Consider the following 55,900-nt stretch of genomic DNA (forward strand, 5'->3'; position numbering starts at 1 on the left):
CCAGGTCGGCCGGGCGCGGCGCGGGCAGCACCCGCAGCACGCCGATCTCCGCGTCCAGCATCATGGCGGCCGCGGCCATGCCGGTGAGCAGGGACAGCTGGGCGTTCCACGCCTCGGCCGGCAGCGGCAGCCGGTATTCGAGCCGGTAGCCGCCGTCGGCGGGCACCATCTCCTGGTCCGGCGTCGGCAGCGTGACCCCGCCCCGGTCGCGCTCCAGCGCCAGCCTGAGCCGGCCGATCTCGGCCAGCAGGGCGAGCGTGCCGTCGGCGGTGCCGGTGTCGACGGCCGCCTGCACGTAGGCGTAATCGAGCCGCTCGCGGCTGCGTACCAGCGCCCGCTGCACATCCGCGCCGACCGTGCGGCCGTCGGCGTCGAGGTCCATCCGCCACACGGCGGCCGGCCGGGTCGCGCCCGGCAGCAGGCTGGCCCCGCCCTCCGACAGCACCCGGGGGTGCAGCGGCACGTTGCCGGTCGGCAGGTAGACCGTCGCGCCCCGGGTGCGGGCCTCGGTGTCGATCACGCCGCCCGGCCGCACGAACGCGCCGACGTCGGCGATGGCGTACCAGACGCGGTAGCCGCCGGGCAGCCGCTCCAGGTGCAGAGCCTGGTCGAGATCCATCGAACCGGGCGGGTCGACGGTGATGAACGGCAGGTCCGTCAGATCCATGCCGCTGAGCCGGGGCACCTCGGCGACCCATTCGGCCTCGGCGAGCACGGCCTGGGGGAAGTCGGCGGGGAGGTTGAGCTCCCGCCGGACGCGGTCGAAACCGTCTTCGAGGCGGACGGGAACCTCGCCTGGCACGTGGATGCTCGTACTCGACACGCGCTCAACCTACAACCGAGGACGTACGCCTACCGCCGCAGGACCTCCAGCAGGCGGTTGAGCGGCCCGTCCAGGCCGTAGCGGTCGGCCAGGCGGACCAGCGCCTCCGGATCGCGCGGCTTGACCGGCAGCGTCAGGTCGGCGTCCGGCAGGGGCGCGTCGGGAGCCACCCGCACCACGGCGGGCGCGGCCGTCAGGTAGTCGCGGGAGGCCGCCAGCTTGGTGCGGCTGCCCGCCGGGAAGCCCTCCGTGACGCCCTCGTCGAGCGCCGCCAGCAGCGCGTCCAGCGAGCCGAACCGGGTGATGAGCGCGGCCGCGGTCTTGTCGCCCACCCCCGCGACACCGGGCAGGCCGTCGCTGGGGTCGCCGCGCAGCGTGGCGAAGTCGGCGTAGGCGCGGCCGGGGACGCCGTACTTGGCCGCCACGAAGGCCTCGTCGACCAGCTGCAGGTTGCGCAGGCCGCGGACGGTGTAGAGGACGCGGACCGGGCGGGCGTCGTCGACGAGCTGGAACAGGTCGCGGTCGCCGGTCACGATGTCGACCGCGCCGGACGCCCGGTGGGTCAGGGTGCCGATGACGTCGTCGGCCTCGTAGCCGGGCGACTCCAGCCGGGCGACGCCGACCGCGTCGAGCACCTGCTCGATCACCGGAATCTGCGGCACCAGCAGGTCGGGCACCTCCTCGGCGTCGCCGTGGGCGACCCGGTGCGCTTTGTACGTGGGGATCGCGGCCACCCGGAAGGCGGGCCGCCAGTCGGCGTCCATGGTGGCCGCCAGCTCGCTGGGGGAGTGCCCGCGCACCAGCGTGGCGATCATGTCGATGAGGCCGCGCACGGCGTTGACGGGCATGCCGTCCGGGGCGGTGATCGACTCCGGGATGCCGTAGAAGGCCCGGAAGTACAGCGACGGGGTGTCCAGAAGCATCAGCACCAGCCCAGTATGCCCACCGCCAGCAAACACGCGTCATCTTCCGGATTCGGGCCGCCGATGTCGGTCAGCAGCCGGTCCAGCCCTTCGTCGAGATCGCAGCCCGGCAGCTTGCAGGCCGCCGTCATGACCAGATCAAGGCCCTCGTCAATGTCGCGGTCGCGCCGCTCCACCAGCCCGTCGGTGAACATCAGCAGCAGGTCGCCGTCGCGCAGCTCGGTCGTGGCCAGCCGGTACGGCCGGTCGCCGGCGGCGCCGAGCAGCACCCCCCTGGGCGGATCGAGCTGGGAGGCCACGCCGTCACGCACCAGGATCGGCGCCAGATTGCCCGCCTGCCCCCAGGTGAACACCCCGGTGGCGGTGTCGAGATGCCCGACGATCGCGGTGGCCGTGGTGTCGGCCAGCCGGTGCAGCACCAGGTCGTTCAGCCACGCCAGCAGCCGGTTGGGCGGCGCGCCCGTCATGGTGAGGCCGATCAGGGCGTGGCGGAGCTGTGCCATGTGCGCGATGGCGGGCAGGCCGTGCCCGGACACGTCGCCGATGGCCAGCAGCACCCGGTCGTCGGGCAGTGCCGCGGCCTCGAACCAGTCGCCGCCGAGGCTGGCCGTCTTCTCGGCGGGCACGTACCGTACGGCGATCCGGGTGCGCGGCAGGTCGAGGCAGCCGACCGGTTCGGGCAGGATGGCCTCGCGCAGCGCCAGCATCACGTGCCGTTCCTCGGCCGCCTGCACCCGGGCCTCGAGGAGCTGGCGGCGCGACTCGGACATGATCCGCTCGGCGCGGCGGCGGCCGGTGATGTCCTGGATCACGCCGTGCACGCCGGTCGGCCCGCCGGGGGCCATCAGCGGTTCCAGCACCATGCGCAGGTTGCGCACGTCGCCGGCGCCGCGCCGGATGCGGAACTCCGCCTGCACCGGCTCCACGCCCTGCCCGACCGTCCACAGCAGCTCGTCCAGGGCGGCCAGGTCGGCGGGCTCGACGTGGTCGGCCACCTCCGCCAGCCGCAGCGGCCCGTCGTCCGGATCGCGGCCGAAGATGGCGTAGGTCTGGTCGGACCAGATGATGCAGCCGGTGCGCAGGTTCCACTCGGCCCAGCCCATGTTGCCCAGCCGCTGGGCGTGCGCGAGCCGCACCGCGAGGAGCTCGCAGTCGAGATGGCCGCCGACCTCCGTCGCCGCGCTCATCGGACGATGCCGGTGACCGCGCTGGTGACCTCCGATGGCATCGACCATGATCTCACTCTCAAACGGCGCGGGAACAGGACAATTAGCCTCACAATACGTGATCGATCCTCAACGGAGTGTAGCGAGAGCTTGCCGTGTTGTGAGAGCTTTTCGCGGATTTTAGGATGCGTGATCCGAGTAGATTGGGGCCTGTGACCGATTCAGACCTGTACCCCGTGTCCCGCCTCGCCGCCGTTCAGGAGGCCACCGCCAAAGCGGGCTTGGACGCGCTGCTGCTGACCCCCGGCCCGGATCTGCGTTACGTCAGTGGCTACGACGCCAAGCCGCTGGAGCGGTTGACGTGCCTGGTGGTGCCCGCCGCCGCGGAGCCGTACATGATGGTGCCGCGCCTGGAGCTGCCGGCCGCGCAGGCCTCGCCCGCCGCCAGGCTCGGCCTGGACTTCGTCGCCTGGGACGAGACCGAGGACCCCTACCGGATCGCCGCCCGCCGCCTCGGCGAGGTGGCCCGGGTCGGGCTGGCCGACCGGATGTGGGCGATGTCGTCGCTGCGCTTCCGCGACGCGCTGCCCGGCGCCGAGCAGGTGCTGGCAGGCAACGTGCTGCGGGAGCTGCGGATGCGCAAGTCGCCCGGCGAGGTGGCGGCGCTGCGCGAGGCCGGCGAGGCGATCGACTCGGTGCACCGGCAGGTGCCGCAGTTCCTGCGCGCCGGACGCACCGAGCGCGCGGTCGCCCGCGACATCGCCGAGGCCATCCTGGCCGCCGGCCACGACACGATCGACTTCGTCATCGTCGCCTCCGGCCCCAACGGCGCCAGCCCGCACCACGAGGTGTCCGACCGGGTCATCCAGCAGGGCGAGCCGGTCGTCGTCGACATCGGCGGCCAACTGCACAACGGCTACTGCTCCGACTCCACCCGCACCTACAGCCTCGGCGAGCCGCCCGCCGACTTCGCCGCCTACTACGAGGTGCTGCGCCGCGCCCAGGCCGCCGCCTGCGACGCCGTACGGCCCGGCGTGACCTGCGAGTCGATCGACGCCACCGCCCGCGAGATCATCGCCGAGGCCGGTTACGGGGAGCACTTCATCCATCGCACCGGTCACGGCATCGGCATCGAGACGCACGAGGAGCCGTACATCGTCGCGGGCAACGGCGAGCCGATGGAGGCCGGCTTCGCCTTCTCCGTCGAGCCGGGCATCTACCTGGCCGGCCGGCACGGCGCGCGCATCGAGGACATCGTCGTGTGCACCGAGACCGGCGGCGAGCGCCTCAACACCACCACCCGCGAGCTGGTGATCATCTAGCGGTCCCGTACGAGAGGGCTTTTCCAGAAGAACCTTCGCCGGCGTGCCGGTGTATCAAATCTGGGGCCGCGCGCTCTGAGAGTGCGAGGACAAGGGAGGCGGCGAGCGAGAGGGTTTCAGGGAGCCGGGGTTCGACCCGGCAGGTGCGCCGGAGTTGCCGTCGGAGGGGTCGGCAGTCTCCGGGTGGCCGCTGCCCGGAAGGGCCACCGAGCGGTCGTGCGAGCACACCCGAAGATCCGCGCTGACCGTACGCGATGCTCGCCGCCTTCCCGCGCGGCCGTGCGGGTCGCCGGCGTGCGGGCCGGCCCGGCGGCGAGGGTCCGGGCCGGCCGCACGTGAGAGCGTCGGGCGGGCCTGGAAGATCTGGCCACGCTGCTGTCACCTTGATCGGATGCTTGTGATCATGTGACAATCAATCACACAGGGGTGACCGTGGGTGTTGGGGGTCTCGCATGATCCGTGTGCCGATCGAGCGGACCTAGGATGCCGGGGGGCCTGCCGGACGAGGCGTTCGAGCTTGGCAGGACGTGCGCGCTGGCCGCCGAGTGCGGCAGGGACCTGCGGCGCTGTGCCCAGATGTACGACGAGCTGTTCCCCGCGACGACCTTCGACGGCGACTTCTACACCGCGCATTCGCTGGCCGCCGCGTTCTGCGCGCCCTGGGCCAGCGCCGACCGCCTGAAGATGGCCGGCCGTACCGCGCTGTGGGTGCTGGCCCTGGACCGGCTCGTGGACCACACCGCCGCCAGCCTTGAGCAGGTGACCTCGCTGATCCGCGACTGTCTGGCGGTCGCCGACGGCGCGCCGCCGCAGGCGGCCGTCACCCGGTTCCTGGCCGACCTGCGCGACGAGCTGGCGACGGTCGAGGAGTTCGGCGTCCTGCACCGGCTCTGGCGCGACCAGCTCGCCAGGATGCTCGCCGGAATGGCCAGGGCCTGGGTGTGGCGTGACACCCGGGCCGAGATCACGCTCCCGCGTTTCGTCGACAACGCCGACAGCCGCGGCACCTGCTTCGTGGATCTGTCGCACTGGATCTACGCGGGCGATACGTGGGCGAAAGGGCATCTGTCGGAATTGCGCGCGGCCAGCGAGCAGGTGCAGCGCTATCTGCACCTGCTGGGCGACCTGGCCTCCTACCGGCGGGACGTGAGCTGGGGTGATCTCAACGTGCTCACGCTGGGCATCGGCAGGGGCGAGGTGACGGACGCGATGGCCGGCCTCGCGGGCGAGGCGGGCGAGCTGATCGGCCAGGTACGGGAGAGCAGCCCACGTGCGGCCGACTACTTGTGGCGACAAATGGGTTTTAACGCTGGCTATCACAACATTTCGGGCTATGGCCGTCCATGAGTAACCAAGATGTCAGATAGCATGACGATCTGTTTTACCCGACGCCAATCTCTGACCCACTAAAGAGGTTATAGCCGACAAACGGTGACATATTGATCTCTGGGGGTCTTCGGCGCTTGAGTGGAATATGCGGCGTTGCTAGGGTGTCTCGATGCCAGGTAAGTGGATCAATCTTCTCGACGCCTTGAGCAGGAGCCACTGACCACGGCACCGCAGGCTGACGGTCTCGCGGGCGTGGAGGGAAGTGCAGGCGGTGCTGGATGGACTTCGGTCGCTCTGAGCGGTGGCGGCTGCCCACCCCGATCAAGATTCTGATCGCGGGCGGCTTCGGCGCGGGCAAGACCACCATGGTGGGCGCGGTCTCGGAGACCCGGCCGCTGCGCACCGAGGAGGCGCTCACCCACATCGGCCGGCACATCGACGACCTGTCCGGCGTCGAGGCCAAGCCGACCACCACCGTGGCCATGGACTTCGGCCGCATCACCATTCGCGGCGACTACATGCTCTACCTGTTCGGCACCCCCGGCCAGGAGCGCTTCCTGTTCGTCTGGGACGACCTGGCGTTGGGCGCGCTCGGCGCCGTGGTGCTGGCCGACACCCGCCGCCTGGCCGACTGCTTCCCGGCCATCGACTACTTCGAGAAGCGTCGCCAGCCGTTCGTGGTGGCGCTCAACTGCTTCGACGGCGCCCGCCCGTTCACCATCGGCGAGGTGCGGCAGGCGCTGGGCCTGGATCCGGGCGTCCCGATCGTGCGCTGCGACGCGCGCCGGCGCGACTCCAGCAGGGACGTTCTCGTCACGCTCGTGGAGCACGCGCTGCGCATGGGGGCCTCTCCGGTCGGGACGATGTCGTGACCTTCACCGGCTACCTTTGACCGATGGAGGAGATCGACCGCAGGATCGTCATGCTGCTGGCCGAGGACGGCCGGATGAGCTTCACCGAGCTGGCCAGGGAGACCGGGCTGTCGGTCTCGGCCGTGCACCAGCGGGTGCGCCGCCTGGAGAAGCGCGGCGTGCTGCGGGGCTATGCCGCGATCATCGACTACGACGCGATCGGGCTGCCGCTGACCGCGTTCGTGTCCATCAAGCCGATCGATCCGGCCGCGCCCGACGACGCCCCCGACCGGCTGTCGCACCTGACGGCCATCGAGGCGTGCCACAGCGTGGCGGGCGACGAGAGCTACATCCTCAAGGTCCGGGTCGCCTCGCCGGTCGGGCTGGAGGAGCTGCTGCAGCAGATCCGCGCCCTCGCCAACGTCTCCACCCGCACCACGGTCGTGCTCAGCACCCCTTACGAGCACCGCGCCCCCGACGTGAAGGGCACGGCCGAGCCGCCCGACGCCGAGTGAGAGCTCAGCCGCCGGCTCGGTCCACGTCGCGCGGCCGGCCGTCCCGGAGGGTGTCGAGGCGGTCCATGATGGGAGTGGCGGTGATCCCGTGCAGCACGACGGAGGTCAGCACGGCGAAGGCCACCACCGCCCACAGCTCCGCCGCGGGGACGCCGAAGTTCGCCTGGCCCAGCGCGTAGGCCAGATAGAACAGCGAGCCGATGCCGCGTACCCCGAAGAACGAGATCGCGATCCGCTCCCGGGGCCCGGCCGCGCCGCCCAGCTGGGTCAGCCACCCCGCCACCGGCCGGATCACCAGCACCAGCAGGAGGCCGACGGCCGCGCCCTGCCAGGTGAGCGCGGCCAGCCCGCCGGTCGCGACGAAGCCGCCGAGCAGGAGCAGCAGCCAGGCGGTCAGCAGCCGCTCGATCTGCTCGACGAAGCCGTGCAGGACGTTGTTGTAGCCGTGGCCGTGCTCGGCGTTCCTGATGGTGCACGCGGTGACGAAGACCGCGATGAAGCCGTAGCCGTGCACGAGCTCGGTCAGGCCGTAGGTGAGCAGGGTGGCGGCCAGGGCGACGAAGCCGTCGCGGTGCTCGGCCAGCCGCAGCTTCTTCTCCCCGGCGTGGAAGAACAGCCGGCCCAGCAGCCGGCCCAGCAGCAGCCCGCAGATGACCCCGGCGGCGGTCCGGTAGAGCACGTCCACCAGGGCCCACTCACTCACCCAGCCCACGCCGCCGACCGCCGCGACGGCGATGGCGGCGTACACGATGGGGAAGGCCAGCCCGTCGTTCAGCCCGGCCTCGGAGGTCAGCGAGAAGCGGACCTCGTCGTCGGCGTCGGCCGCGTCGACCGGTTCGCCGACGCTGACGTCGGAGGCGAGCACCGGGTCGGTCGGCGCCAGCACCGCGCCGAGCAGGAGCGCCGCCCCGATCGGCCAGCCCAGCAGGAGCAGGGCCACGGCGGCGACGGCGGCGACGGTGAGCGGCATCCCCCAGCCGAGCAGCCGCCACGTCGTGGCCCAGCCGCGCAGTCCGGCCCGCCGGTTGATCGCCAGCCCGGCGCCCATCAGGGAGATGACGACGCAGAGCTCGGTGATGTGCTCCAGCGCGACCCGGTGCGCGACCGGATCGGGCTCGGGCAGCCCGATCGGCAGCAGGAACAGCAGCACGCCGCCGATCAGATAGACCAGCGGCAGCGAGATCGCCCGCCGGGCGAGGATGCCGGGTAACAGGGCGGCGAGCAGGGCGGCGCCGCCGCCGATGGCGAGGAGGAGGTCTGGGGTCGACATCGATGGGTTAATGCCCCATAGATCACCTCACATCCCTTATGGGAGAAAATTGCCCGTCAGGCGGCCCAGCGCCTCGTCGTACGGCGGGTCGAACCAGTAGTCGGCGTGCCAGCGCGCCGGGGCGAGCGGCTCGCCCGCCTCCCGCAGCGGCGGGTCCCAGCAGAACACGTCCACTCGCGCGCCCCGCGCCCGTCCGTCCGCCCGCGCATCCCGTCCCCGTCCGTCCGCCCGTCTGTTCGCCGGTGCGAACGGGTCGGCGCGATCGAAGACGGGACCGCCGATCGGGTCGCTCAGCCGGTAGAGGTTCACCCATGGCGCCGCCGCACGCACCGCCGACAGGCCCGGCGTGCCGAAGTAGGCGGGGAAGAACGCGGCGTACAACCGGCGCAGCGGCGAGCCGTGAGTGAGCAGCCGCACCCGCTCCCGTACGGCGGGATCGAGCTGCAGCACCAGGGCGGCGGCGATGACACTGCCCTGGCTGTGCCCGGAGATCAGCACCTGGTCGTCCTCCTCCCGGGTGAGCACCTCCACCCGGGAGACCAGCTCGGGTATGACCCGCTCGGTGTAGCAGGGCGGCGACAGCGGGTGGATGGCGCGCGGCCAGAAGGTGGAGACGTCCCACAGGATGCCGACGGTCCTGCGCAGCCGGGAGTCGCTGTACGAGCGCCGCCCCAGCAGCACCAGACCGACGGCGAGCGTCGCCATCGCCCAGCTGCCCAGGGTGGCGAACAGCCCCGCGGTGCCCTCCACCGGCGTGACCAGCCGCAACCGGTAGAGCACGGTCACCACGGCGAACCCGGTCAACCCGGCGCCCACCAGCAGCCCCAGCACCAGCCCGGCTCGGTCGGAGAGCGCCGCCAGCGACCACTTCCCGGCCACCTCGCCGGCGTGCCCGCCGTAGAAGTCCGTCAGCTTCGGCGCCAGCGTCGCGGTGGTCGCCTCGCGGATCCGCCACAGGACGACCGCGACCAGGACCACGCCCGCCACCATCACCGGGACCAGGGCCGCCGTCCACCACACCGGGTCGTCGAGGAAGAGGTCGCCGCCGAGGTCCGCGGCCCGGGACGGGGACTCCGGGGTGCCGAAGAAGGACGCCGTCCAGAACAGCAGGCCGAGCGCCAGCGCGTTGGCGCTGCCCGCGGCCGCCATCAGCGTGAACCAGCTCGCCATCCCGCCCATCGCGGGCCGCCCGCTCGCATCCACCGCCCGGTCCACCCTGCCCATCGCGGGCCGTGCCCCCGGATCCACCGGCCGGTCCACCCCGCAAAGCGCGGGCCGTGTGCCCGGATCCACCGGCCGGTCCATCCTGGCCAGCGCCCAGGTGCCCGCGCCGATGACGACCGCCAGCACCATCGTCAGCACCACCTGCGCGGTTCCGGCCCCGACCCCCGGCAACTGCGCGCTGAGCACCTCAGGCGACGGCAGCCCGGCCAGCGCCCACCCGAACGTCACCAGGAAGAGCACCGGAGCCGCGACCCCCAGCGCCCGGCAGGCGCGGCTCAGCCACCCGGCCGCGTCGCCGTCCTCGGGATCCACCCGGCGGGCGATTCCCGGCAGGATCACCAGCACCACCGCGGCCACCTGGACGGCCGCGTTCGCCACGGTCAGCGCCAGACCCGCCGCCGAACGGGCGAACGGCGCGGACACCGCCAGCCCGATCGCGCCGAGCGCGAAGGCGATGTGCACGTTCCGCAGCCGCCACACCGGGACGCCGCCGTGCCACAGCCGCCGCCGGGCCAGCAGCACCTCGGGCCGGCCGGGCCCGCTCGGCGGCAGCACCGTACGCTCGTCCCGCCGCCACGTACGCCGCGCGATCGCCCACAGCGCCCCGACGACCGCCAGCGGCACCAGCGCGGTGACAGCGAGCCGCCGTGACTCCTGCGTCCCCCACAACTGGCTCAGCCAGCGCACCCACACCGGCGCGCTCTCCTGCGCGCAGGCCCGCCCGGCCGCGGTGCACTGCCAGCCGACGAGATCGACGCTCGCCCCGACCAGGGCGCCGACGAGCGTCCCGGTGAGCAGCAGCGCGAACAGCCGCTGCGCCGCCTCGACGGTGTGGCGCAGCCGCCGCCCGCCCGCCGGTCGCGGCAGCATGAAGTAGGCCAGGTTCGCCATCGAGAACGGCAACAGCAGCAGCCACAGCGCGTTGGTCCGCCCACCGGAGGTGAGCCCGCCCCACGCGTACGCCTCGCGATGGCGTACGCCCGGCACGTCCGCGCCCTGCCCGCTGGGCCTGCCGGCCGGCCACCAGCGGCGGTAGAACCCGGTGGTCCCGTCGCCGGCCACCAGGCGCGGATACGGGTGATCGAGCATCGGGCCCGGCGGCGTGCCGGAGACGCCGTGCACGCGCAACTCGGTCACGCCCGTGGTGCTGGTGTCCAGAAACCCGTCCATGACCGCAGGATGACGGCGACGAGAGCGCTCGCGCTACGTAATCGCCCATTCACCGGGAGTTCCCGATGTCGTGGAGGCGTGCGTTATCGGCGGTTCCGGTGATTCACCGGGAGGTCCCGAGGTCGTAGTGGGCGTGGAGCCGGGCCTTGGCGGCCGGGGTGGCCCCCAGGTGGTCCAGGCCGCTGAGCGCGGCGCCGGCGATGGGCGCGAGGCTCGCCACGACCAGCTCCGCCTTCGGGGCCCTGATCGCGAACGCGGCCTCCAGGCGCCCCGTCAGCCGCCGATGCCCGGCGGTGAGTATCCCGCCGCCCAGCACCACCTGCGCGGGCGTGTCGAGCAATCCCAGGCGGCGCAGGCACACCTCCGCGAGCACCACCACCTCCTCCGCGAGGCGGTCCACCAGCGAGCCCGCCACCTCGTCGCCCGCCTCGGCGGCGGCGAAGACCCCGGGGGCGAGCTCGTGCAGCCGGTCCATGTCCAGCTCACCGAAGTGCAGCGCCAGGACGACCTGCTCGACCGTGGCCGCGCCGAAATGGGCCGTCACCAGCTCCGCCAGGGCGGTGGCCGGGCCGCGCCCGTCCTCGGCGCGGATCGCGTGCCACAGCGCCTCCTCGCCGAGCCCCTCACCGCCGCCCCAGTCGCCGCTCAGCCGCCCGAGCGCGGGGAAACGGGCGACCTGCCCGGTGGGGGAGGCGCCGACCGCGTTGATGCCCGCCCCGCACACCACCGCGACGCCGGCCGGGCCCGACGCGCCCGCACGCAGCAACGCGAAAACGTCGTTGCGTACGACGATGTCGGCGCCGAACCCCCTCGCCGCGAACTCCCGCGCGAGCGCCTCCTCCTCCACCGGCAGATCCGCCCCCGCCAGAAAGGCGGCCACATGATCGAACCCCACCCCGCCCGGCCGCACGCCGGGCAGAACCCCCTCGACCCCGACCTCGAGGTGCGCGGCGGTCAAGGCCCGCTCGACCACGGCCTCCGGCCGCGCGGCGGCCAGGGCCTGCTCCACTGCGGTGCCGCGGGTGCTCGTGGCCACCGGGCGCGCGGCGGCCAGGGCCTGCTCGACCACGGTGACCGCTGCCGCCACGCCCGTGCTCTGCGGTCGGAACGGGCCCGCGCGGCCCGTCGCCAGCACCTCGCCGTCCTCGGCCACCACGGCCACGTCCGTCTTGCTGTTGCCGCCGTCCACCGCCAGAAGCAGCCTGCGAGCCGCCACTAGCTCACCGCCCACGGCAGGTGCCCGCGATCGGCCTTCAGCAGCAGACCGGTCAGCTCCTGCGCGACCGCGTCCTGGCCGACCAGCGGGTGCGCCAGCAGGGCGTCCCGCACACGGTCCGCCCCGCCGTGCAGGGCCGCGCCCAGCGCGAGGGTCTCGTACGCCGACACATGCGCGATCAGACCCGCGTACAGCGGCTCCACCGGCGTCACCGGCAGCGGTGCGGCTCCCGACGCGGTCACCGTCGCCGGCACCTCGATCACCGCCTCCGGATCCAGGAACGGCAGGGTGCCGCCGTTGCGCACGTTCACCACCTGGATGTCACCCCGATCGCCCAGCAGGGAGGCGATCAGCGCGACCGCGGCCTCGGAGTAGAAGGCGCCGCCCCGCTCGGACAGCAGCTCCGGCTTGGTCACCACCGCCGGGTCGGCGTACATCGCCAGCAGCCGCCGCTCCATCGCCGCCACCTCGGCCGCGCGCGACGGCTTGGCGCGCTGCTCGGCCACCACCGCGTCGTGGGCGTAGAAGTAGCGCAGGTAGTAGGACGGCACCGAGCCGAGCCGGCGCAGCAGCCCGGGGCGCAGGCCCAGGTCGGCCGCGATCTCCTCGGCGTGGCCCGCCAGCAGCGACGGCAGCACGTCACGCCCGTCCAGGAACACCGCCCGCTCCCAGGACAGGTGGTTGAGCCCGACGTGGCCGAGCGACACCCGCGACGGCTCGACCCCGAGCGTGGCGGCGAAGCGCCGCTGGAAGCCGATGGCCACGTTGCACAGCCCGATCGCCCGGTGCCCCGCGTCCAGCAGCGCCCTGGTCACGATGCCGACCGGGTTGGTGAAGTCGACGATCCAGGCGTCAGGGGCCTCCCGCCGCACCACGTCGGCGATCTCCAGCACCACCGGCACCGTCCGCAGCGCCTTGGCCAGGCCGCCCGCGCCCGTCGTCTCCTGCCCCACGCAGCCGCAGCGCAGCGGCAGCGTCTCGTCCACCTCGCGCGCGGCCTGGCCGCCGACTCTGAGCTGGAACAGCACGGCCCGCGCCCCCGCGACCCCTTCCTCGACCGAGGAGGTGGCCACGATCCGGGCGGGATGCCCGGCGTGCGCGAGCATCCGCCGCGCCACCCCCGCCACCACCTCAAGTCTCGATTTATCGGGATCTATGAGGGCGATCTCCGTGACGGGCAGCTCGTCACGGAGCCGCGCGAAACCGTCGATCAACTCGGGCGTGTACGTCGAACCGCCCCCGACCACAGCCAGTCTCAACCGTTCACTCCTGTCATGGTCGTGTTCCCGGGGAGCTCACCGCCGGCTCCCCGTGGAGTCGAAGATCTCGTCCCGGACGGTCGCCAGAGCGAGGTCGAGCGCGCCGGCCAGCACCGGGTTGCCCCGCACCGCCGACAGCCGCACCCGCGGCCGGGCGATCGTCAACGCGTGCAACTCCTGCTCGATCAGCGCACGCAGCGTCTCCCCGCCTGCCAGCACGGCCCCGCCGGTCAGCACGATCAGCCCCGGATCCACCACGGACGTGATCGCGGCCAGTCCCACCGCCAGCCGCGCGGCGACCTCCCGCAACGCCACCCCGGCGACCTCGGCCCCCACCCCCGCCGCCCCGCCCACGGCGTCCGCCGCCGCGTCCGCCACCGCGTCCGCCGCCGCGTCCGCCACCGCGTCCGCCACCGTGCCCGCTCCGGTCACCGTGCCCGCTGCTGTGCCAGCAGCCGTGGCCGCCGCGTGGGCGACGGCCTGGCGGAGGTCGGCGCCCGGCACGCCGTGGGAGCGCAGGACCCGTAGTACGGCGGCGCCGCCGGTGAGCGCCTGGTAGCCGTGGTCGGCGTACTGGCCGGTCTCGCGGGCCGTGGGCGCGCCCGGCGTGGGCATGTAGCCGACCTCGCCCGCGCCGCCGGTGGCGCCGCGATGCAACCGGCCGCCGAGCACGATGGCCGCGCCGATGCCCTCGTCCGCCCACAGCAGCACGAAGTCGGGGGTGCCGCGTGCCGAGCCGTGCGCCTGCTCGGCCATCGCCACCAGGTTGACGTTGTTCTCCACCGAGACGGGCACGCCCAGGCCCTCGGTGAGCGCCGGTTCCAGGTCGTCGATGTGCCAGCCCGGCATGTCGCGCGCGGTGGCGTACCCGAGTCTGCCGGTGACGGGGTCGAGCGCCGCCTGGACGCCGATCACCACCCGGCGCGGCGGCGCCGGCGCCGCCGCGCCGGCCAGCGCCGCGCGCAGCCGGTCGATCAGGGTGCCGCGCGGGCGCGGCCCGGTGGGCAGGGTGTGCTCGCCGACGACGGCGCCGGACAGGTCGGCCACCCTGGCCTCGATGCGGGTGGTGGTGACGTCCAGCGCGGCCGCGTACGCCGCCGCGGGGTTGATGCGGTAGAGCTCGGCGGTGCGGCCCGGCAGGCCCTGCCGGATGCCGTCGAGGACCACCAGGCCCGCCTCCTGCAGCCGGAGCAGGAGCTGGGAGGCCGTCGGCTTGGACAGACCGGTCAGGGCGCCGATCTCGGGGCGGGTCAGCGGGCCGCGTTCCAAAAGCACGCGCAGAGCGGCGCGATCATTGATGGCGCGTAGCAGACTGGGAGTGCCCGGTACGGGACCGCTCACTGTCACCCCTTCACCGCAGCGTTAGGAAACTTTCCTAACGAAATGAACGTAAGGAGTGCCGGCGGGTCGGGTCAAGAGTCGAAACCGAGCCGTGATCACCAGCGGAAGGGGGGATCGGGTGTAAGAGTGGGAGTCCCTCGACAGGCATGCTAATGTCGTCGTTTGTCGTAACAACAAGCAGAATAGCCCGGAGTGTCCCATTACCCACATTAATGGTCTGGCGGCAACGCGTCAAACAGAGCTCGCCAAGGAGCAGGCGTACGTCACCCGCCTTTACGACCGTCTCGACCTGTTGCGTGAGCGCACCCAGGGGCAACTCAAGGACGTGCTGGCGGCGGGCGCCGTCGGGACGATGCAGAACAGGTCGGAGCGTGACACCTTCGCCGAGATGTACGCCACCCGGCTGGCCAGGCTGTGGGCGGTGGAGCGCGGGCTGGCCTTCGGCCGGCTCGACCACGTCGACGAGGGCCGGCTCTACATCGGCAAACTCGGTCTGAGCGACGACGAGCAGGAGCGGCTGCTCATCGATTGGCGGGCGCCGATCGCGCAGCCGTTCTACCGGGCCACCCCGGCCGCGCCGATGGGCGTGACCAGGCGCCGCCACCTGCAGACGAAGGAACGTGTGGTCAAGGCCGTCGAGGACGATCTGCTCGACTTCGACGCGCTCACCGACGACGACCGCGCCACGCTCAACGGCGAGGCCGCGCTGCTGGCCGCGCTGGACGAGCGGCGCACCGGCCGGATGCGCGACATCGTCGCCACCATCCAGTCCGAGCAGGACCGCGTCATCAGGTCCGACCTGGGCGGCGTGCTCGTCGTCCAGGGCGGTCCGGGCACCGGTAAGACCGTCGTCGCCCTGCACCGCGCCGCCTACCTGCTCTACACCCACCGCGAGCGCCTGGAGCGCCGGGGCGTGCTCATCCTCGGCCCCAACCTCACCTTCCTGCGCTACATCGAGCAGGTGCTGCCCTCGCTCGGCGAGACGGACGTGCTGCTGTCCACCGTCGGCGAGCTCTACCCCGGCCTGGTCGCCAGCGCCAGGGAGCGGTCGGAGGTGGCCGCGCTCAAGGGCGACCCGCGCATGGCCGAGGTGCTCGCCAAAGCCGTGCGCGACCGGCAGCGGGTGCCGCGCAAGCCCGTCGAGCTGAACCTGGGCCGCTACACCCTCACCATCGACCGCAACATGCTGGAGTCGGCGCGCAACAAGGCCACCCGGTCCCGCCGCCCGCACAACCAGGCGCGCGCCACCTTCGTCAGGTCCCTGCTCAACGCCCTGGCCAGGCAGGTGGCCCGGACCCTCGGCAAGGGCCTGATCGACGACGACGAGCTGGCCGACCTGCGCGAGGAGCTGCGGACCGAGCCGGTCGTCAGGGCCGCGCTCAACCGGCTGTGGCCCTATCTGACCCCGCAGCGCCTGCTGGTGAGCCTGTACGGCTCGGCCGAGCGGCTCGACTACGCCGCCTCGGCGCTGTCCCCGCGGGAGCGGGAGCTGCTGCGGCGCGACGGGGTCGCCGAGTGGACCGAGTCCGACGTGCCGCTGCTCGACGAGGCGGCCGAGCTGCTCGGCGAGATCGACGAGCAGGTGCTGCGCGCCACCGCGATGCAGGCCGAGGAGGAGCTCGCCGCCGCCCGGGAGGCGGAGGAGCACGAGCGTGAGGCCGAGCTCGCCTACGCCCGCGAGGTCCTGGAGCTGACCGGTCTGTCGGACGTCATGGAGGCCGAACGCCTCGCCGAGCGGCACCGCGGCGACGGCCCCTACCTGACCACCGCCGAGCGCGCGGCCGCCGACCGCAACTGGGCCTACGGGCACGTGATCGTGGACGAGGCGCAGGAGCTGTCGCCGATGGCCTGGCGCTCGATCATGCGCCGCATCCCCACCCGCTCGATGACCATCGTCGGCGACATCGCGCAGACCGGTTCGACCGCCGGGGCCCGCTCCTGGGCCGACGTGCTCGACCCGTACGTGGCGGGGCGCTGGCGGCAGGAGCGGCTGAGCGTCAACTACCGCACGCCGGTGGAGTTGATGGCGCTGGCCTCGCGGGTGCTCGCCACCATCGATCCGGAGCTGGAGCCGCCGACCTCGGTCCGCGAAGGCGGCGCCGAGCCCTGGTCGGCGCCGCTGGCGGCGCTGCCGGAGCTGGTCAAGGCGGAGGTGGGCGAGGGCGGCAAGGTGGCCGTGGTGGCGCCCGACGCGATGCTCGCCGAGCTGGGCGAGGCGGTTCTCGGCGCGGTCGACGGCGCGGTGGTGATCGCGCCGGGCGCGGGCCGGGCGCACGGCGCGGCGGCGCTGGACGCCCCTGTGGCGGTGCTCGGGGTGGCCGACGCCAAGGGGCTGGAGTTCGATTCGGTGATCGTCGCCGAGCCCGACCTCATCGCCGGGCAGTCGCCGCGCGGGCCGAGCGACCTCTACGTCGCTCTCACCCGTGCCACGCAACGGCTCGGAGTCGTCCACGAACGGCCCCTGTCGCAGGCGCTGAGCGGCTTGCCAAGCCGCTCGAACGGTCCGGCAAATGGTGATTAAGGCGCTTTAGTGGTGCTGGCCCAGACGCTCCCACCTGCGAAAACTTGATGTTCCTGCTGATCGGGACACGGTTGACATCTGAGGTGGAGTCGGTAGTTTGCTGCCCAGTCCAGCACGGGACTTGGCCGGTTGGCCGTCTCTGACATCGTCGGATCCTGCGCCCGTGACGGAGCGAGCTCCGTCCACACAGCCAGGTGCAGGGCCGTCGGTCCGTCGAGTCGGGGCACCCCAGCCGGGCGGGGGGTTGGACCCGGGACGGGCCCGGGAGCCCAGTAGACAACGGAATTTCGCGCTCGCCGCCGACGAGACGGATCCGGTCCGAAGGGTTCCCGGGCCCTCTTCCCGCTCTCGTGCCCAGGATCGTCAGCGCGCCGGGTGGTCTCGTCCACGACGAGACCGCCCTGCCGCTCCCCTCGCCACCGCTCCTCCCGCTTCCGCGCCGCCGGTCGCCCGCCGCCGCCGCTCTGGAGTCCGGCCAGGTACGCCGCAGCCCAGGATGGCGTCATCCCATGGTCGTGCCGTGACCTGAGCGCGGCCCCGGGGCGGTAGCGTTTTCGCAAGGCAGGCGTGCCAATCGCGAGGAGAACCTGAGTGGTGCAGGAAAAGACGGGCCCGTCGCCCACCCTCGCGCCCGGTCCGGTCGCGGCCGAGCCGCGCCGCCGCACGCCCGCTCCCGAGTCGAAATGGGTCCTGTCCGGCCGCGTGGCCGCCGCCGTCGCCGGTGGCGTGCTGCTCTTCCTGTCCTTCCCGCCGCTGGACTGGTGGCTGTGCGCCCCGCTGGGGCTGGGGCTGGTCGTGGCCTCGCTCTACGGCGCGCGCCCGCGACGGGCGGCCTGGGTGGCCTTCCTGGGCGCCGTGGTGTTCCTGCTGCCGGCGCTGGTCTGGGTGCGGACGATCGGCGACGACGTCTGGCTGATGCTGGTGGGCGTCGAGAGCCTGTTCTACGCCGCCATGGCGGTGCCGGTCTCGCTGGTGTTCAGGCTGCGGCTGTGGCCGCTCTACTTCGCCGCGCTCTGGGTGGCCATGGAGTGGCTCCGCGGGCTGGTGCCGATCGGCGGTTTCCCCTGGGCGCGGGTGGCCTTCAGCCAGGGCGAGTCGGTCTTCACGCCCTACGCCGCGCTGGGCGGCGCGCCGCTGGTGTCGTTCGCCGTGGCCCTGTGCGGCGCCCTGCTCGCCTACGCGCTGCTGCGGCCCGCCGCGGGCGTCAGGCAGGCGATCCCGCTGGCGCTCGCCCTGCTCGTCCCCCTGCTCGGCCTGGCGGTGCCGCGGCCGGCCGACGAGGGGCGCACCGTCAACGTGGGCATCGTCCAGGGCAACGTGCCCGGCCGGGGGATGGACTTCCTCGGCGACGAGCCCGCCGTCGTGCTGAAGAACCACGCCGAGGAGACCAAGCGGCTGGCCAGGGCCGTGCGCGCCGGCGAACTGCCCAAGCCCGACCTGGTGGTCCTGCCGGAGAACTCCACCGACATCGACCCCTACCGCGACGCCTTCGCCCATCGGACGATCGACGAGGCGGTGAAGGACGTCGGCGTGCCCACGCTGGTCGGCGCCGTGGTGGCGATCGGCGAGGAGCACCGGGCCACCCGCAGCCTGTCGTGGGACCCGGTCACCGGACCGGGCGCCTATTACGACAAGCAGCGACTCGTCCCGTTCGGCGAGTACACCCCGTTCAAGGACCTCGTGATGGCCCTGTACGACCGCGCCTCGCTGGTCGGCAGGCAGTCCGTCCCCGGTGAGAAGCCGGGCGACCTGAAGCTGGGGCCGGTCACCATCGGCGCGGTCAACTGCTACGAGGTCGCCTACGACGACACCGTGCGCGAGACCGTGCGGACCGGCGCCACGCCCATCGTGGTGCAGACCAACAACGCCTCCTACGCGCTGTCCAACCTCCCCGCGCAGCAGCTCGCCATGTCCAAGCTGCGGGCCGTCGAGCACAACAGGGCCGTCGTCACCGCCGCAACCACTGGCATATCCGCATTTGTCACGCCTGACGGTAAAGTCTCCTGGCAGACTCGTGAGCTCGTCGCCGACATGACCGTGGTGAAGGTGCCGGTGCAGACCGAGACGACGGTCGCCACCAAGGTCGGAGCGGTGCCGGAGTGGGCATTGATCGTGTTGGGAGCGGCGGCGGTCCTCGCGGCCGTATGGCGCAGGCGACGGCACGACCGGATGGGGAATGAGTGACGATGGAGACTCTTGGGCGGGTGCTGGTCATCGTCCCGACCTACAACGAGTGCGACAACCTGCCGAAGATCGCCGAGCGGCTGCGGGCCGCGCTGCCCGAGGCGCACCTGCTCGTGGCCGACGACAGCAGCCCCGACGGCACCGGTGAGATCGCCGACGCACTCGCCGCCGACGACGACCACATCCACGTCCTGCACCGGCCCGTCAAGCAGGGGCTGGGCGCCGCCTACATCGCCGGATTCCGCTGGGGCCTGGCGGAGGGCTTCGACGTGCTGGTGGAGATGGACGCCGACGGCTCGCACCAGCCCGAGGAGCTGAACAAGCTGCTCGCGGCGCTGGCCGACGGCGCCGACCTGGCGATCGGGTCACGCTACGTCCCCGGCGGCCGGGTGACCAACTGGCCGGCCTCGCGGGAGCTCCTGTCCAGAGGGGCCAACCTCTACACGCGGATCATGCTCGGCCTGCCGGTCCGCGACGCGACGGCGGGCTTCCGCGCCTACCCGGCGGCCACCCTGGACAAGGTCGGCCTGGACGACGTGGAGTCCCAGGGCTACTGCTTCCAGGTGGACCTCACCCTGCGTACGGCGCGGCACGGGCTGCGGGTGGCCGAGGTGCCGATCACGTTCGTGGAGCGCACCGTCGGCACCAGCAAGATGAGCGGCCGGGTCATGGCCGAGGCGTTCTGGCGCGTCGCCCAGTGGGGCGTCACCGGCCTGCCGACCAGGCTACGCAGACGTCGAGGCTGACCCACCGGCACCCCGCCGCGTCCGATCCGCATGTCAGACCCCGCCGTGTCCGGTCTCACCGCGTGCTCGGTCCCACCGCGTGCTCGGTCCCACCGCGTGCTCGGTCCCACCGCGTGCTCGATCCCACAGCGTCTGTTCCTGCCGTGTCCGATCTCACGGTGGCTGATCTCGTGGTTTCTGATCCTGTCGCGTCTCCGGAACGCATCGGCCGCACCGGGCGTTGTCCTTGACGTAGACGAATGCTGAAGCGAGGCGACGATGCGGCTCCTGCTTTTCCTGGCTTTCCTGGTGATCCCCGTGCTGGAGATCTGGCTGCTCATTCAGGTGGGCACGGTGATCGGCGGCTGGCCGACCGTGGGCCTGCTGGTCATCATCAGTCTGCTGGGCACCTGGTTGGTCCGCCGCGAGGGGCGCAGGGCCTGGAACAGCCTGCAGAGCTCACTGCAGGCGGGCCGGATGCCCGATCGCGAGCTGGCCGACGGCGGGCTCATCCTGGTGGGTGGCGTGCTGCTGCTGACGCCGGGGTTCTTCAGTGACGTGCTGGGGGTGCTGTGCATCCTGCCGTTCACCAGGCCGGCGATGCGGCGGCTCGGCGTGTGGTTCTTCGACCGGCGGGTCAAGAGGATGGCGGCGGCCTCGCCGTACGCGAACCTCTTTCCGGCCCCGCCGGGTGCGGCGCCCGCGGGTGCGGCGCGAGGGGAGTCGCCGCAGGGCCGGGTCGTGCACGGCGAGGTCATCCGCGAGGACCACGACGCCTGACCCGCACGCCGGAACGAAGTGCGAGTGACCACGCGCTTCGGACCAGGCGGGGTGCATGCGGGCGTAGAGAAACCCCCGGGCCGCCGGCCCGGGGGTTTTCACCGTGAGATGTCGTCAGGCGCTCTTGCGACGCTGGGCCCTCAGGACCGCCAGCCTCTCGTTGAGCACCTCTTCCAGGTCCTCGATGGACCTCCGCTCTAGAAGCATGTCCCAGTGTGTCCGCGGGGGCTTCGTCTTCTTCGACTCCGGTTGCTCGCCGTCCACCCGCAGCGCGGTCGCGCCGCACATGCGGCACTCCCAGGTCGCGGGGATCTCGGCCTCGGCGGCAAGCGGAACGTCGAAGTGATGACCCTTTGGGCAGGTGTAGGACACCTCCTGGCGGGGGGCCAGATCCGTGTTACGGTCGTTCTCGTAGCTGGTTGCCCCGAGCCGGGTGCCACGAAGCGCGCGCTCGCCCATGTTTAAATGCCTCCTACAGGGCCCCCATGCGTGGGGGGTCTGTCTCCCACGGTGTGTAACGCTTGGTACCGTGATGGGATTCCCATCCACGGCGTGATCCAATCGCGCTACCGGCTAGCAGTTAGGACGGCGGGGCGTCGTCAGGCGTCAGGAGCCGGGGCCGGTCGGCCGGGGGACGAGCGTGTGGCGGCCCGGGCGTGGCGGCCGAAGATCTTGCCTGACCTCCGCTTTCTTCGACGATGGTGAGCTCAGATTCCCTCGGGGACTTCGTTGCCGGCGGCGCGGATGGCCTTGGGCAGGTTGACCAGGGCCAGCAGGACGAAGCCCAGCACAAAGAACACGATCATGGACAGGATGGCGATGCGGTAGCTGTTGGTGAGCTGCAGCGCGATCGTCACCGTGAGCGCGCCGATGAAGGCCGAGCCCTTGTCGCTGATCTGCAGGAGGCTGAAGTACTCCGCCTCCTTGCCCTTCGGGATCACCTGGGAGAACAGCGAGCGTGACAGCGCCTGGCTGCCGCCCAGCACGATCGCGATGGCGAAGGCCATCAGATAGAACTGCAGCGCGTCGCCTTCGCGCACGAACAGCGCCATCACCACGATGACCGTCCACAGCACGAGGCTGGCCAGCACCGTGCGCTTGGTGCCGAACCGGCGGGCCAGCGAGCCCAGCAGCAGTGCGCCGAAGAAGGCGACGAACTGCACCATCAGGATCGCGCTGATCTGCACCTCCGGCTTCAGCTTGAGCGCCTCGGAGGCGAAGGCCGAGCTGTTGCCGATGACCGTCTGGATGCCGTCGTTGTAGACGAGATAGGCCACTAGGAACAGCAGCGTCAGCGGATACTGGCGCAGCCCCTTGAGCGTGCGGCCGAGCTGGCGGAAGCTGCCGCCGACCGCGGCCCGCGTGGTGCGCTCGTGTGCCGGGACCGGCCGGTTGCGCAGCCTCAGCAGCGGGACGATCGTGAACGTGGCCCACCACAGCCCCGCCGACATCATGCTGATCCGCACCGATTCGCCCTGGGTCAGGCCGAGGGCCTCGTAGTTGAGGTAGAGCACCAGGTTGAGGGCCAGCAGCAGGCCGCCGCCCAGGTAGCCGATGGCCCAGCCCCGGGAGGAGACGTGGTCGCGCTCCTGCGGCGTGGAGATCTGCGGCAGGAACGAGTCGTAGACCACGATCGAGGAGCCGTAGGCCAGGTTGGCCAGAATGAACAGGACCCCGCCGAGCAGGTAGCGGTCGCCCTCGACGAAGTAGAGGCCCATCGCCGCCAGCGCGCCCGCGTAGGCGAAGACGCCGAGCATCTCCTTCTTGCGGCCGATGTGGTCGGCCAGCGCGCCCACGATCGGCAGGATGAGGATCTGCCCGAGCACCGCCACGGTCGTGATCAGCCCGAAGAAGGCGGCCGGCCTGATGTCCATGCCGAGCACGTCGACGTAGCCCAAACCGGGGTTCTGTACGGTCAACCGGTCGAAGCCGTCCGCACAGGTCGCGGCGGCGATCTGCGGGAAGTCCTGGGCGCAGGCCGCGGTCCTGGCCACCGCGATGAGGTAGGGGCCGAGGAAGACCGAGATGACCGTGGTGTAGAAGGCGGAGTTGGCCCAGTCGTAGACGTACCAGCCGCGCTGCTCGCGTCTGCGAGCCGCGGGGGATTCGGCGGTGGGGTCCACAGGGGGGTCCGCGGGGGGTGCGGGGGTGGGCATGTGTCGAGTCGCTCCTATGCGGCCATGCGGCCGGGATGCCACTGGTCGCGCCGCTCCAGCACGTCGCGCAGCCCGGTGATGTTGTCGGTCATGATGCCGTCGACGCCCAGATCGAGCAGCTGCTCCATCCGCGGGACGTCGTTGATCGTCCAGACGTGCACCTGCATGCCGACGGCGTGCGCCGTGCGGACCAGGCTCCGGGTGGTCACGCGCAGCCCGCGGAAGCCCACCGGGACCTGGGCGCAGGGGATGCCCGCCCGGGACAGGCGGACCAGCAGGCGGCCGTAGCCGGAGGTGGTGGCGGCGGCGCGCAGGGTGGCGACGCCGCGCGGGCCGAGCGCCGAGCAGACCTCACGGCCGAGCGCCGCCCTGGCCAGCATCAGGCGCTCGTCGGAGAAGGAGGTCAGGCAGATCCGGTCGTAGGCGTCGGTGCGCCGCACCGCCTCGGCCAGCGGCGCGATGGCGGCGGCTTCCTTGATGTCGATGTTGAAGCGGATGTCCGGCCAGGTGCCCAGCAGGTCCTCGAGCAGCGGGATCTCGTGCGTGCCGCCGATGCGGGCCTGCTTGACCGAGCTGTAGGGCAGCTCCGAGATGCGGCCGCGCCGGTCGGTCACCCGGTCCAGGGTGTGGTCGTGGAAGGCGAGCAGCACCCCGTCGGCGGTGGCGTGCGCGTCGGTCTCCAGGTGGGTGTAGCCGAGCCGCACGGCCCGCTCGAACGCTTCGGCCGAGTTCTCGGCGCCTTCGGCGGCGCCGCCACGGTGGGCGAAGGCGAGGGGGCCCGGGTGGTCGAGAAAGGCGAATCGACGGCTGAGCACGGTCTGCAGTATGCCTCTCGCGGGTGAACAATGAGGTTACGAATCAGGGAGATTCTGCCACTCCTGACGGCGGGCCTCGGCCAGCGCGATGGCCGCAGCCACCGAGACGTTGAACGAGCCGACCCGACCGACCTGCGGGATGTAGCAGACGCCGTCGGCGGCGTCCAGCAGGGCGGGGGAGCAGCCGTGGTCCTCGCTGCCGACCACCAGGCACACGTTGCGGGCCAGGTCGGCCTTGTGCAGCGGGAGGGCGTCGGAGGTGAGCTCGATGGCCAGCACCGTGTAGCCGTCGTCCCTGGCCGCCTTGACGGCCTCGGTGGCGGGCATCGCGTCGTGCCAGGTGACCAGGCGTTCGGTGCCGAGCGCGGTCTTGCCCGCCTTCGGGTTGGTCGGCGGGGTCGCGTTGCCGGCCAGCCAGATCGTGTCGACGCCGAACGCGGCGGCGCTACGGAAGATCGAGCCGACGTTGAACGGGCCGGTGACCGACTCCAGAATCAGCGCGAGCCGGTTTCCGGTGCTTCTGCGCCAGGTCCGGTTGAGCCGCTTGACGTCGGTGGGGCGCAGTTGCCTTCTCATCGGTGCACCTTAAGGATTCGGTAGGCGGCCCTGGAGGCCTCGCGGGAGGCCTGCCAGCCCTGCTCGCCGAGCCAGCGCTGCAGGGAGTCGGAGCCGAGGTGTTTCTGGACGACCAGGTGGGCGACGCCGTCGGGCGCCAGCCGGGTCAGCCACCTGGTGAGCATGTCGTGCAGGGCCGCCTTGCCGATGCGGATGGCGGGGTTGGACCAGATGGCCTGGAACGTGATGTCGGGGGGCATCTCATCCACATGCACCGACCGTACTTTGTAAAGGCGGGCGGCCTGGGCGTTGCGTGCGGTGAGCTCCACGCTGCGGTGGTTGACGTCCACCGCCCAGACGGTCGCCTCGGGAGCCCGCGTGGCCATGGTCAGCGCGATCGGGCCGTAGCCGCAGCCCAGGTCGAGCAGGTCGCCGTGCTGGGGCGGCGGGGGCACCGACTCCAGTAGCACGCGGGTGCCGAGGTCGACCCGCTCGGGCGAGAAGACGCCCCGGTCTGTCTCCAGCCGCAGGTGCAGGTCGGGCAGAACCAGGTCGACCGAGCCGGGCCGGCTCGTGGTCGCCGGGTCCTCGGAGAAGTAATGGGCCACGTGGGAAAACGTTACGGGATGCGCGTACCGAACAGGACCGCGGCGCCCGCGACCAGCAGGCCCAGGATGATCGCGGCCACGATGAACTGCTGGGTGATCTCCTGGTTGACCAGCTTGAACCCGAGGGAGGTGCCGATCTGCTCGTAGACGTCGCGCAGTTCGCTGCCCGACTCGGCGGTGTAGGCGCGGCCGCTGGTGCCGTCGGACAGAGCCTGCAGCGTCTGCTTGTTGACCGGTACGTTCACCGGTCGGCCGTCGATGGAGACCGTCCCTTCCTGCGTGCCGTAGGCGATCGTGCTGACCGGCACGTTCGCCTGCTGGGCCGCGTCCATCGCCTCCTTGACCGAGCGGCCGGAGGTGTTGTCGCCGTCGGACAGCAGCACGATGGCGGCCGGTGGCGGGTCGGTGACGGCGTCCCGGTCGAAGGAGCGTACCGAGTCGAGCGAGTTGAAGACCGCCTCGCCGATCGCGGTGCCGGGCCTGGTGGTCAGGTTGCCGATCGCGGTCGCCACGGCCTGGTGGTCGGTGGTGGGGGAGACGACCACGTTGGCGGAGCGGGCGAAGGAGACGACGCCGACGTTGAACCGGTCCGGCAGCTCCTGGACGAACGCCTGGGCGGCGGACTTGGCGGCGCTGATGCGGTCGGGGTCGACATCGGCCGCGTCCATGGACAGCGACACGTCGAGGGCGATCATGATGGTGGCCCGGTCGCGCGGCACGCGTACCTCGTCGGCGGGTCTGGCGGCGCCGACGACCAGCAGCGACATCATGAGCAGGAACAGGATCGGCGGCACGTGCCGCCGCCAGCCGGGGCCGGCCGGGGCGACGAGGTTGAGCAGGGCCAGGTTGGTGAAGCGCACGGTGTAGCGGCGCCGCGCGAACTGCGCCGCGACGTATCCGGCCACGAGCAGCGCCACCAGGGCGAACAGCCAGAGCCAGAGCGGCGACAGAAAAGTCAAGGGGTCACCTTCCGGTGTGCCAGGTGGCGCGTGCGCCGCTGGCGCAGGACGAACTGCGCGATGTCGAACACCCAGTCCCGGTCCGTGCGGAGCACGAGGTGGGCCACGCCGGCGCGGCGGAGGGTGATCCGGGTGCCCTCCCGCTGCAGGGCGGCGGCCTCGGCGTACGCGTGGCGGATTTTGGGTGAAAGGTGCACTTCGCGTACTTTCCCGGTCTCGGGGTCGGCGAACGCGACGCGGCCCACGTCCGGCAGCTCCAGCTCGCGCGGGTCGATCACCTCCACCGCCAGCACCTGGTGCCGGGCGGCCAGCCGCCTGATCGGCCGCTCCCACGGGCGCTCCGCCTCCGGGTCCAGGCTCGGCTCCGCGTCGAGGAAGTCCGACACCACCACCCGCATGCCCCGCCGCCTGCGGGAGGCCGCCAGCACGTCGATGCCCTCGGCCAGGTCGGGAGGGTCGGGCACCACCTGACCGCGCGGCGCGTCCATCAGCGAGTGCAGCAGCCCGTACAGCGCGGACCTGCCGGTGCGGGCCGGCATGCGGTGCACGAACTCGTCGTGCAGCACCAGCGCCCCGAACCGGTCGCCCAGCCTGCTGGCCAGGAAACCGATCGCGCCGACCGCGGCCACCACCAGGTCCCGCTTGTCGGTGTCGGCGGTGCCGAAGTCCATGCTGGGCGACAGGTCGGCCAGCGCCCATGTCTCCAGCTCGCGGTCGGCGACCAGGTCCCGTACGTGCGGCACGGTCGTGCGCGCGGTGACCGCCCAGTCCATGCGGCGCACGTCGTCCTCGCCCGGCACGTAGACGCGGCTGTCGCCGGCCTCGCTGCCGGTGCCGGGCAGCAGGCCCTGGTGCGCGCCGTGCAGCAGGCCGTCCAGCCGTCTGGTCACCGTGAGCTCCAGCCGGCGCAGCGCCTGCTCGGCGGTATTCATGCGTCGCTCACCGCTCCTCATTCGCTACGCGGCCGGGTTCGTTCCTCACCCGTCCACTCCGCTCACTACGTCGGGTTCGCTCGTGCTCACCGGTTCTGGTTCCAGACGACGAGGGGCGGGGGCACCGCGTGCAGGATCTGCTTGACGACCTGTTCGGGGTCGACGCCGTCGGCCAGCGCGTCGAAGGTGAGCATCAGGCGGTGCGCCATCACGTCCACGGCCACGTCGCGCACGTCGTCGGGCAGCAGGTAGTCGCGGCCGCGCAGCACGGCCAGCGCGCGCCCGGCCGCGACCAGGCCCAGGGTGGCGCGCGGGCTGACGCCGATCTCGATGGTGTCGGTCAGGTCGGCCAGGCCGTACTCGGCGGGGGCGCGGGTGGACATGACCAGGCGGACCACATAGTCGGCGACGAGTTGGTGCACCGAGACCTGCTCGGCCGCCTCCTGCAGCGCCATCAGCTGCTGCGGGTCGAGCACCCGCGCGGGCGTGGGCGGGGTGACGCTCATCCGGTGCAGGATCTCCAGCTCCTCGTGCGCGCTCGGATGCGGCACCCGGACCCGGAACAGGAACCGGTCGCGCTGCACCTCCGGCAGAGGGTAGACGCCTTCGGACTCGATCGGGTTCTGGGTGGCCAGCACGATGAACGGCCTGGGCAGCGGGTGGGTGACACCCGCGAGCGTGACCTGACGCTCGGCCATGACCTCCAGGAGGGCCGACTGCACCTTGGCCGGCGCCCGGTTGATCTCGTCGGCGAGCAGGAAGTTGACGAACACCGGCCCGAGCTCGACGTCGAACTTCTCGGTGGAGGGGTGGAACACGCGGGTGCCGACGATGTCGCTGGGCACCAGGTCGGGGGTGAACTGGATGCGGGCGAACGTGCCGCCCACGACCGTGGCCAAGGTGGCGGCGGCCAGCGTCTTGGCCACACCGGGCACCCCCTCCAGCAGGCAGTGGCCGCGCGCCAGCAGGGCCACGGCCAATCGCTCGACCATGTGGTCCTGCCCCACGATGACACGCCGTACCTCGTCGAGGGTTTGACGCAGCAGGGCCGCGTCCGTTCCGCCTGGCTGCTCTTCGGCGACGCTCATGACGCTATTCCACCAAACGTGCCGCAAACGTGCACGACGCCACGTCTGTGCTTTCATGGCAGATGTGGCCAGTCCGCTGCAGTACGGAGATCCGCCACGGCTGGGGCCGTTCGTGGTGCAGGCCCGCCTGCACTCGGCGCCGGCGGGGTTCGTCTATCTCGGGCAGGCGTCCGACGGGCGTGCGGTCTCGCTGGCCGTACTCACGCGAGGGGCGGCGATCGACGCGGCCGCCCGCGAGAGATTCGTGACCGCGCTGCAGGAGGCCGCGCCGTCGGGGGACCGGTCGGGCGTGCGGAGCTGGCTCGGGCTGGGCTCCAAGGGGCGCGCGACCGTCACCGAGGACGCGCCGCCGGTGCTCGACATGAACACCGGGCACGCGCCGTGGGTGGCGGTCGCGTACGTGCCGGGCAAGCCGGGGGCCGAGCGGTTCCTGGAGCCGGTGATGGTCGGCGGGACGCTCATCGGCGTCGCGCACGGCCCCGACTTCGTCCCCTACTGGCTGACCGACCGGACGCCCGCGCTGGCCGCGCCGGTGCGCCGCAGGCCGCTCACCGAGACGCGGCGGCGGGTGCTGATCGCCGTGGCCGTGCTCCTGGCGCTGCTGGTGCTCTTGGTGACGATCGTGCTGCTGATGCTGCTGGGCAGGTCCGGCGGCGATCCGATGCCGAGGCAGCTGCCGCCGACGGTGTTCCTGCCGACGCCGCCGCCCGTCCCCTCCACGCCCTACCCGGAGCCGTCGCCGTCCCCGTCGGCCCCGCGCAGCGGCGAGCCGACGCCCGGACGGTCGCCGGGCGACGAGCCGCCGCAGGAGCCGCAGTTGTGAGTTGAACCTCCCGTGACGTGAGGCTCTAGCGTCCACGGCATGGAATTCATCGTGCACGACACCGTCGCCGCCATGGGCGCGTTGCTGCGGCTGCCGCTGGAGCGGCGGCCTGACGCCCTGCGGGAGATACTCGCCCCGATCCGCTCCGCCATTCCGATGCCGGGAGACATCGTCGGCATTCACCACCAGGGCGGCGGCTTCCGCGTCGACGCCGACGACCCGCGCTATCTCGACGCCGTCCAGCGGCTGGCCGACACCGACGTGCTCGGGCAGGTCGAACGGGAGCTGACCCGGGCCGCCGAGGCTCTGGGGCACCTGAAGCAGGCCGAGGCGCTGCAGGTGATGTTCGTGCTGGGGAACCCGGACGACGGGCACCTGATGAAGGTCAGCGGCGGCTATTACGGCATGGGCGGCGCGCCTGGCTGGTTGTACCTGCTCGCCTGGCCCGACGAGGAGGTCATCGGCAGGATCGCGCATCTGGCCGTCCACGAGTTCCACCACAGTGTGCGTTACGCCAACGTCGAGTGGGACCCGGTGACCGTGACGGTCGGGGAGCATGTCGTGGCGGAGGGGCTGGCGGAGGCGTTCGTCAGGGAACTGTCCGGGCCGGAGGCCATGGGACCCTGGTCGGGGATGGTGCGGGGGGAGGAGTACGACCGGGCCCACGAGCTGATCATGGCGGACTTCGAGCTGGCGGGCATGCAGCATACGTCCGCGTACGTGCTGGGGGACAGTGCCATGCGGCTGTTCGGGCAGGAGCCGCGCGGCATTCCGGATATGTCGGGGTATGCGGTGGGGTTGCGCCTGGTGGATGAGCATCTCGCGGCCACCGGCATGACGGCGGCACAGGCCACCGGGCTGCCGGTCGCCGACCTGGTGCGGAGATAGTCCCAGGTCGTACGGGCCGCGCACGCGGAAGATCGCCGTACGGAGTCCTGCGGTGCGCGTCAGCGGGGTGAGACGAAGCCGGACTCGTAGGCGGCGATGACGGCCTGGGTGCGGTCGCGGGCGCCCAGCTTGGTGAGCACGTTCCCGACGTGCGTCTTGACGGTCTCCGGGCTGACCACCAGCTCGGCGGCGATCTCGCCGTTGGACAGCCCCTTGGTCATCAGGCGCAGCACGTCACCCTCGCGGCCGGTCAGCCGGTCGATGCCGGGCACCTCGGCGACGGGCCGGCGGCCGGCCAGCGTGCGGATCGCGGCGGGGAACAGCAGCGACTCGCCGGAGGCCACCAGCTTGACGGCCCGTACCAGCTCGTCCGGGCGGGCGCGCTTGAGCAGGAAACCGTCGGCGCCCGCCCGGAGCGCGTCGTAGACATAGTCGTCGTTCTCGAACGTGGTCACCACCAGCACCTTCGGCGGCTCCGCCAGCTCCTTGAGCCGGCTGGTGGCCTGGATGCCGTCGACGGCCGGCATCCGTACGTCCATCAGCACCACGTCGGGCCGCTCGCGGCGCACCACCGGCAGCACCGCCGCGCCGTCAGCGGCCTCGCCGACCACGCTCAGGCCGGGCTCGGAGTCGATGATGATACGCAGACCGGTGCGGATGAGGTCCTCGTCGTCGGCGACCACGACCCTGATTGTCATGACAACGACCGTAGCGGCAGGCGCACCGACACCCTCCAGCCGCCCTCCACCGGGCCGGCGTCCAACTCGCCGCGCAGCAGCCGCACCCGCTCGGCCATCCCGGTGATCCCCCTGCCGCCCCCGTGCCCGGCACCGTCCCCGGCGGAGATCTCGCCGCCGGGCCGGCCGAGGGGTCCGGCGCCGTCTCCGGCAACGTGCCCGCCGCCGGGTCCGACGCCCGCGCCTGCTGTCGTGTTGGTGACCTGAAGATCCAGTACGTCCTCCCGTACTCCGGCCGCCAGGTTCACCGGTCCCTGACCGTGTTTGATCGCGTTGGTGAGTGCCTCCTGGACGATGCGGTAGGCCTCCCTGGAGATCACGGCGGGGACACCGGACAGGTCGCCCACCTCCCGCCGCACCTCGGCGCCTGAGGCGGTCACGAGCGCGTCGAGATCGGCGAGCGTCGCCTGCGGCGCCCGTGACGTCCTGCTCGGCTCAAGTGAGCGCTGCCCGCCCCGCGAGGTGCCCCCGTTCCGCCCGCCACCCTCGTGCTGCCCGCTTTCGTGGTGATTTTCGCTTCCGCGCCGTACGCCGTTGTCCCGGTCTTCGTCCTCGCGCAGGACGCCCAGGACGTGGTCGAGGTCCTCCAGGGCGGCGCGGGCCGACTGCTCGATCGCCGCTAGCGCGGTTCTGGCCGTGGCCGGGTCCCGGTCGAGGACCCGGCTCGCGGCGGCGGCCTGCAGGGTGACGACGCTGAGCGCGTGGCCCACCGAGTCGTGCAACTCCCGTGCCAGCCGGTTGCGCTCGGCCAGGGTGCGGGCGTGCTCCTCGGCGGTGGCGAGCCGTTCGGCGGGGGTGGGGCCGAGCAGGACGGGGGCCAGCCTGGCCAGCAGCGCCCCCGCCCCGGCCACCACAAGGACCAGCAGCGCGAGCACCCCCAGCCCGAGCAGCGCCCAGCCGACCCCGGGCCAGCCGGTCTCCACCGCGAAGCCCAGCACCTTGGTCGACAGGGTGACGAACGGCAGCGCGAGGGTGAACAGGGTGAACGGCACGACCGCCAGCGTGAACCCGCTGACCAGGCCACCGATGCCCAGGTGCAGGGTGAACCAGGCGGCCGTGCGCCGCCGCTCCTGCCATGACCGGCGACCGTACGCCGGACCCGGCGCGAACTCGACACGGGCGCCCAGCAGTCCCTGGGCGGCGTTCACCTCCAGCGAGCGCACGGGCAGGAACAGCCCGGTGAGCGCGACCACGGGCAGCACCGCGCCGAAGACGCCGATCTCCACGGGCAGCAGCAGGTCGGCCGATTCGCCCCGCGCCAGCCCGGAGATGAGGACCCCCGCCATCATGTACGGCATCAACAGGGCCCCGCCCAGGATCAGGCATGCCCAGCGCCGGGTCAGCAAGCGGTTCCATCTCACAGTGGTGATTGTATGTCGACCTTTATTCGCTCACGGATGAATGCGCCTGGCGAGAAATGCGCCCCCAGCGAAAAGATTCCGTTGTTCGCGAGGCCCGGGGTTAGCGTCTTCGGTGTAAATGATTTCCGCGGAAAGGCGATGCCCATGACGGAGAATCAGCGCTCGCAGTGGCCTGACCAGCTCAGCCAGCGCCTCCTGCAGCAGCGCATCCTCGTTCTCGGCCAGGAGGTCGACGACGACATTTGTAACAAGCTGTGCGGCGAGTTGCTTTTGCTGGCGGCCGAGGATTCCAAGGCGGACATAACCCTTTACATCAATTCCCCGGGCGGATCCGTGTCCGCCGGTATGGCGCTGTACGACATGATGCAGTTCATTCCCTGCGACGTGGCGACGGTCGCGATGGGCTTCGCCGCGTCCATGGGCCAGTTCCTGCTCTGCGCCGGCGCTCCCGGCAAGCGCTACGCCCTGCCCAACGCCCGGGTCGTGATGCACCAGCCGCTGGGTGGCATCGGCGGCTCGGCCACCGACATCCAGATCCAGGCCGAGAACCTCCTCCACACCAAGCGCCGGATGGCCGAGATCATCGCCCACCACACCGGCCAGCCTCTGGAGCGCATCCAGGCCGACTCCGACCGGGACCGCTGGTTCACCGCCCAGGAGGCGCTGGAGTACGGCTTCGTCGACCACCTCGCCGAAAGGATGAACTGACATGAGCGGACGCTACGTGCTGCCCTCCTTCACCGAGCGCACGTCCTACGGCATCAAGGAGATGACTCCCTACAACAAGCTCTTCGAGGACCGGGTCATCTTCATCGGCACCCCCATCGACGACACCTCCGCCAACGACGTGATGGCGCAGTTGCTCACCCTGGAGTCGATCGACCCCGACCAGGACATCAACCTCTACATCAACTCGCCTGGCGGCTCGTTCACCGCGATGACGGCCATCTACGACACGATGCAGTTCGTCCGGCCGGAGATCCACACCGTCTGCATCGGCGAAGCGGCATCGGCGGCGGCGGTCCTGCTGGCGGCGGGCACCCCCGGCAAGCGCGCCGCCCTGCCCCACGCCCGCGTCCTCCTCCACCAGCCCGCCACGGAAGGCGGCCGCGGCCAGTCCAGCGACATGGAGATCCACGCCAGAGAGATCCTCCGCATGCGCGACCAGCAGGAGGAGATCCTGGCCCGGCATACCGGCCGCACACCACTGGAGATCCGCAAGGACATCGAACGAGACCGCATCTTCACGGCGGAGCAGGCCCGCACCTACCACCTGATCGACGACATCTACGCCTCCAGAAAGCGCACCTTAGCCTCCACCCACTGACCCACCGGGCCCAGGCCGGACACCGCGAGGGTCGAAATTCTGAGTCGTCCCGCTCAGTTTGCGGACCGTACAGGAGAGATGTCCTCGTTCGAGGGGTCGTCCCGCTCTCGTTACGGACTGTGCAAGAGGCCTGTCGGGGCCGATGCGCTGATGAGCTCGTCGGTGACCCATCGCGCGACGTTTTCGGAGTAGGGCGCGGACAGGCCGAGGACGATGTGCGGGAAGCCGGCGTCGAGCGCCTCGCCGATCGTGGCCCGTGTGGTGCTGGGGTGGTCGTAGGAGACGGGCAGGAGGATCGAGCGGGTGATCGAGGCGGGGTCGCGGCCGACCTCGGCGCAGTAGCGGTCCAGCAGTGCGCTGCGCTCGGCGGCGTCGTCGATGTCGCCGCCCGGGATGTTCCACATGTCGGCGTGCTCGGCGGCCACGCGTAGCGTCGCGGACGACCGTCCGCCGATGAGGATCGGCGGGTGGGGGCGCTGGACGGGTTTGGGGTTGCCGAACGCTCCGGTGAGGTGGTGGTAGGTGCCGTGGAGGTCGAACGGTTTCTCCTCGGTCCACAACCGCCGGATCACCGTGCACGCTTCGGCCAGGCTCCCCACGGCGTGCGCGAAGTCGTGGAAGGGCAGGCCGTGTGCTTCGTACTCGCGCCGAGCCAGCGGGTGGTCGGGTCGTGAGCCGGCGCCGATGCCGAACTCGAGGCGTCCGCCGGAGACGATGTCGACGGTCGTGGCGATCTTGGCCAGCATCGCGGGCGGACGGAGTCGGTTACTGGTCACCATCACGCCGAGCCGCAGTCGCCGGGTGTGGGCGGCCAGGGCCGAGAGCAGCGTCCAGCCTTCGTAGGCCGGTCTGCCCGGGTCGCCGCCGATCGGCATGAGGTGATCGAACAACCACGCGTGCTCGATCTCCGGGATGGTGTCCGCCTCGCGCCAGACCCGCAGGATGTCGTGGTAGCCGATCTGCTGGGGGACGGTCATAATGCCGAAACTGGGCTGAGGTGTGGGTGGCATGGAGCCGTTGGGTCCTTTCAACACCGACGGCGCCGACCGGGGGGCTGCCGGAGTTCTGAGTGGGGACATGTTCCCTAAAAGGAGCGTGGCTTGAGCTGTCCAGCCACCGGTCTGGCATCCTGGTTAATCGGAACGATGCTCCGCTAACAATAGGGAACGCTGTTCCGGTTAGCAAGGCGAGGGGTCGGCTCGGTGACGGTAGGGCCGGCGGGCAGTGGCAGCGGGCGGCAGGCGGCGACCCGATAGACGGTGACTCGATGGTCGGTGGCCTGATGGACCGGAGCCCGATGGGCGGTGACTCGACAGATGGCGACTCGACGGGGTGAGGGATGCGGGTGGGGTCATGCCGTGGTGCGGCGGCGGAAGAGGAGGGCGGCGATCGGCATGCTGATCACTACGCCGGCCGTGAGCCAGGCCGCGGACAGCCAGCCGGCGTCGCCCATCGGCCGGTCGAGCAGGAGGGCTCGGAGCGTCTCCACCATGGGGGTGGTCGGCTGGTGCTCGGCGAACCCGCGCAGGAGCGGCGGCATGGTCTCCGCCGGGACGACGCCGTCGGACAGGTACGGGAAGAAGATGACGGTGAAGCTGAAGGCGCCCGCCGCCTGGGGTGAGGTGACGAGCAGGCCCCACAGCATCGCGAGGGCGGACACCGCGAGGATGTAGCCGGAGATGAGCGCCAGGACGAGGGCCCAGTCGGTGGCGGTGGCGTCGGGGCGGAAGCCCAGCAGGACGGCCGCGGTCAGGGCGAACCCGGTCGTGACCACGTTGCGGAGCAGTGAGGCGATGACGTGGCTGGCGGGAAGGGTCCAGCCGCTGATGGGCAGGGTGCGGAAGCGGTCGATCATGCCTCCGGTCATCTCTTCGGCGATGTTGACGGCGGACAGCGCGGCGCCGTAGCCGCCGGCCATGAGCAGGACGGCGGGGACGACGAAGTCGATGTAGGCCAGGCCGCTGTATCCGGTGGTGATCGCGCCGCCGAAGACGTACACAAAAATGATCATGATGAGGATCGGCAGGGCGATGTTCACCAGGAGGGCGTCGAGCGTGCGGGCCTCGTGGCGCAGGGTGCGGGTGACGAGGCGGCGCAGGTCAGCGAGGGTCGTCGCCACGGAGGGGGCGCGGTCCGGCCGGCCGGGCGCTGTGGTGGTGGTGGTCATGTCGGCTCCGTTGCGAATTTGGCGGGAAGGTCTTCCAGAGCGGAGGTCATGTCGCCTCCGATTCGGGTCCGGGCGGGGAGGCGCCCCTGGGGTTGCGGTTCGGGCAGGGGGGTGGCCCTGGGGTTGCGGGTTCGGGCGGGGAGGTGGCCCTGGGGCTGCGGTTCGGGCGGGGGGTGTCCTCGGGTTGCGGGGTCGGGTAGGGAGGTTCCGCTCGATTCGGGCTTAGGGGGAGGGGGTGGCCCTGGTCGCGGGTGGGGGCTTGGCGTCTCCGTGGAGAGCTTCAGGGCGTCGCGGGGGTCAGGGGTGGGGTGGTCGCCGTGAGTGCGAAGAAGACGTCGTCCAGGGTGGGAGTGCGCAGTTCCACCTGCGCGATCGGGATGCCCGCCCGGTGGAGGAGATCGAGGGTGTGGCGCAGGTGGTCGGGGGATTGGACGGCGAGGGTGAGTTCACGGGCGTCCGGGTCGAGATGCGGGGCGGCGTCGCCCGGGGGCAGGGTGGCGGCGGCGCGGGGGAGGTCGGCGGCGTGGGCCAGGCGCAGGATCAGGCGTTCCGAGCCCACCTGGCGTTTGAGCGCGGCCGGGGTGTCGTCGGCGACGACCCGGCCGGTGTGGATCACCGCGATGCGGTCCGCGAGGTGGTCCGCCTCCTCCAGATACTGGGTGGTCAGCAGGATGGTGGTGCCGGCGGCGAGCAGTTCGCGGATCACCGACCACAGTTCGGCCCGGCTGCGCGGGTCGAGGCCGGTGGTGGGCTCGTCGAGGAAGAGGATTCTGGGGGCGGCGACCATGCTGGCGGCCAGGTCGAGGCGGCGGCGCATGCCGCCCGAGTAGGTGGCGGCCCGGCGGTCGGCGGCGGCGGCGAGGTCGAAGCGTTCGAGGAGCTCGGCCGCCCGGCGGCGCGCCTCGCGCCTGCCCAGGTGGTAGAGGCCGGCGAACAACTCCAGGTTCTCCCTGCCGGTGAGCAGGCCGTCGACGGTGGCCTGCTGGGCGGTCAGGCCGATGCTGCGGCGCACCGCGGCGCTCTCGCGGGTGACGTCGTGGCCGCCGACGATGGCGGTGCCGCGGTCGGGGGCGAGCAGGGTGGTCAGGATCCGTACGGTCGTCGTCTTGCCGGACCCGTTCGGCCCGAGCAGGGCCTGCAGGGTGCCCGGCGGGACGGTCAGATCCACTCCGGTGAGCACGTGGGTGCCGCCGAAGGATTTGTGCAGGCCGCGGGCGTGGATCGCAGCTTCAGTAATTGCGTGCGTCCTACTGTGTATGTCGTACATGGTTACTAAGCTATATCACGTACGCAGTCCGTGAAGGGAGTTCGATGGCACAGGAGCGAGCGTTGCCGCCCGTCGTGGCGCGCATGTGGGGGCGGGAGCCGTTCCCGAGCCGCCCGCGCGTGGCGGGCTGCCGTGGCGCGACTACCTGGCCGTCTGGACGCGGGCCAACCGCGACCTGTTGCTCGAACGCCCATGGCTGCTGTCCCTCGACCGGATGACCCCGCCGATGGGGCCCAGGCGCCTGCTGTGGCTGGACCGGGCGCTGGACGCGCTCGGCGGCACCGCGCTCGACGAGGGAGAGAAGCTCAGGGCGGCCACCGTGCTCACCGGCTACGCGCTGTCCGACGCCACGCTCACGTACGGCATGAGCGCGGCGTCGGGCGAACCGGCCGAGGACGGGGTCGGCGGGGCGGCCGACTACGGCGAGGTGCTGGCCGAGGTGCTTGATCCGCTCAGCTACCCCGCCCTGTCGGCCGCGGTGCGCGCGGGCGGCTTCGGAGGAGCGGAGGGCTGGGTGCAGGACGCCGACTTCCTGTTCGGCCTCAATCTCCTGCTGGACGGCATCGAGGCGCTGAACGTACGGCGTTCCTAGCGCACGGGCGGTATCGGGCGGGAAAAAGGGAGGTTATAGGGTCTCTCGGGGGTTTATCGGGGAAAACGGGGAGTCGCGTGCCGCTGGAACAGGTGCTCATGTTGCTGGTGGCGGCGGCGGGAGCGGGATGGGTGGACGCCGTCGTGGGCGGCGGCGGGCTGCTGCAACTGCCCGCGCTGATGATGGCCGGCATCCCGCCCGTGCAGGCCATGGCGACCAACAAGTTCTCCTCCGTCTTCGGGACCGCCTCGGCCGCCGTCACCTACGCGCTGACCGCCAAGTTCGACCGGCAGGTGGCGCTGCCGGGGGCGGGGCTGGCCGTGCTCAGCGCCGGGCTCGGCGCCTCGGCCGCGGCGGCGATCTCGGCCGAGGTGCTGCGGCCGGCGGTCATGGTGATCCTGCTCGGCGTGGCCGCCTTCGTGACGCTGCGGCCGGCGCTCGGCTCGGTGGCGCATCCGCACCTGCGCACCAACACCAGGGTCACCGTCGCGGTGGTCGTCGCGGGGGTGGGCATCGCGTTCTACGACGGGATCATGGGGCCTGGTACGGGGACGTTCCTCATCATCGCGTTCACCACCATTCTCGGGCTCGACTTCGTGTCCGCGTCCGCCTCATCGAAGATCATCAACACCGGGACCAACCTGGGCGCGCTGTTCGTGTTCGGGGCGCAGGGGCACGTGCTGTGGGGGCTGGGGCTGGGCATGGCCGCGTTCAACATCGCGGGCGCGCAGCTCGGCGCGCGCATGGCCATCAGACGCGGTACGGGATTCGTACGGATCATCCTGCTGTGCGTGGTGGTGGCGATGGTGACCCGGATGGCCTGGCAGCAGTTCGGCTAGGACGAGAGTGACGGCGGCCATCGCAGTAGCCAGGTAGGGGCGCGGTGAATGCGCCACCATCGTCGTACTAGGGAGCACGGCCTGGGATGGTCGGCGGAGTGCTAAGCGCGCACCCGCGTGCGCAGAGCGGTGGCGGTCAGGGCGACGAAGGCGGCCAGCAGCGCCGGGAGGGCCAGGGCGCGTGGCAGGCCGGTGAGTTCGGCGGCGGCGCCGATGAGCACCGGCCCCGACAGGAAGCCCAGATAGCCGATGCTCGCCACCCTGGCCAGCGCCCGGCCCGCGTACGCCGGGTCGCGGTGGCCGGCGGCGGAGAACACCTGGGGCACGATGCACGACAGGCCCGCGCCGAAGCAGCCGAACCCGATCACCGCCGCCACCGGATGCCCGGCCAGCAGTGACGTGCCGAGCCCGAAGGCGGCCAGCAGCCCGCAGGCCCGCACCAGCGGCACCGGGCCGAACCGCGCCGCCAGCCGATCCCCGGCCAGCCGGCCGGCCGTCATCATGGCGGCGAACGCGGCGTACCCGGCGGCGGCGAACCCGGCGGAGGAGCCCAGCTCGTCGCGCAGGTAGACCGAGCTCCAGTCGGCCGCCGCGCCCTCGCCCACCAGGCAGCAGAACGCGAGCACGCCGAGGAAGACGATCCCCCGGGGAGGCCCGGCCCGCTCTCCCGCCGTGGCCGGGGGCGCGGGGACCGAGCGCAGCGCCCACCGGGCCGCCCACGCGGCGAGCGCGGCGATCACCAGGCCGCCCGTCCAGAACGTCGCGGCGGGGGACAGCTCGACGTGCGCGAACACGCCGCCGAGCGTGGCGCCCGCGAACCCGCCGACGCTGAAGACGGCGTGGAACGACGACATGATCGGCCTGCCCCACGCCAGCTCCACCTCCACGGCGTTGGCGTTCATGGACACGTCCAGCACCCCGTGCACGATGCCGAAGCCGAACAGCGCCACCGCCAGCGTGAGCAGGTTCGGCGCGTACGCGGCCGGCACCAGCACCACGCCCTGGGCCAGGGCGGCGGGAAGCATGACGCGGGAGCTGCCGTAACGGTCCACCAGGCGGCCCACCGACTGCATGCCGGCCATGGCCCCGGCGGCGATGGCCAGCAGCGCCAGGCTGAGCTGCCCGTCGCTGAGCCCGAGGTCCTGCTTGATGGCCGGGATCCGGGCCGTCCAGGTGCCGATGGCCGCCCCGGCGAGCAGGAACAGCAGGTAGACGGCGACGCGGGCCCGGCTCAGCGGCCTCACGCGAGCTCTTTGACCAGGCGGACGGTGACGCCGGCGGCGAGCAGGGCGTCGTGCTGGTCACGGGGGATGGCGTCGTCGGTCACCACCACGTCCAGCCGCGCGATGGAGCACACGGCGCCGAACGCCGTCCGGGTGAACTTGCCCGAGTCGCAGACCGCGATCACCCGGCGGGCGGCGGCGATGGCCGCCTGCTTGACCGCCACCTCGGGCAGGTCGTGCGCGGTCAGCCCGTGCTCGGACGACAGCCCGCAACAGCCGATGACCGCCGTGTCGAAGCGCAGCGCCCTGATCGAGCTCTCGGTGAGCGGGCCCATGAAGTTCAGCTCGCCGGGCCGTACCTCTCCTCCTGGCAGGACGAGCCGCACGCGTGGCGCGGACGCCAGCAGCGAGACCGCCTGCAATGCCAGCGGCAGCACGGTCAGTCGGCGCTCCAGCAGGCTCCGCGCCACCTCCAGCGCGGTGGTGCCGCCGTCGAGCACCACCGCCTCCCCGTCGGCGATCAACGCGGCCGTCTCGGCGCCGATCCGCTGCTTGGCCTCGGTCGCCTCCCGCTCGCGGATGCCGAACGGCGGCTCCTCTCCGCGCAGCAGCAGCGACAGCGCGCCGCCCCTGATCCTGCGCACGACGCCCTGCTGGGCGAGCTCGTCCAGGTCGCGCCTGATCGTCATCTCGGACACGCCGTGCTCGTCGGCCAGCTCGGCGACGGAGACGCTGTCGTTGGTGCGCAGCCTGTTCATGATGTGATGTAAACGCTCCATATGTTCATACAAACACAGATAATGTGCGCAATACAATTGCACCATGCGTGCCAGCCGCCTGCTCTCCCTCCTGCTGCTCCTGCAGACGCGCGGCCGCATGACCGCGCCCGAGCTGGCCGCAGAGCTGGAGGTGTCGGTCCGGACGGTCTACCGCGACGTGGAGGCGCTGTCGTCGGCCGGCGTGCCGGTCTACGCCGACCGGGGTCCCGCGGGCGGTTACCAGCTGCTCGACGGCTACCGCACCAGGCTGAACGGCCTTACGGTGGCGGAGGCGTCGTCGCTGTTCCTGGCCGGGCTGCCGGGGCCGGCCGCCGAGCTGGGGCTCGCCGAGGTGGCGGCCAACGCCGAGCTGAAACTGCTGGCCGCGCTGCCGCCCGAGCCGCGCTCACACGCCGCGCGGATGCGCGAGCGGTTCCTGCTGGACGTGCCCGGCTGGTATCGCAGCCCCGACGACGTGCCGCATCTGAGCGAGGTGTCGGAGGCGGTGTGGGAGCGGCGGCCGCTGCTGATGACCTACCGGCGCTGGGGCAGGCAGGAGGTCGAGCGGCTGGTCCACCCGTACGGGCTGGTGCTCAAGGGCGGCTCCTGGTACATGGTCGCCGCCCCGCCGGGCGCGAGCCCGCGCACCTACCGGGTGGCCCGGGTCCTCACCGTACGGACGCTGCCCGGCCACTTCGACGGGCCCGCGGAGTTCGACCTGGGGGAGTTCTGGAAGGCGTACGCGGCGGAGTTCCGCGAGCGGATGTACACCGCGACGGCGGAGATCAAGATCGCCCCCGGCATGGAGGAGCTGCTCTCCTACACCATGGGCGCCGACGTGGTGGCCACCGCGCTGGCCGCCGGAGCCGAGCCCGACGCGGAGGGCTGGCGGACCCTGACCGTGCCCGTCGAGTCCATCACCTACGCCCGCTGGCTGCTGCTGCGCATGGGCGCGAGCGTGGAGGTGCTCGGCCCGCCCGAGTTGCGCGCCCTCATGGCCGAGTCGGTCGCCGAACTGCGAAAAATGTACGGGTGAACCCGGCCTGATCTGAAAGGATCTCGGTGCCCGACTGGTCCTGGAGGCCAAGTGACGATCTGGTACGAACACGCGGGCTCCGGCGAGCCGGTGGTGCTGCTGGCGTCGAGCGCGGCCGACGCCGGCATGTGGGACGCGCAGTGGAAGCCGCTCGCCGAGCGCTTCCACGTGATCAGAGTGGACTACCGCGGCTTCGGCCACACGCCCTACGCGGCCTCGGAGCCGTACAGCGACTCGGGTGACGTGGCGGCGGTCCTCGCCGAGCTGGGCGTGTCGCGGGCCGCGCTGGTCGCCGCCTCCTACGGCTGTGCCGTCGCCCTGGAGCTGGCCCACCTCGCCACCCGGCTGGTGCTCATGAACCCCGGCTCCGACCTGCCCAAGACCCCGGATCTCGTGGCGTTCGCCGAGGAGGAGGACCGGTTGCTGGAGGCGGGCGACGCGCGGGCCGCCGCCGAGCTGAACGCCCGCACCTGGCTCGGCCCGGCGGCCGACGAGGAGGCCAGGCAGCGGGTGACCGCCATGCAGCAGCACGCTTTCACCATGCAGCTCGCCGCCGACCCCGAGCCGTCGCAGTTCAGGGCCGGCTACGACCTCGGCGCGATCCAGGCGCCCGCGCTGGTCGTCACCGGCCCGTACGACCTGGAGTTCTTCCGGCGAAGCGCCCGCCACGTCGCCGCCGAGCTCCCGCACGCCGAGCTGGCCGAGCTGGACTGGGCCGGTCACCTGCCCGCGCTGGAACGGCCGTCGGAGGTCACCCGGCTGCTGCTGGACTACCTTTAGACCATGACGAGCGATCTGGCGACGCTGATGCGGCAGGCTCAGGACGACGATCCGCTGCGCGCGCTGGAGGCCACCACCGCGCTGCGCCACGAGCTCGAGCGCATGGAAACGGTCCATGTGCGGCGGGCCAGGGTGGCGGGCCTGCCCTGGGCGCAGATCGCGCACGCGATCGGGGTGAGCAAGCAGGCCGTGCACAAGAAGTACGGCAAACGCTAGCTCCACTGCCCGGCGAACCAGCCGAGCACGATGTTCCAGGAGTAGCCGCTCCTGATCCGCCCGGCCACGGCCGGCGGCAGTGTGTCCAGGCCCCGGTGCTCCAGCAGCACCCGCGTGCCGCCCTCGACGGCGGTGAACGCCACCTCGATCTCCATCCGGCCGGTCGGATTGATCAGGTCCGCCCAGACGAGGCGGTGCGGCGGCTCCCAGACGACGATCCTGCCGGTGTCGACATGGCCGCCGTCCGACCACACCTCGCGGAGAAACCCGTCCTCGAACCGGATCCCGACCGCGCGCTCCGGGTCCACCCAGCTGTGCGGGCCGCGTACGTACCAGCGGTCGATCTCGTCGGTGAAGACGCGGAAGGCGGTGCCGGGGTCGACCGGCACGGTCACGCCGGTCTGGACCGAGCTCACTGCCGGTCACCTTCCTGGGTGGTCTCGAGGTGGTCCTTGAACGAGCCGAGCCGCTCGGCCCAGAACGCCTGCACCTGGTCCAGCCAGGCCTGCAGGGCGGTGAACGGCTCCTGCCGCAGGGAGTAGAGGCGCAGGCGGGCGTCGTCGCCACCGGCCTCCGCCCGCACCAGGCCGCCGGCCCGCAGCACGCGCAGGTGCCTGCTCAGCGCGGGTGCGCTCATCTGGACGGCCTGGGCCAGCTCGCCGGCCGGGCGCGGACCGTCGCGCAGCAGGTCGATCACCCTGCGCCGGGTGGGATCGGCCAGCGCGGCCAGCGTCGCGTCCAATTGGTTAACGTTACTGTTAATCTTTGACTGCTTTCGCTATAGTGTTAATACTTCACGATAGCGCTAATCATTGCGGAGGAACGTATATGGCCGTCGAACTCGGCTACTACACCCTGTCCGTCGGCGACCTCGACCGGGCGGCCGCTTTCTACGGCGCGCTGTTCGGCTGGGAGTTCAGGCGGGAGCACGAGACGTACCTGCACGTCAGCAACACGGCGGTGCCCATGGGCTTCACCGCGGGCGGTTCGTCGTCGCAGCCCAACCTCTACTATCACGTGGCCGACATCGACGCCTCCGCCGAGCAGGTGCGCAAGCTCGGCGGCACCACAGGGGAGATGCTGGACAGCAAATCCGGCCGTAGTTGTACCTGCACCGACGACCAGGGCACCGTCATCGGGCTGTGGCAACCGGCCCCTGAGTGGGCGTGATCAGTCCGGGACCTTGACGGTCGCGATGCCGAGGGTGCTGGTCATCGGCAGCAGGCCCGCCCCGAAGACGGCCCCCAGGACCGGCCCGGCGAGCTGGACCAGGCGCTGGGCCTTTTCCTCGCCCAAGGTCCGCCAGGGCGCGGCGGCCAGTTCGTCGGTCGTCCGCTCCACCTGGTCGCGCAGTTCCCGCCCGCGCTCGGTGGCCTGCCCCGAAGGGTCGACGAGGCCGCGGGCGGTCAGGCGCTCCTGTGCGGCGGCCCACTCCTGCGCGCTCCAGCCGCGCCCGGCGAAGTTCGCCACGGGGGCGGCGCCGATCGCGGCGAAGGAGACCAGCGACTCGCAGGGGTCCAGGTCGGCCGTCAGCAGTGCGGCCAGGTGGCCGTCGCCGCGGTGCTCGCGCAGCACCGTGGCGGCGTGCCAGAGCGCCAGGTGCGGCTCCTCGGGCCAGGGCAGGTCGAGGTTGGCGGCGGCGAACGGCCGCGCGGCCACGCTCACGCTCTCGGCGGCGCGCCTGGCCAGCTCGGCCGCCTCCGTCATCTCCGGGCTCGCCACCCGGTCGCCGAGCAGGGCACGGTAGGTGCGGTCGACCGCCGTCAGCCTGGTCCGCAGCACCTGGGCGGGCGAGGCCGTGTCCCACAGGCCGCGCACGTACCGGTCGATCATGCTCGGGCTGAAGCTGTAGTAGGCGGCGGTGGCCGCGGTGGTGCCCACGGGCCCCAGCGGGGCGGTGCGGTAGGCGAAGTAGCTGGGCCAGCGCTCCGCCACGTCGTAGCCGAGCGCCGCGGCCTCCTCGAAGCCCTCGGGCGAGAAGTAGAACACGGCGTGGATCGGCTCAAGCTGGTGCCACATGCTGCGGGCGAGCCGGGAATCACTGGACATAGCGAAAAAATCCTCACTGTCTAGATAAGATACGACAGTGACGATAGAGGCATGGCGCATCACTGGTCAATCCCAGATAGACAGTTATGTCGGCCGTTGGGCGGAGCAGGCCGTCACACTGGTCAACACGCTGACCGTCGACCGGGCACGCGGCCGCCGGATCGAGCCGCCCGCCGACGGCCCCGCCCGCCTGTCCGCCATCGGCGACCTGGCGAGCGCACTGAGCCCGAGCCGGCCGCTGACGACCGGCGACGCCGACCGGCTGGCGGAGGTCGCGGCGGAGCTGCGCCCGGTCTTCGGCCGGACCCCGGAGTTCGGCACGCTGAACGCGGCCCTGATCCGGCACGGCGCCGTCCCGCACCTGCAGGGGGATCCGCCGAGGCTCGCCTTCCACCGCGAGGACGCCGACCCGGTCGACGCCTGGGCCGCGAGCGCGGCCACCGCCATGGCCATGGTGATCGGAGTAGGCCAGGGCGTACGCCTGCGCTCGTGCGAGGCGGACGGATGTGACCTGGTCTTCTTCGACGTCACCCGCAACGCCTCCCGCCGGTTCTGCGGCCTGTCGTGCCAGAACCGCGCCAAGGCCAGCGCCTACCGCGCCCGCCGCAGAGACTGATCCGCCGCGCTCGGCGCCTGGGCGGCCGACCAGCGGCGTGACATGCCGCTGAATGGGGGTAAAGGGGGCTGACTCGGATATCCGTGGAGGAGAGATGCGCTCGTCGATCAGTCTGGGCCGCATCGGTGGTGTCTCGGTCGGGCTCAACATCAGCGTGCTGTTCATCGTAGTGATCCTGGTGTTCGGGCTGGCCTTCGGGCGTTTCCCCGCCGTCTATCCAGGTCTGTCCTCGGTGGCCTACGTGCTGGCCGGGCTGGCGTCGGCGGCGCTGTTCCTGGCCTCGCTGCTGGCCCACGAGCTCGCGCACGCGCTGACGGCCAAGCGGCACGGCATCGAGGTGGCCCAGATCACGCTCTGGCTGCTCGGCGGGGTGGCGGAGCTGCGCGGGGAGCCCCGCTCGCCGGGCGCCGACCTGAAGATCGCGGTGGTGGGGCCGCTGACCAGCCTGGCGGCCGGGGCGGTCTTCGGCGGCCTGGCGCTGCTGTCGGCGGCCGTGGGCCCGCCCCTGGTCGCCGGGATGTTCGGCTACCTGTCGGGCGTCAACGTGCTGCTGGCGGTGTTCAACCTGATCCCGGCCGCGCCGCTGGACGGCGGCAGGGTGCTGCGCGCGGCGCTGTGGGCGCGGTGGGGCGACAGGACGAGGGCGGCGATCGCCAGCGCCCGCGCCGGACGCGTCTTCGGCTACGTCCTCATCGCCCTGGGCTTCTTGCAGGTCGTCAGCGGGCGGGGCTTCGAAGGGCTGTGGCTCGCCCTGATCGGCCTCTTTCTGGTCAACGCGGCCAGCGCCGAGGAGCAGCAGAGCAGGATCGGCACCGCCCTGTACGGCGTCCGGGTCGCGGACGCGATGACGGAGCGGCCCATCGTGGCCGACCCCGACGAGACCGTGGCCGGGCTGATCGACCGGGTGGTGATGCGCGAGCGCCTGTCCACCTATCCCCTCGTCGACGCGGGCGGCGGCTTCGCCGGGCTGGTGACGCTCAATCGCATCCGCGAGGTGGCCCCCGACCGGCGGGCCTCCCTGCGGCTGCGGGACATCGCCTGCCCGCCCGAGCAGGTGCCGCGGGCCAGCCCCGAGGAGGCGCTGACCGAGCTGCTGACCCGGATGAGCGGCAGCGCGGACGGACGGGCCGTGGTGCTCGACGCCGGCGGCCACCTGGTCGGGCTGCTCACCCCCACCGACATCAGCCGGGTGATCCAGACCGCCGACCTGCACCGGGGAGATCTCTCCCGGCGAGCGCACGGCGCCGACCTCACCGGGCCGTACCACGATGACCATGACCGCGCGGTCTGACGCCCCTCATGAGAGATCTCGACCAGGTAAGTTGGGCGCTCATGGAGCAACGCCCCTTTGACCGGATCACCGCCGTGGCGGTCGCGGCCCTCGTCGCCGTGGCGGGCTGTGGCGGCCAGGAGCCGCCGCCCGTCGCCGTCCCCGTGGCGCAGCCCACCGCCGCGTTACCTGTGGCCACGCCCGATCCGGCGGTGGCGCTCCCCGGGCCGAACGAGGTGATCCCCAAGGACGCGGCGCGGCTGGCCGAGGCGCTGGAGACGACCAGCGACGCGCTCCACGACGCCATCGACGCGTGGACCGAAGGCGACAGCGAGAAGCCGCCGCAGGAGGTCGAGCTGCTGGCGCTCTACCAGCAGCGGATCCTCCGCTACGCCGCCCGGCACCCCAAGGTGGCCACCAAGGCCTTCGCCAAGCTGCCGCGCACGCTCGCCGCCCAGTCCAAGGACGAGACCGCGGCCATTCGCGAGCTGCTCGCCCTGGCCCGGCCCATCAAGGGCTCGGCCGTCTTCAAGGTCCAGCCGCCGCTGCCCGCGGCCGACCTGCTGCGCCACTTCAAGAAGGCCGAGCGCCGCTTCGGGGTGGAGTGGGAGGTGCTGGCGGCGGTGATGCTGGCGGAGACCAAGTTCGGCAGGGTGAAGTCGGACAGCCACGCCGGCGCCCAGGGCCCTATGCAGTTCATGCCCGCCACCTGGAAGCTGTACGGCCTGGGCGGTGACATCCAGGACCCGCGCGACGCGGTGATGGCCGCCGCCAACTATCTGCGCGCCACCGGAGCGCCGGGCGACTACCAGCGGGCGCTGCACGCCTACAACCCGTCGCAGGCGTACGTGGACGCCATCCTCCTGCACGCCCGCCAGATCAAGCGGGACGCCAGGAACTACTACGTCTACTACAACTGGCAGGTGTTCGTCCTGACCACGGACGGTGAGCGCCGCCTGACCGGCCCGTGACCCGGCGGCTGGGCTGAGACCGGCTCATGTTTGGGTCTTGTTGGCGCCCGTGAGGCGGTGGATGCTGACGGCAGTTCCGATACCCGGCCCTGTGAGGTGTCCGTGATGCGTCGTTCCGCCGCCAGGATGCTCACCGTCGTGCTGCTGCTGGCCGCTTCGCTGGTCTCCCCGTTCACGGGCGCCACGGCGCAGGCGGGCCCGGCGGAGTCCGCCGCCGAGGTGCGCGGGTTCGTCGACGCGCACAGCCACCTGTTCTCCTACGAGGCGTTCGGCGGCAAGCTGATGTGCGGCAGGCCGTTCCACCCCGACGGGATCGCGCAGGCGCTGAAGGACTGCGCCGACCACTATCCGAACGGCGAGCTCGCCTGGTTCGAGAACTTCACCAGGACCGGTTCGCCGACCGGCACGCACGACCCCGCAGGCTGGCCCACCTTCGCGGACTGGCCGGCCCATGACTCGCTGACCCACCAGCAGGCCTACTACACCTGGGTGGAACGGGCCTGGCGCGGCGGCCTGCGGATCCTGGTCAACCACCTGGTGGCCAACCGCCAGCTGTGCGCCATCTACCCGCTCAGGAAGAACTCCTGCGACGAGATGGACACCCTCAGGCTCCAGGCCCAGCGAGCCCGCGAGCTGCAGGCGCTCATCGACGCCGAGCACGGCGGCCCCGGCCTGGGCTGGTTCAGGATCGTGAACGACGCGGCCGAGGCCAGGCGGACCGTCGCGGCGGGCAAGCTCGCCGTCGTCCTGGGCGTCGAGGCCTCCGAGCCGTTCGGCTGCCGCCAGACCCTCGGCATCCCGCACTGCACCAGGGGACAGATCGACCGCGGCCTGGACGAGCTGCACGCGCTCGGCGTGCGCAGCATGTACGTCTGCCACAAGTACGACAACGCCCTGTGCGGCGTCCGCTTCGACTCCGGCACCCAGGGCGCCATCGTCAACCTGGGCAACCTGCTCAGCACCGGCTCCTTCTGGCAGGCCCGCACCTGCACCGGAGCCGAGCACGACAACACGATCGAGCCCGGCGGGGTGCTGCCCGACCAGCTCGCCGGGCTGCTGCCGCCCGGCGTCTCGCTGCCGCTGTATCCTCCCGCCCCGCACTGCAACACCCGGGGGCTGAGCGGGCTCGGCGAGCACATGGTGCAGGGGATGATGCGGCGCGGCATGCTGGTGGAGATCGACCACATGAGCGTGAAGGCCGCCGACCGCACCCTCGACCTCCTGGAGGCCGCCGGCTACCCCGGCGTGATCTCCTCCCACAGCTGGGCCGACCCCGGCTACTTCGGCAGGATCTACGCCCTCGGCGGCATGATCACCCAGTACGGGCACGACGCGGAGCACTTCGTCGCCGAGTGGCGGCGCACCGAGCCGCTCCGGCAGGCGCACCAGGTCGCCGGCTACGGCTACGGCCTGGACGTCAACGGCATGGGCCAGCTGCCGGGGCCCCGCGCCGCGGGCCCGGTCGGCCCGGTCACGTACCCGTTCACCTCCTTCGACGGCAGCGTGAGCCTGGACCGGCAGCGCACCGGCCAGCGGGTCTGGGACGTCAACACCGACGGCGTCGCCAACTACGGCCTGGTGCCCGACTGGATCGAGGACATGCGGCTCATCGCCGGCGCGGAGTTCGTCCAGGACATGGCGGCCGGCGCCGAGTCCTACCTGCGCACCTGGGAAGCGGCCTCCACCCGGCCCGCCGCCGCGCCGGGGATCAGTGCTTCAGCGCCGTCAGGCGGGCCCTGATCTCGGTGACCTGCTGGGGCTCGGCGATCCCGTCCCAGGGGGCCAGCGCCGCCAGCCCGGCGGCGCGGTGGGCCGCGGCCTGACGGGGGTGCAGGCGGGCCAGGTGCAGATAGGCCAGGGCAGTGGTCAGCCCGGCCGGCGGCAGCCGGGGCTCAGCCGCCGCCAGCAACTCGGCCGCCTTGCCAAGGCGCGGATCCGGCTCGGCCGCTTTGCCGGGGTACGGATCCGGTTCGGTCCCCTTGCCGGGGTGCGGGTCCGGCTCGGCCGTCTTGCGAGGGCGCGGATCTGGCTCGGCCGCCACCCCGGCAGCCTCGCCCGGGTGCGCGTCCGGCTCGGCGAGCAGGGCGATGGCTTGGTGGACGTGGCAGCGGGCGCGGCCGATCTCGTCGGCGGTCTCGCCGTACATCCGCTCGGCCTCCCCCCAGTGCTGGTCCGCGTCGAAAGGCCGGTCCAGATGCCAGTGCGCCTGTGCCAGCAGCTCGTGCGCGTGCGCCTGAGCATGCGCGTCACCGCCCCGGCCCGCCATGTCGAGCGCCTCGAACAGCAGGGCGCGGGCGTCGGCGTACAGGCGCTGGGCGTCGTCGCGGCCGAGCAGTTGCGCGCGGCGCATGAGCAGCGCCGCGACGTTGATCAACCGCAGTGAGTGGCCGACCAGGTCGCCGCCGGCGAGCGCCTGCCCGTAGCGGATCAGCGCCGATTCCACCGCGCTGAACCCGTCCCCGGTGGCCAGCAGGATCGTGGCGTGGCCGAGATGCAGCTCGGCGGGCCACGACTCCACCCGCACCCGCAGCGCCGCCGCCTGGTCGAAGTGCCGGCGCGCCTCGCCCGGGTCGCCCAGGGTGAGCAGGATCGCGCTCTGGCGCAGCTCGGCGGTCGCCTGGACGTGGTCGTCCCCCAGGGACCTGGCCGCCCGCGCCAGCAGCGCCGCGGCGCGCAGCCGGTCCTCGTGCCGCTGTTCGAGGGTGAACCAGGCCTCCACCGCGTCCGCGATGCGGCCCAGCGCCCGGCTGGTCCGGCGCGCGGGCGGCTCGGGGGCGAGCACCTGCAGCAGCACCCGGTCCTCGGCGGCGAACCAGGTCCTGGCGTCGTCGTCGGGCAGGCGGGCGGCGAAGGCGTCGGCCTGGTCGGCGAAGTACTCCACCAGCCGCCGCCACGCCCCCGCCTCCTGAGTGGTGGCGGCGGCGCCGGTGTCCCGGAACGCGCCGGTCACCCGGACCCGCGACATCCGGACCTTCTCCACCAGCCCGCGCTCGGCCAGCTCGTCGATCGCCTCCCGCGCGGACGGCAGCCCGGCCAGCGCGGCGGCCGCCTGGTGGTCCACCTCCGCGATCGGCAGTCCGGCCAGCAGGATGAACAGCTGCTTGGCCGTGGGTCCGAGCTGCTCGATGCTCAGCCGCAGCACGAAGCTCAGCTTCTCGTCGATGGGCAGCCGGTCCAGGTCGTCGACGAGGGTCCGCAGGGGCACGTTCGGGTTGCGGGCCAGCCAGCGGCCGATCCGCACGATCTCCGCCGGGCTGCCCAGACAGGCGTCGGCGAGCGGCCGCAGGGCCTGCCGGTCCCGGTCGATCCGCCGGTCCCCGATGTGGGCCGCCAGCAGTTCCTGCCCGGCCTCGGAGGTCAGTGGCCCGAGCTCGACCGGCTGGAGGTGGCGCGGCACGTCGCCGGCCGCCTCGCCCGCCACCACGATGTGCGCCCCCGGCACGCGCGGCGGCAGCCAGGCCACCTGGCTCCAGGTGCTGACGTTGTCGAGCAGGAGCACCCGGCCGGTGCCGGTGAGGGCCTCGATCACCACCGGGGCGGCGTCCTCGGGCTCCTGGATCGACCCCGGCGGGCGGTCGAGGGTGCGCAGCACCCGCTGCGCCACGCTCAGCGGGGTCTCCGGATGCTGCCGGTCGGGGCCCCGGACGTCGGCGTAGCGCTGCTTACGAGCCTCGGCCGCCAGCTCCCAGGCGCAGTGGACGGCCAGCGCCGACGTGCCCGTCCCGGTGGCGCCCCGCACCGCCACGATGCCGCTCTCCCGCGCCCGGTCCACGACCTCCCGCAGCTTGTCCTCCCGGCCGATGAGCGGCTCCACCCGGTCGGGGAAGGGCAGATGGCCGAAGAGCGGCTGCGGAGCGGGCTTGCGCTCGCGCCGGGCGGCGTGCACACCCAGACCCGTCAGCGCGGGCACGAGCAGCGCCAGGGGAAGGGCGAGCAGCGGGTGGGGGAGCACCGCCAGGAGGGCGTCCACCACCCGCTGGCGCAGCTCGTCCTGCAGGATGACGAGCGCTTCCGCCACCGTCACCAGCCCTGACAGCCCCAGCTCGGGCAGGTGCGCCCTGGCCTGCTGGTAGAGCCGGGAGATCCGGAACCGCAGCCGATCCCTGCGGGAGATGCCCGTCATCTCCGGACTCCGTGCGTCAGCCCGCGGTACAGCCATCGCCCGGTGACGATCACCAGGGCCACCGGCACCACGGTGGCGATCACCGCCTGCGCCGCGAGCGGGCCGATCGTGGACATGAAGTGCCGTGCCTGCTCCAGCAGCAGGAGCGGCAGATGGTCGCCGGCGGGCCAGTTGAGCAGCAGCCCCACCACGGTGTCGTTCCACACCAGCACGAACGCGAGCACCCCGGCCAGCACCCCGGCGGGCGCCCCCTCGCGCACCACATGGATCAGCTCCCACCGGTGCCGCGTCACCATGGGCGTCCGTACGCGGGCGAACGCGTTGTGCAGCACCAGCACCGCCAGCGGGATCACCAGCGCGGCGTGCACGGTGATCAGCGCCAGCGTGGAGCCCACCACCGGGCTGATCGACTCCTGCAGCGGCACGGCGAATGCCTGCGGCGGCAGCGCGGCCAGGGCCACCGCCACCAGCAGGACGGGCCGCCAGGTGCGGCGCGGCAGCAGGTGCTCATGGGCCAGCACGTACGCGGCGGGCACGGCCGCCAGCAGGACCAGGGCGACGACGACCAGCGTCCGCACCGCGGTGATCGCCAGCGCGCCCATGAAGCCGCCGTCGGCGAAGGCGTCGCCGTAGGAGGCGAGCTGCCACAGGTCCCACTGGACGCGCCACCACCCCGACACGGCCGTCGCGTCCGGCGCGCGGAGCGAGGTGAGGACCAGCACCGCGAACGGGAGCAGCCAGAGCACCGCCACCGGCAGCAGCCACAGCCGCCGGCGCCGCCGCGGACCGGCGGCCTTCGACGCGGGCCGCGCGGCCGGCTCGGACCAGGTCACCTGGCCGCGCAGCCCGGCCAGCGCGGGCAGCGCGAGCAGGCCGACCAGGATGGACAGCAGCACCGCCAGCGCGGCGGCCCGCCCGGCGCCCAGGTCGCTGTGGTGCCGCCACCAGAACAGGCCGCCGCCTTCCACCTGGGCCTGCATCGCGCCCGGCGCGCCCATCAGCACCAGGTCGAACACGCGCGCCGCGGCGACCAGCGCGAGCAGGTACGCCAGCGCCGCCGGGCCGGCGAGAGCGGGGACCACGATCGACCAGATCCGCCTGCGCCGCTCGATCCCGAACGCCCGAGCCACCCGCAGCAGGTTCGCGGGCAGCCTGGCCAGCGCCTCATGGAAGATCAGGAAGGCTAACCCCGCCCACTGCCAGACGAACGCCAGCCCGAGCACCAGCCAGATCCAGCCCGGACCGAGGAAGGCCACGTTCGCCCCGGCCCCGCCCAGCAGGGCGTTGACCACGCCGCGCGCCGGGTTGGTGTCGAAGATCAGGCGGAAGATCGCGCCGGTGGTGAGCGGGGAGACCACCGCGGGCAGCACCAGGATGACGCGCAGCACCCCGCTGAGGCCCGCCCCCGCGTCCCGGGCCAGCCAGGCCAGGCCGAACCCGACCGCGCAGACCAGCACGGCCAGCGCCAGCCACACGAGCGAGTTGCCGAGCGCCTGGAGCACCTGCGCGTCGCCGAGCACCTCGTAGTTCGCCAGACCGCCGGACAGGCTGATCACCACGGTCGCCGCCAGCGGAGCGAGCAGCACCCCGGCCGCCAGCAGGACCGCGAGCAGCAGGTACAGGCCCGCCCGCCAGCGGCTGAGCCCCTGGGCGGTCACCGGCACCCGGGTGTCGTGGTGCGGGACCACCTCGAACAGGAACGGGTCCTTGCCGCTCACCGCGAACCCCTGCTTCCGGCGCTGACGAGGTCGTCGGCCGCCGTGCCGGCCGCCGTGGCCGGCCGGGTCCTGTCGATGGTCACGGCGATGAACAGCTCGGTGAGGATCCGCCACAGCCCCCGGCCGTCACCGCCCGCGAGCGGGCCGGTCAGCCGGTCGGACAGGTCGTACTGGCCGGTGCGCACGCCGGCCAGGTCCCGCGCCGCGCCGCGCAGCGCGGGCGGCGAGATCGAGGCGTCGATGTACGGCGCCAGGAAACCGCCTTCTGCGGCCCACGCCTCCTGCGTGTCCGACCGGTCGCCGCCGGGCGGGCGGGGGCTCGTCAGCCAGTGCACGAAGTCGAAGGCGTCCGCCGTGCCGCCGCTCATCGCGACCGCGACATCGCCCCCGACCACCAGCGGAGGCGCCGCGCCGCCGTTGGCGGGGAAGCGGAAATGCGCGGCCCGTACGCCCGCCGCGTGGTAGCGGGCGATGACCGGCCAGGCGAAGTCGGGCGCGGCCACCACCTCGGCGGTGCGGTAGGTGAAGACGTCCAGGATCGAGTCGTGGAACTGCAGGGTGAGGGCGCGCCTGCCCCGTTCGGCGGTGACGCCCTGCTGCCAGATCGTCGCCAGTTGTTCGAGCGCCTGGCGCACCTCGCCGGTCGCCCACAGCTCCGGCGAGCTCTCCCCGTGCGAGAAGAGCTTGCTGTAGGTGGAGGGGCTGCGGGCGAGCAGGACGTTCTCGAACCAGTCGGTGAGCACCCAGCCGTCGGCGGCGCCGATCGACAGCGTCCGGCTCGCCCAGGCGTCCAGCGTCGGCGGCCGGGCCAGGCCCTCGCCGTCCCGATGCCAGACGAGCGACTTGTGCGCGATCTTGAACCAGGCGCCGAGCACCTGGCCGGGCACGGGGGAGGCGAGATCCCGCCAGAACTCGGGCTGCCGCCTGATCGGCGTCAACGGGCTGATGCGGCGGCGGATCTCCGGGTCGTACAGGAGTCCGAGCCGGGGGATGACGGCCACGTCCGGCGTGACCTCGCCGGAGGGGCCGCGCAGCAGCGCGGCGATGTTGTCGCCCGCCGAGTAGACGGTGACCGGGTAGGGCGAGTCCTTGACCACGCGGAGGAAACGCCGCAGCTCGTCCCCGCTCCACACGACCGCCACCCGCAGCGGCCTGCTGCCCGCGCAGCCCGCCAGGCCCACCGCTGCCGGGATGGTCAGGAAGCTCCTACGGCTCAGCGACATCGCCCACCTCCCAGAGCAGTGCGGGGGAGGCGAGGCTGGCGACGCGGGTCCGGTCGTCGGTCACGACCACGACGGCCAGGCTCGGATCGGCGCCCATGGCCGCGCTCACGGCGGCGTGGCAGGGGCCGGCTCCGGTGTGGTCCTCGACCAGGACCACCTTGACCGGGCGGTGCCGGCACAGCGCCCGTGCGAGCGCGACGGTCAGCCGCTCGTCGTGCGCCAGCTCGTGCGGACGGGCGTGCAGGAAGCCCTCGATCCGCATCCTCGCGGCCATGAAGCCGACCCTGCCGTGGACCTGCGAACTGCCCCGGTGCTCGCGGGCCGCCAGGACGAGGTTCCGCTCGACGGTCAGCTGGGGGAGCAGGCCGCCACCCGCAGGGACCAGGCCGATCTCCCGCTCCTCCGGCGGCCGCATGGTGATCTCCTGGCCGTTGACGCTGATCTTTCCCCGGAAGCGCCAGTCCAGGCCGAGCAGGATGTCTGCCAGCACCTCCGCCTCGGCGGTGTCGCCGGCCACGATGACGGCGGTCTGCCCGGAGCCCACGCTGAGCGGCCCCGGAGGAACACCGCGGCGCCGGCCGCCCGCCTCCCAGCTGAGACCGTCGATTCTCAGTGATGCGTCGGTCCCGTTCACCTTCTGACATTTACACGATCGACGTTCGACGGCAACGTGAATAGGTTTTCGGCGATGAGCCGCCGATACGTCCGGCACGGCGACATCTGCCCGTGACCGGCCCTTGACAGCGGTGTGACACGCCAATAGCGTCCGGTCTGCTTATATCGATTCAATCCCTTTCCGGGACGCGAGGAGCCTGTGTGATGAGCCGCCCCAGCATCCGTCGCGCACTCGTCACCGCCGTGGCCGCCCTGCTCTGCTCCTCGCCGGTGGCCGTGTCCGCCGACGTGTCCGCCGACGCGGCGGCCTCGGGGTGGCACGGGCCACGGATGGAGCGCCTCGACCGCGGGCTGGTCGCCGCCGCGACCGGCGAGGGCGTGTTCCTGAGCTGGCGGTTGCTCGGCGAGGAGGTGACCGGGCACGGCGACGGCGGCATGACGGGGGCGGACTTCCGCGTCTACCGCGACGGCCGGCCGATCGCGACGGTCACCGGCAGCACCAACTACCACGACGTGGCGGGCACCGGCTCGGCCGAGTACCGCGTGGCCCCCGTCGCCCGGGGCAGGGAGGGCCGGCGCAGCGCTCCGGTCGCGCCGTGGCTTGAATCGTTTTACGACCTTCCGCTGCGGAAACCGGCTGACGGGGTCACCCCGGCGGGGGAGGCCTACACCTACATGGCCAACGACATGAGCGTCGGTGACGTCGACGGCGACGGGAGATATGAGTTCGTCGTCAAATGGGATCCGTCGAATTCCAAGGACGTTTCCCAGCGCGGTTACACCGGCAACACCCTTCTTGACACCTACGCATTTGACGGCACCCTGCTCTGGCGGCTTGACCTGGGCGTCAACATCCGTTCGGGCGCCCACTACACGCAGTTCCTCGTCTACGACTTCGACGGTGACGGCCGCTCGGAGATGATGGTCAAGACCGCACCCGGCAGCAGAATCATCCGCTACGGCGCGGACGGCGAGGTGGTCTCCGAGCGCCACATCACGCCGCCGAAGCAGGACGTCAGGGCGGGGCACGCGCACACCGACGACCACCGGATGAGCGCCGAGGACTACTTCGAGCATCTCGTCGAGATGTTCCAGGGCTGGCACGAGCACCCCGAGGTGGTGGCCGGGCGCTGGCCGGCGACGCTGGAGCAGGCCTTCGGCATCCCACCGGCGCACGACTACCCGCTCTCCCGGCAGGCCGCCACCGAGCTCGCCACCTACTTCGTCGACGTCTACGCGCCCGGCCGCAGCGGCAACAACCGGCTGCGGGAGTTCGCGGGCTTCGTCATCAGCGGGCCGGAGTATCTGTCGGTGCTGCACGGCGCCACCGGCAAGGAGCTGCAGACGATCCCGTACAAGCCCGCCCGTGGCGACGACGGGCTGCTCTGGGGCGACTACGCCATGTCGAGGATCGAGCCGGGCAACCGCGTCGACCGCTTCCTGGCCGCCGTCGGCTACCTCGACGGCAGGCGCCCGTCGGCCGTCTTCGCCCGTGGCTACTACACCCGCACCACGCTGGTGGCCTACGACTGGGACGGCAGGAGACTGAAGGAGATCTGGTACGTCGAC

General features: G+C 72.1%; 54 protein-coding genes (2 of these 54 only partly in view). 24 read left to right on the plus strand and 30 right to left on the minus strand.

All coding sequences use genetic code 11. The annotated features are described in order from the left end of the window. The 3 genes in view from IEY87_RS21580 to IEY87_RS21590 are tightly spaced (at most 29 nt apart) and all read right to left on the minus strand, a layout consistent with a single transcriptional unit that may run on beyond the window. Positions 1–823: the 5' portion of an RNB domain-containing ribonuclease gene (locus IEY87_RS21580; RefSeq protein ID WP_189140530.1), read on the minus strand. The gene continues 602 nt to the left of window position 1, outside the view; 823 of the gene's 1,425 nt are visible here — the first part of the coding sequence; the start codon lies at positions 821–823; its stop codon lies off the left edge, out of view. A 29-nt stretch (positions 824–852) separates the two neighbouring features. Further along, positions 853–1,746: a 5'-3' exonuclease gene (locus tag IEY87_RS21585; protein WP_189140742.1), complete on the minus strand. Its 894-nt coding sequence runs from the start codon at positions 1,744–1,746 to the stop codon at positions 853–855. Next, on the minus strand, positions 1,746–2,933 hold the full coding sequence (locus tag IEY87_RS21590) for a PP2C family protein-serine/threonine phosphatase (RefSeq protein ID WP_189140531.1): 1,188 nt from the start codon (positions 2,931–2,933) through the stop codon (positions 1,746–1,748). Before IEY87_RS21590 ends, IEY87_RS21585 begins: the two co-directional genes overlap by 1 nt. Before the next feature lie 164 nt (positions 2,934–3,097). Here IEY87_RS21590 and IEY87_RS21595 point away from each other — a divergent pair, with 164 nt between their 5' ends. The 4 genes from IEY87_RS21595 (at position 3,098) to IEY87_RS21610 (ending at position 6,929) form a co-directional block, all read left to right on the plus strand. Beyond that, positions 3,098–4,234: a M24 family metallopeptidase gene (locus IEY87_RS21595; RefSeq protein WP_189140532.1), complete on the plus strand. Its 1,137-nt coding sequence runs from the start codon at positions 3,098–3,100 to the stop codon at positions 4,232–4,234. Between the two features lie 483 nt (positions 4,235–4,717). Further along, positions 4,718–5,581, plus strand: coding sequence for a terpene synthase family protein (locus tag IEY87_RS21600; protein ID WP_189140533.1), 864 nt, complete (start codon positions 4,718–4,720; stop codon positions 5,579–5,581). Positions 5,582–5,841: 260 nt separating this feature from the next. Next, positions 5,842–6,435 (plus strand): GTP-binding protein, encoded by a 594-nt coding sequence (locus IEY87_RS21605; protein WP_189140534.1) that lies wholly within the window; start codon positions 5,842–5,844, stop codon positions 6,433–6,435. Between the two features lie 23 nt (positions 6,436–6,458). Further along, the gene (locus IEY87_RS21610) at positions 6,459–6,929 is read left to right on the plus strand and encodes an Lrp/AsnC family transcriptional regulator (RefSeq protein WP_189140535.1); all 471 of its coding nucleotides are present in this window, start codon (positions 6,459–6,461) and stop codon (positions 6,927–6,929) included. A 4-nt stretch (positions 6,930–6,933) separates the two neighbouring features. On the opposite strand, the gene IEY87_RS21615 is transcribed toward IEY87_RS21610, so the two are convergent. The 5 genes from IEY87_RS21615 to IEY87_RS21635 form a co-directional block, all read right to left on the minus strand. Next, positions 6,934–8,199, minus strand: a complete 1,266-nt coding sequence (locus tag IEY87_RS21615; RefSeq protein WP_189140536.1) for a cation:proton antiporter — start codon at positions 8,197–8,199, stop codon at positions 6,934–6,936. 36 nt (positions 8,200–8,235) lie between these two features. Next, complete coding sequence (locus tag IEY87_RS21620; protein ID WP_189140537.1) at positions 8,236–10,593, minus strand: hypothetical protein; 2,358 nt, start codon at positions 10,591–10,593, stop codon at positions 8,236–8,238. A gap of 103 nt (positions 10,594–10,696) precedes the next feature. Beyond that, positions 10,697–11,809 carry an N-acetylglucosamine kinase gene (locus IEY87_RS21625; RefSeq protein ID WP_189140538.1) on the minus strand — a complete coding sequence of 371 codons (1,113 nt, stop codon included), beginning with the start codon at positions 11,807–11,809 and terminating at the stop codon, positions 10,697–10,699. Beyond that, on the minus strand, positions 11,809–13,068 hold the full coding sequence (locus tag IEY87_RS21630) for a 6-phospho-beta-glucosidase (protein WP_189140539.1): 1,260 nt from the start codon (positions 13,066–13,068) through the stop codon (positions 11,809–11,811). The genes IEY87_RS21625 and IEY87_RS21630 overlap by 1 nt, the downstream gene beginning before the upstream one ends. 36 nt (positions 13,069–13,104) lie before the next feature. Beyond that, on the minus strand, positions 13,105–14,409 hold the full coding sequence (locus IEY87_RS21635) for an ROK family transcriptional regulator (RefSeq protein WP_189140540.1): 1,305 nt from the start codon (positions 14,407–14,409) through the stop codon (positions 13,105–13,107). 208 nt (positions 14,410–14,617) lie between these two features. Here IEY87_RS21635 and IEY87_RS21640 point away from each other — a divergent pair, with 208 nt between their 5' ends. The 5 genes from IEY87_RS21640 (at position 14,618) to IEY87_RS21660 (ending at position 20,619) form a co-directional block, all read left to right on the plus strand. Continuing rightward, complete coding sequence (locus IEY87_RS21640; RefSeq protein ID WP_504822936.1) at positions 14,618–16,930, plus strand: ATP-binding domain-containing protein; 2,313 nt, start codon at positions 14,618–14,620, stop codon at positions 16,928–16,930. A gap of 350 nt (positions 16,931–17,280) precedes the next feature. Next, complete coding sequence (locus IEY87_RS21645) at positions 17,281–17,454, plus strand: hypothetical protein (RefSeq protein ID WP_189140541.1); 174 nt, start codon at positions 17,281–17,283, stop codon at positions 17,452–17,454. A 67-nt stretch (positions 17,455–17,521) separates the two neighbouring features. Next, a complete protein-coding gene (gene lnt / locus IEY87_RS21650) occupies positions 17,522–19,114 on the plus strand; it encodes an apolipoprotein N-acyltransferase (protein WP_189140542.1) in 1,593 nt (530 codons plus the stop codon). A gap of 2 nt (positions 19,115–19,116) precedes the next feature. After that, a complete protein-coding gene (locus IEY87_RS21655; protein ID WP_189140543.1) occupies positions 19,117–19,860 on the plus strand; it encodes a polyprenol monophosphomannose synthase in 744 nt (247 codons plus the stop codon). Between the two features lie 258 nt (positions 19,861–20,118). Continuing rightward, the gene (locus IEY87_RS21660; RefSeq protein WP_189140544.1) at positions 20,119–20,619 is read left to right on the plus strand and encodes an FxsA family protein; all 501 of its coding nucleotides are present in this window, start codon (positions 20,119–20,121) and stop codon (positions 20,617–20,619) included. Between the two features lie 114 nt (positions 20,620–20,733). On the opposite strand, the gene IEY87_RS21665 is transcribed toward IEY87_RS21660, so the two are convergent. The 8 genes from IEY87_RS21665 to IEY87_RS21700 all read right to left on the minus strand — a co-directional run bounded on the left by IEY87_RS21665 (position 20,734) and on the right by IEY87_RS21700 (position 27,732). Then, positions 20,734–21,078, minus strand: coding sequence for an RNA polymerase-binding protein RbpA (locus IEY87_RS21665; RefSeq protein WP_189140545.1), 345 nt, complete (start codon positions 21,076–21,078; stop codon positions 20,734–20,736). Positions 21,079–21,326: 248 nt separating this feature from the next. Then, entirely contained in the window at positions 21,327–22,775 is a 1,449-nt protein-coding gene (locus IEY87_RS21670; RefSeq protein ID WP_189140546.1) for an MFS transporter, read from the minus strand. 14 nt (positions 22,776–22,789) lie between these two features. Further along, on the minus strand, positions 22,790–23,590 hold the full coding sequence (locus IEY87_RS21675; RefSeq protein ID WP_189140547.1) for a glycerophosphodiester phosphodiesterase family protein: 801 nt from the start codon (positions 23,588–23,590) through the stop codon (positions 22,790–22,792). Between the two features lie 36 nt (positions 23,591–23,626). Next, complete coding sequence (locus IEY87_RS21680) at positions 23,627–24,166, minus strand: TrmH family RNA methyltransferase (RefSeq protein WP_189140548.1); 540 nt, start codon at positions 24,164–24,166, stop codon at positions 23,627–23,629. Beyond that, positions 24,163–24,753 (minus strand): class I SAM-dependent methyltransferase, encoded by a 591-nt coding sequence (locus tag IEY87_RS21685; protein WP_189140549.1) that lies wholly within the window; start codon positions 24,751–24,753, stop codon positions 24,163–24,165. The genes IEY87_RS21680 and IEY87_RS21685 overlap by 4 nt, the downstream gene beginning before the upstream one ends. Positions 24,754–24,764: 11 nt before the next feature. Continuing rightward, positions 24,765–25,712 carry a VWA domain-containing protein gene (locus IEY87_RS21690; protein ID WP_189140550.1) on the minus strand — a complete coding sequence of 316 codons (948 nt, stop codon included), beginning with the start codon at positions 25,710–25,712 and terminating at the stop codon, positions 24,765–24,767. Further along, positions 25,709–26,644: a DUF58 domain-containing protein gene (locus IEY87_RS21695; protein WP_225277231.1), complete on the minus strand. Its 936-nt coding sequence runs from the start codon at positions 26,642–26,644 to the stop codon at positions 25,709–25,711. Before IEY87_RS21695 ends, IEY87_RS21690 begins: the two co-directional genes overlap by 4 nt. 86 nt (positions 26,645–26,730) lie before the next feature. Further along, positions 26,731–27,732 (minus strand): AAA family ATPase, encoded by a 1,002-nt coding sequence (locus tag IEY87_RS21700; RefSeq protein ID WP_189140552.1) that lies wholly within the window; start codon positions 27,730–27,732, stop codon positions 26,731–26,733. 55 nt (positions 27,733–27,787) lie between these two features. Between IEY87_RS21700 and IEY87_RS21705 the strand changes: the two genes are divergently transcribed. Both IEY87_RS21705 and IEY87_RS21710 read left to right on the plus strand, forming a co-directional pair. Continuing rightward, positions 27,788–28,555 (plus strand): hypothetical protein, encoded by a 768-nt coding sequence (locus tag IEY87_RS21705; RefSeq protein WP_189140553.1) that lies wholly within the window; start codon positions 27,788–27,790, stop codon positions 28,553–28,555. 39 nt (positions 28,556–28,594) lie between these two features. Next, positions 28,595–29,443: a DUF2268 domain-containing putative Zn-dependent protease gene (locus IEY87_RS21710; protein ID WP_189140554.1), complete on the plus strand. Its 849-nt coding sequence runs from the start codon at positions 28,595–28,597 to the stop codon at positions 29,441–29,443. 59 nt (positions 29,444–29,502) lie between these two features. Here IEY87_RS21710 and IEY87_RS21715 read toward each other — a convergent pair whose 3' ends face one another. After that, positions 29,503–30,141, minus strand: a complete 639-nt coding sequence (locus IEY87_RS21715) for a response regulator transcription factor (protein ID WP_189140555.1) — start codon at positions 30,139–30,141, stop codon at positions 29,503–29,505. After that, positions 30,138–31,541 (minus strand): sensor histidine kinase, encoded by a 1,404-nt coding sequence (locus IEY87_RS21720; RefSeq protein WP_225277232.1) that lies wholly within the window; start codon positions 31,539–31,541, stop codon positions 30,138–30,140. Before IEY87_RS21720 ends, IEY87_RS21715 begins: the two co-directional genes overlap by 4 nt. Positions 31,542–31,685: 144 nt before the next feature. On the opposite strand from IEY87_RS21720, the gene IEY87_RS21725 reads away from it, so the two are divergent. Both IEY87_RS21725 and IEY87_RS21730 read left to right on the plus strand, forming a co-directional pair. Further along, entirely contained in the window at positions 31,686–32,249 is a 564-nt protein-coding gene (locus IEY87_RS21725; protein WP_189140556.1) for a ClpP family protease, read from the plus strand. A gap of 1 nt (position 32,250) precedes the next feature. Beyond that, the gene (locus IEY87_RS21730; protein ID WP_189140557.1) at positions 32,251–32,868 is read left to right on the plus strand and encodes an ATP-dependent Clp protease proteolytic subunit; all 618 of its coding nucleotides are present in this window, start codon (positions 32,251–32,253) and stop codon (positions 32,866–32,868) included. A 110-nt stretch (positions 32,869–32,978) separates the two neighbouring features. Here the strand turns inward: IEY87_RS21730 and IEY87_RS21735 are convergent, their stop codons facing one another. The 3 genes from IEY87_RS21735 to IEY87_RS21745 form a co-directional block, all read right to left on the minus strand. After that, entirely contained in the window at positions 32,979–33,845 is an 867-nt protein-coding gene (locus tag IEY87_RS21735; RefSeq protein ID WP_225277233.1) for an LLM class flavin-dependent oxidoreductase, read from the minus strand. Positions 33,846–34,219: 374 nt separating this feature from the next. Next, positions 34,220–35,035, minus strand: a complete 816-nt coding sequence (locus tag IEY87_RS21740; protein WP_189140559.1) for an ABC transporter permease — start codon at positions 35,033–35,035, stop codon at positions 34,220–34,222. Positions 35,036–35,315: 280 nt separating this feature from the next. Continuing rightward, on the minus strand, positions 35,316–36,302 hold the full coding sequence (locus IEY87_RS21745) for an ATP-binding cassette domain-containing protein (protein WP_189140560.1): 987 nt from the start codon (positions 36,300–36,302) through the stop codon (positions 35,316–35,318). An 85-nt stretch (positions 36,303–36,387) separates the two neighbouring features. Here IEY87_RS21745 and IEY87_RS21750 point away from each other — a divergent pair, with 85 nt between their 5' ends. Further along, on the plus strand, positions 36,388–36,894 hold the full coding sequence (locus IEY87_RS21750) for a TetR/AcrR family transcriptional regulator C-terminal domain-containing protein (protein ID WP_189140561.1): 507 nt from the start codon (positions 36,388–36,390) through the stop codon (positions 36,892–36,894). Between the two features lie 77 nt (positions 36,895–36,971). Then, entirely contained in the window at positions 36,972–37,733 is a 762-nt protein-coding gene (locus IEY87_RS21755) for a sulfite exporter TauE/SafE family protein (protein ID WP_189140562.1), read from the plus strand. A 101-nt stretch (positions 37,734–37,834) separates the two neighbouring features. Here IEY87_RS21755 and IEY87_RS21760 read toward each other — a convergent pair whose 3' ends face one another. Further along, positions 37,835–38,977 carry an MFS transporter gene (locus tag IEY87_RS21760; protein WP_225277234.1) on the minus strand — a complete coding sequence of 381 codons (1,143 nt, stop codon included), beginning with the start codon at positions 38,975–38,977 and terminating at the stop codon, positions 37,835–37,837. Next, a complete protein-coding gene (locus IEY87_RS21765) occupies positions 38,974–39,780 on the minus strand; it encodes a DeoR/GlpR family DNA-binding transcription regulator (RefSeq protein ID WP_372462252.1) in 807 nt (268 codons plus the stop codon). Before IEY87_RS21765 ends, IEY87_RS21760 begins: the two co-directional genes overlap by 4 nt. On the opposite strand from IEY87_RS21765, the gene IEY87_RS21770 reads away from it, so the two are divergent. From IEY87_RS21770 to IEY87_RS21780, 3 genes are read left to right on the plus strand one after another with little or no spacing between them, the layout of a single operon-like run. Continuing rightward, on the plus strand, positions 39,779–40,750 hold the full coding sequence (locus IEY87_RS21770; RefSeq protein WP_189140564.1) for a helix-turn-helix transcriptional regulator: 972 nt from the start codon (positions 39,779–39,781) through the stop codon (positions 40,748–40,750). The two genes, IEY87_RS21765 and IEY87_RS21770, sit on opposite strands and share 2 nt — an antisense overlap. A 51-nt stretch (positions 40,751–40,801) precedes the next feature. Then, the gene (locus IEY87_RS21775) at positions 40,802–41,530 is read left to right on the plus strand and encodes an alpha/beta fold hydrolase (RefSeq protein WP_189140565.1); all 729 of its coding nucleotides are present in this window, start codon (positions 40,802–40,804) and stop codon (positions 41,528–41,530) included. A gap of 3 nt (positions 41,531–41,533) precedes the next feature. Next, complete coding sequence (locus tag IEY87_RS21780) at positions 41,534–41,746, plus strand: hypothetical protein (protein WP_189140566.1); 213 nt, start codon at positions 41,534–41,536, stop codon at positions 41,744–41,746. On the opposite strand, the gene IEY87_RS21785 is transcribed toward IEY87_RS21780, so the two are convergent. Both IEY87_RS21785 and IEY87_RS21790 read right to left on the minus strand, forming a co-directional pair. After that, positions 41,743–42,162 (minus strand): SRPBCC domain-containing protein, encoded by a 420-nt coding sequence (locus IEY87_RS21785; RefSeq protein WP_189140567.1) that lies wholly within the window; start codon positions 42,160–42,162, stop codon positions 41,743–41,745. The genes IEY87_RS21780 and IEY87_RS21785 overlap by 4 nt on opposite strands. After that, complete coding sequence (locus IEY87_RS21790) at positions 42,159–42,488, minus strand: ArsR/SmtB family transcription factor (protein WP_225277236.1); 330 nt, start codon at positions 42,486–42,488, stop codon at positions 42,159–42,161. The genes IEY87_RS21785 and IEY87_RS21790 overlap by 4 nt, the downstream gene beginning before the upstream one ends. A gap of 86 nt (positions 42,489–42,574) precedes the next feature. On the opposite strand from IEY87_RS21790, the gene IEY87_RS21795 reads away from it, so the two are divergent. Next, positions 42,575–42,916, plus strand: coding sequence for a VOC family protein (locus tag IEY87_RS21795; RefSeq protein WP_189140568.1), 342 nt, complete (start codon positions 42,575–42,577; stop codon positions 42,914–42,916). Here the strand turns inward: IEY87_RS21795 and IEY87_RS21800 are convergent, their stop codons facing one another. Beyond that, entirely contained in the window at positions 42,917–43,795 is an 879-nt protein-coding gene (locus tag IEY87_RS21800) for an SCO6745 family protein (RefSeq protein WP_189140569.1), read from the minus strand. 37 nt (positions 43,796–43,832) lie between these two features. Between IEY87_RS21800 and IEY87_RS21805 the strand changes: the two genes are divergently transcribed. The 4 genes from IEY87_RS21805 (at position 43,833) to IEY87_RS21820 (ending at position 48,392) form a co-directional block, all read left to right on the plus strand. After that, on the plus strand, positions 43,833–44,411 hold the full coding sequence (locus IEY87_RS21805; protein WP_225277237.1) for a CGNR zinc finger domain-containing protein: 579 nt from the start codon (positions 43,833–43,835) through the stop codon (positions 44,409–44,411). Between the two features lie 94 nt (positions 44,412–44,505). Then, on the plus strand, positions 44,506–45,702 hold the full coding sequence (locus IEY87_RS21810; protein ID WP_189140570.1) for a site-2 protease family protein: 1,197 nt from the start codon (positions 44,506–44,508) through the stop codon (positions 45,700–45,702). An 8-nt stretch (positions 45,703–45,710) separates the two neighbouring features. Beyond that, complete coding sequence (locus IEY87_RS21815; RefSeq protein WP_189140571.1) at positions 45,711–46,652, plus strand: lytic transglycosylase domain-containing protein; 942 nt, start codon at positions 45,711–45,713, stop codon at positions 46,650–46,652. A 105-nt stretch (positions 46,653–46,757) separates the two neighbouring features. Then, positions 46,758–48,392 carry a membrane dipeptidase gene (locus tag IEY87_RS21820; protein WP_225277238.1) on the plus strand — a complete coding sequence of 545 codons (1,635 nt, stop codon included), beginning with the start codon at positions 46,758–46,760 and terminating at the stop codon, positions 48,390–48,392. Here IEY87_RS21820 and IEY87_RS21825 read toward each other — a convergent pair. Genes IEY87_RS21825 through IEY87_RS21840 form a run of 4 tightly spaced genes read right to left on the minus strand, consistent with a single transcriptional unit; the run spans position 48,361 to position 54,350 of the window. After that, positions 48,361–50,775, minus strand: coding sequence for a hypothetical protein (locus tag IEY87_RS21825; RefSeq protein WP_189140572.1), 2,415 nt, complete (start codon positions 50,773–50,775; stop codon positions 48,361–48,363). The two genes, IEY87_RS21820 and IEY87_RS21825, sit on opposite strands and share 32 nt — an antisense overlap. Further along, the gene (locus IEY87_RS21830) at positions 50,772–52,493 is read right to left on the minus strand and encodes an ABC transporter permease subunit (protein WP_189140573.1); all 1,722 of its coding nucleotides are present in this window, start codon (positions 52,491–52,493) and stop codon (positions 50,772–50,774) included. The genes IEY87_RS21825 and IEY87_RS21830 overlap by 4 nt, the downstream gene beginning before the upstream one ends. After that, a complete protein-coding gene (locus tag IEY87_RS21835; RefSeq protein ID WP_189140574.1) occupies positions 52,490–53,716 on the minus strand; it encodes a hypothetical protein in 1,227 nt (408 codons plus the stop codon). The genes IEY87_RS21830 and IEY87_RS21835 overlap by 4 nt, the downstream gene beginning before the upstream one ends. Then, the gene (locus IEY87_RS21840; RefSeq protein WP_189140575.1) at positions 53,700–54,350 is read right to left on the minus strand and encodes an ATP-binding cassette domain-containing protein; all 651 of its coding nucleotides are present in this window, start codon (positions 54,348–54,350) and stop codon (positions 53,700–53,702) included. The genes IEY87_RS21835 and IEY87_RS21840 overlap by 17 nt, the downstream gene beginning before the upstream one ends. A gap of 185 nt (positions 54,351–54,535) precedes the next feature. Between IEY87_RS21840 and IEY87_RS21845 the strand changes: the two genes are divergently transcribed. Continuing rightward, on the plus strand, positions 54,536–55,900 hold the 5' portion of the coding sequence (locus tag IEY87_RS21845) for a rhamnogalacturonan lyase (RefSeq protein WP_189140576.1). It continues 966 nt past the right edge of the window; the window shows 1,365 of its 2,331 coding nt (coding positions 1–1,365); it begins with the start codon at positions 54,536–54,538; its stop codon lies off the right edge, out of view.

This window comes from Nonomuraea glycinis (assembly GCF_014646515.1).
GTDB classification, from domain to species: Bacteria; Actinomycetota; Actinomycetes; order Streptosporangiales; family Streptosporangiaceae; genus Nonomuraea; species Nonomuraea glycinis.

Bases quoted from the DNA above. Each gene is read 5' to 3' on its own strand.
- IEY87_RS21820 (WP_225277238.1), top strand. From the start codon at position 46,758: ATGCGTCGTTCCGCCGCCAGGATGCTCACCGTCGTGCTGCTGCTGGCC.
- IEY87_RS21595 (WP_189140532.1), top strand. From the start codon at position 3,098: ATGCGTGATCCGAGTAGATTGGGGCCTGTGACCGATTCAGACCTGTAC.
- IEY87_RS21745 (WP_189140560.1), bottom strand. From the start codon at position 36,302: ATGTACGACATACACAGTAGGACGCACGCAATTACTGAAGCTGCGATC.
- IEY87_RS21815 (WP_189140571.1), top strand. From the start codon at position 45,711: ATGAGAGATCTCGACCAGGTAAGTTGGGCGCTCATGGAGCAACGCCCC.
- IEY87_RS21715 (WP_189140555.1), bottom strand. From the start codon at position 30,141: ATGACAATCAGGGTCGTGGTCGCCGACGACGAGGACCTCATCCGCACC.
- IEY87_RS21710 (WP_189140554.1), top strand. From the start codon at position 28,595: ATGGAATTCATCGTGCACGACACCGTCGCCGCCATGGGCGCGTTGCTG.
- IEY87_RS21780 (WP_189140566.1), top strand. From the start codon at position 41,534: ATGACGAGCGATCTGGCGACGCTGATGCGGCAGGCTCAGGACGACGAT.
- IEY87_RS21585 (WP_189140742.1), bottom strand. From the start codon at position 1,746: ATGCTTCTGGACACCCCGTCGCTGTACTTCCGGGCCTTCTACGGCATC.
- IEY87_RS21610 (WP_189140535.1), top strand. From the start codon at position 6,459: ATGGAGGAGATCGACCGCAGGATCGTCATGCTGCTGGCCGAGGACGGC.
- IEY87_RS21660 (WP_189140544.1), top strand. From the start codon at position 20,119: ATGCGGCTCCTGCTTTTCCTGGCTTTCCTGGTGATCCCCGTGCTGGAG.
- IEY87_RS21725 (WP_189140556.1), top strand. From the start codon at position 31,686: ATGACGGAGAATCAGCGCTCGCAGTGGCCTGACCAGCTCAGCCAGCGC.
- IEY87_RS21680 (WP_189140548.1), bottom strand. From the start codon at position 24,166: ATGAGAAGGCAACTGCGCCCCACCGACGTCAAGCGGCTCAACCGGACC.
- IEY87_RS21665 (WP_189140545.1), bottom strand. From the start codon at position 21,078: ATGGGCGAGCGCGCGCTTCGTGGCACCCGGCTCGGGGCAACCAGCTAC.
- IEY87_RS21655 (WP_189140543.1), top strand. From the start codon at position 19,117: ATGGAGACTCTTGGGCGGGTGCTGGTCATCGTCCCGACCTACAACGAG.
- IEY87_RS21730 (WP_189140557.1), top strand. From the start codon at position 32,251: ATGAGCGGACGCTACGTGCTGCCCTCCTTCACCGAGCGCACGTCCTAC.
- IEY87_RS21600 (WP_189140533.1), top strand. From the start codon at position 4,718: ATGCCGGGGGGCCTGCCGGACGAGGCGTTCGAGCTTGGCAGGACGTGC.
- IEY87_RS21740 (WP_189140559.1), bottom strand. From the start codon at position 35,035: ATGACCACCACCACCACAGCGCCCGGCCGGCCGGACCGCGCCCCCTCC.
- IEY87_RS21800 (WP_189140569.1), bottom strand. From the start codon at position 43,795: ATGTCCAGTGATTCCCGGCTCGCCCGCAGCATGTGGCACCAGCTTGAG.
- IEY87_RS21835 (WP_189140574.1), bottom strand. From the start codon at position 53,716: ATGTCGCTGAGCCGTAGGAGCTTCCTGACCATCCCGGCAGCGGTGGGC.
- IEY87_RS21825 (WP_189140572.1), bottom strand. From the start codon at position 50,775: ATGACGGGCATCTCCCGCAGGGATCGGCTGCGGTTCCGGATCTCCCGG.
- IEY87_RS21700 (WP_189140552.1), bottom strand. From the start codon at position 27,732: ATGAGCGTCGCCGAAGAGCAGCCAGGCGGAACGGACGCGGCCCTGCTG.
- IEY87_RS21590 (WP_189140531.1), bottom strand. From the start codon at position 2,933: ATGAGCGCGGCGACGGAGGTCGGCGGCCATCTCGACTGCGAGCTCCTC.
- IEY87_RS21615 (WP_189140536.1), bottom strand. From the start codon at position 8,199: ATGTCGACCCCAGACCTCCTCCTCGCCATCGGCGGCGGCGCCGCCCTG.
- IEY87_RS21765 (WP_372462252.1), bottom strand. From the start codon at position 39,780: ATGGTGCAATTGTATTGCGCACATTATCTGTGTTTGTATGAACATATG.
- IEY87_RS21695 (WP_225277231.1), bottom strand. From the start codon at position 26,644: ATGAATACCGCCGAGCAGGCGCTGCGCCGGCTGGAGCTCACGGTGACC.
- IEY87_RS21810 (WP_189140570.1), top strand. From the start codon at position 44,506: ATGCGCTCGTCGATCAGTCTGGGCCGCATCGGTGGTGTCTCGGTCGGG.
- IEY87_RS21705 (WP_189140553.1), top strand. From the start codon at position 27,788: ATGGCAGATGTGGCCAGTCCGCTGCAGTACGGAGATCCGCCACGGCTG.
- IEY87_RS21620 (WP_189140537.1), bottom strand. From the start codon at position 10,593: ATGGACGGGTTTCTGGACACCAGCACCACGGGCGTGACCGAGTTGCGC.
- IEY87_RS21735 (WP_225277233.1), bottom strand. From the start codon at position 33,845: ATGACCGTCCCCCAGCAGATCGGCTACCACGACATCCTGCGGGTCTGG.
- IEY87_RS21670 (WP_189140546.1), bottom strand. From the start codon at position 22,775: ATGCCCACCCCCGCACCCCCCGCGGACCCCCCTGTGGACCCCACCGCC.
- IEY87_RS21795 (WP_189140568.1), top strand. From the start codon at position 42,575: ATGGCCGTCGAACTCGGCTACTACACCCTGTCCGTCGGCGACCTCGAC.
- IEY87_RS21605 (WP_189140534.1), top strand. From the start codon at position 5,842: ATGGACTTCGGTCGCTCTGAGCGGTGGCGGCTGCCCACCCCGATCAAG.
- IEY87_RS21770 (WP_189140564.1), top strand. From the start codon at position 39,779: ATGCGTGCCAGCCGCCTGCTCTCCCTCCTGCTGCTCCTGCAGACGCGC.